We start from the raw sequence: 57,512 nt of genomic DNA on the forward strand, positions 1-57,512 counted from the left end.
ACAGAAATCTAAAGGACGACATGCTTCAAATCCAGATGGTACACGCAAAGCCTCAAAGCGCTCAAAAGTGCATGCGCAAGGCGCTAAAGACCCGTGGCTATTAGCCACATCACTGGCGTCTCACCGAAGCTTATCGAAACAGGTCGTTGCTATTTATCGCCAGCGCATGCAGATTGAAGAAGGGTTCAGAGATATGAAAAGCACCAAGTTCGGGCTTGGCTATGAACAGAACAAAAGCGTGAAAAAGCAGCGTCTAACAATACTAGTATTGCTAACCACGTTAGCGTCACTTGTGGCTATATTATTGGGTATGGTGCTCGTCTCATCGAATAAGCATCGGCGCTTCCAAGCCAATACCGAAAAAAGAAACGTCCTCTCATTCCACTACCTCGGCCTCAGAGCTATCGCTTGTCGAATACGGTTTACCATGCGACAGTGGAAAGCTGCACTCAAATGGTACAGCTCCATAGTAGACGGGGCCTGGGCCGGAAGCGCATGAAATTAAATTCGTGGGGATCCCTCAGGGTTAGAGGCTATAGATAGGTCAAGGTGTAAGTAGCCTGTGGCGAAAAGCAATACCCCACCGGCAATACGATAGACTTTTGCCATCGCCCCCGCCACAGAGGCCCGGTACCAATAAGCCACCGCTAAACTACACCAACTCAAGGCTAGCAATACGGCTTCATGATAGGTACTTGCTAGCAACGATGGGTAGCTTCCGGTAAGCCAATAGCTAGGCTCGGTGGTCATATTTAGCGCCACTAGGTGAAGCAACGCTCCTTCAAGCCAAACCTTTAATCGTGGAGAAGGGTTGTAGCGTCGCGCCACGGATAAAACGACAAATAGAAGTGGGTAGATAATCGCCGTCCAATGTACGGTGAATATACGTTCATCACTATAACCTGAGAGCCAAGGCGCAACTGTAATTCGAACGAGAACCAGCGTTAACAACACCTTATAAACCCAATCGGGAAGGGTAACTTTATACTTCACGCTTAACAGCGTCATACTCGCCACCTGCAAGGCCAGCGCAAAAGATAAGGTCGCGGCATTTAACAGCATGGTGAAACATAGGGTTAAACACGCATTCGCTAATACGGCAAAAGTAACCTGTTGCAAACGGTCACGGCTTTTGAGCGTGAGAATAGCGCTAGTCAAGGCTATCAAAGCTAACTCTCCCGCCCAAACACTATAAATCACTTCGCGCCCTTGCAAGGGCATAATGGCGTAACTCACGCCGTAGAGGGCAAGAGGATAAGCAACTAAATAAAACCAAAACGCCGGGCGCGCGCGTGTTTTTGCCATATAAAAGCAATAGGCCATGCCCCCTAGCGCGATTACCTGCACATAAAGGTAACCGCCCACAAATGCATCGCTTATTTCGCCGTTTAGCGCCGTTTGGCTAAACCAAGATATATGAACAAGTGCACTAATGAGGAGTAAGCCGGGCCAGCTGTCTAGTGCGCTATGACGGGATGGGGGGATGAGCAAAACACACGCAAGTACCCCCGTCCCCAACCAAAAGTACGTATTGCTACCATGTAGCAGCAAAAAACAGTGCAACAAAACAACTGGCAGTAGCACGCCCAACTGTTCTTTGCGCGGCATAAGTAAAGTACGTACAGGCAGTACCTTTTCCATCCGTAGTTGTAGTTGCCACCCTAACACATGGGTAAACACAAAAAGGTAGATAGAAAAGACGCAAAACCCTAGCCATACTCCAAAGTCGGCTTGAACTGTATAGGTCATTGCCACGGCAGCCCAGCTAAAATGACCTATTAAACTGGTATACCACGGCCAGTCGCGCTTTACTCTCTGCGCTACCCATATGCCAGATAGAGAAACCGCCGACACAAACGTCAGTAAGGTGGCAAGGTTACTTTCCCCTGTACTCACCAAAGCAGGAATAATATAAGCGCCTGCAATGCCTATCAAAGCCAGCAGCGGCCCAAAGCGTAGTGCAAGTGACGTTGCCCCAAATGACACCACCGACAATATAGCAAATGCCAATAACCCTGGTATAAACTGATAGTACTCGTAGGCAACCAACGTTATGGCATAGCACGTAATAACACCGCTACTGGCTAAGGCCGCACAAATGGTAGGTGAGTAAATACTAAATCGCTTTCGATGACGCGCCAAAAACTCGGCAAAAATAATTAAACCAATACCAAATAGCGCCCCTAGGGTTACTCTAATTTCTGCGGAAACAAGCCCCGCTTCTATTGAATAGTTGGCTAAAAATATCCCGCCCACCGCCAACACTACGCCACCTAACCAAAGTAAGCCGTTTTCTTTTATCGATACCTTTAATCGATGGTCGGTGTGCCATATATCAGCAAACCAGCCAATGAGGCCAGCCCGTTGTTTAGACGAAGGCGCCGTTGGCCCTACTTTGTTTGTTTGCGTGGAGGTGGCGCTTAGTGGCGCGGCTTCGACAGCCCTGCCTTTTGGCGCTGTGTGGAAAGAAGAAGGCCCTTGCGATGATGTAACATTTGAGGGGCTGCTATCAGGCTTATGGACGTTTACTTTGCTATTGAGCAGGCTAGTTGTAGGCGAACTAAGGTTATCAGTGGCAGCATTACTTTGTTCCAATTGTTTCTTTAACGCATCAATCTGCTTTTGCATGGCAGTAATTTCACGTTGCTGGAAAAACGACATAATCGCTCCTGCAAACACCGCAATAAAAATTACTACGCCAAGTAACGCCAACATATCCAGGTCCATTGTCACGCCCTGCGTGTAAACAAGCTAAATTCAATCTGGGTTAAATTGCGCTTTTTAGTGATGGAAGTCAAATAGCTACCAAGCAGCTCTCGTTAATTACTGGCCTTGATTATTACCGCGCATGGGCTTATAACTAGTAACCGTCTTTGCCAACAAGAAATCCTATGTCTGTAAAACATCCTATTATTGCTATAACAGGTTCATCTGGTGCAGGTACTACTACCACCACCAATGCAATTCGTCACATTTTCAGAAACTTAAATGTGAATGCAGCAGTGGTAGGCGGCGACAGCTTTCACCGGTTCACACGCCCTGAAATGGAAGTAGAAATTCGTAAAGCACAAGAGCAAGGTAGACATATTAGCTACTTTGGTCCACGCGCTAATGACTTTGAACTGCTCGAATCACTATTTAGGGAATACGGCAGCTCTGGAACTGGCCAATTTAGACAGTATTTACACACGTTTGATGAAGCCGTGCCATTTAACCAAATGCCTGGTACTTTTACGCCATGGCAAGACCTACCTGAAAATACCGATTTGTTATTTTATGAAGGTTTGCACGGCGGGGTAAAAACCGACGAAAACGATGTGGCCAAGCACGTAGATTTATTGGTAGGCATGGTACCTATTGTAAACCTTGAGTGGATCCAGAAAATTGTGCGTGACACTACCGATCGCGGTCATTCTAGAGAAGCGGTAATGAGTAGCATTGTGCGCGGACTAGACGACTACTTTCAGTATATTACTCCCCAATTTTCCCGCACACACGTTAACTTCCAACGTGTACCTACCGTAGATACGTCGAACCCATTTAGCGCCAGAGAAATACCTACCCAGGATGAAAGTTTTGTCGTGGTTAGGTTTAGGCGCGAAATGAAAAGCGTAGACTACCCCTACTTACTGCAAATGATTGATGGCGCCTTTATGTCGCGCATAAACACCTTGGTAGTCCCTGGCGGGAAGATGGGCCTAGCGATGGAACTTATTTTAACCCCGCTGCTAGATGAAATTCTCACTAAGAAACGCCGCGCCGGCCATCAAATGGACTGGTTAAACGCAGAAGATTAGCGGGCGCTTACGCCAGTCTATGGTAAAAAGAGTGCAGCATTTATTTTGGCTGAAATATTCGCCATTCCTATAACTATATATTAACCACGACAAGTCGCAAAAAACACCAAAGTGCGCCATGGTATGTTCATCTATTTACCGTTTGGACAGTCGCCATGACAGCAATTACCGCTACTCAAATATGGGTCAATCAACAAAACCTAGCCAACACCCGTGTCGTTACCCTTGATATTGATACCGACAATTTGGGAGAGGATGAAGTGCTACTTAACGTTGATAGCTTCGGGTTTTCTGCCAACAACATTACCTATGCTGCGCTGGGCTTTAAAATGGGCTATTGGGGCTTTTTCCCTGCCGCTGAAGGCTATGGCATTGTACCTGTGTGGGGCTTTGCCACGGTTGTCGCGTCTAATCATAATGAGGTTAAACCCGGAGAAAAAGTTTTTGGCTACTTACCCATGGCCAGTCATTGGGTTATTAAAGCAGGTAAAGCCGCCACCCACGGTTTTTCAGACATCCATGAAAAGCGCAAAAGTATCAGCCCGGTTTATGATCAATACCTACGGGTTGCTAACGACCCCGGCTATAACTTAACGCGTGAGGCCTGGCAGCTAAACTTTCGTCCTCTCTACATGACTTCATTTGTACTCGATGACTATGTCGCCTCCCTCTCACACGGTGAATCACTGCTGCTATCTAGCGCGTCTAGCAAAACCGCATTAGGCACAGCGCAGCGCTTAAAAGCACAAAAACAAGCACGAAACGCCACTTATCAGGTTATTGGATTAACGTCGCCTGCAAAGGTAGACATGGTTAAACAAACCGGCTGCTATGACAAGGTGATAGGTTACGACAATCTACATAAACTGGATAATACCTTGCCTTATTGGTTGCTTGATTTTGCTGCCAATGGCGGGTTAATAGACGAGGTAACCAAGGCTTTAGGGAAACAATTAAATAACATTACTTTAATTGGTGCTACGGATTGGAAAGCGAATACGAAGCCAAACCCAAAAGCCCTTGCTGCAGAAATATTTTTCGCCCCCGCGCGGGTTAAACTACGCCAACAGGAGTGGGGCCATGAATCTTTTCTTTCCCGCTACGCCGAAGCATGGAAGAGCTTTGCAAACAACATCAACGATACTTTTTACGAACAACATCATGTGGGCACCGATGACATTATTACGCTATACCTTGCCACGCTAGATGGCAGCGCTGATACCCAAGCGCTGAATGTGCTGTCATTCAACTAACCCTTCGCCAAATAAGTCACCAACACAAGCAGGGGAGCCACACTGTTGGTGGCATTGCAATCAGACACTATTTGTAACAAACAGACGCGTATATTCGCACTTTCTTTCTTTTGTATTTGTTCCCTAGTGGTATAGTGAAACAAAAGCAATATCAAGGGTATGAGTATGGGTCAGGAAACCTCTAAAATTCTTGTAGTAGATGATGATATGCGTCTACGTAACCTGTTAGAACGCTATTTAATTGAGCAAGGCTACCAAGTTCGTAGCGCTGCTAACGCAGAGCAAATGGACAGACTACTTGAGCGAGAAAACTTTCATCTAATGGTGCTCGACCTTATGCTGCCGGGTGAAGATGGGCTTTCTATTTGTCGGCGTTTGCGACAAGCCGAGAACGAACTGCCTATTATTATGCTTACCGCTAAGGGAGACGAGGTCGATCGTATTATTGGGCTAGAAATGGGAGCCGATGATTACCTTCCAAAACCCTTTAACCCAAGGGAATTACTCGCCCGCGCCAAAGCAGTGTTACGCCGGCGTAGTAGCGAAGCGCCCGGGGCCCCCTCAAAAGACATGCAAGTAGTCGAATTTGGCGAATATAAACTCAATTTGGCCACCCGTGAAATGATGGCTGGAGAGACCCCACTAACCCTCACTAGCGGTGAATTTGCGGTACTTAAATCCCTGGTTACTCACCCAAGAGAGCCCCTGTCGCGCGATAAACTTATGAACCTAGCCCGGGGCAGAGACTACAGTGCTTTAGAGCGCAGCATCGACGTTCAGGTTTCACGGTTGCGTAGAATGCTTGAAACTGACCCTGCCAATCCGCGCTATATCCAAACAGTGTGGGGCTTAGGCTATGTATTTGTGCCTGACGGTGAACACGTGTAGCGGCACAATATTGCCAATACTTATGGGTTAGACGATAAATTAACGGACAAAATGAGAATAATTCCGCAAAGCGCCTTCGCGCAAACCGTGATGCTAATTGGTATTTTATTGCTGATTAACCAAATTGTGTCTTACTTATCGGTAACCTATTATTTTATTCAGCCAAGCTATCAGCAAATCAACAGCTTACTAGCCACACAAGTAAAAAGTGTGCTGGCAAATGATCTCCTCGTTAGCCAGGAAAAGCAGCGCCAAAGGTATTTTGAACGTACGTCGGTAAAGGTACTAGATAGCAGCCAAGCCAAGTTAGAAGGGTTGAATAATGCGGTGTACTATTCGTTTATTTCCTCCCAGGTGAGCCAGCAACTCAATCAACTTGCCGACGTTAGAATTAGTACCGTCTCTCAGCAATCAGATACATCGGCACCCTATACGGTGTGGATCGCTTTATCTCGATATCCCGATACTTGGATTGCCATACCAATAACGGGGTTAAACGAGGCGAACATTTCCCCTCTTACTATGTATCTAATGGTTATTGGCATTCTAAGTGTTGCAGGTGGCTGGCTGTTTGTAAGGAGAATGACTCGCCCCTTACTGGCCTTACAGAAAGCGGCGTTAAAAGTGGGTAAAGGCGAATACCCTTCGCCACTCGAAGAACAAGGCAGCACGGAAATGATTCAGGTAACCCGTGCCTTTAATAAAATGAATCAGGGTATTAAACAACTTGAACATGATCGCACGCTGATGACGGCGGGCATCTCCCACGACCTACGCACCCCCCTTACGCGCATTCGCTTGGCATCTGAAATGCTGCCAGAAGATCAAGACTGGATAAAAGACGGCATAGTTAACGATATTGAAGACATGAACGCCATTATCGATCAGTTTATCGATTATGCGCGTTATGACAGTGAAGAAGAAAAACAAGACACAGATTTAAATATGCTAATTAGCGAGCTTACTCACGCTCGCCATATTGAAGAAGGTCATCATATTGAGTTAAAGCTAAATCCATTACCTTTTATAAGTGTCAGGCGAATAGCCATAAAGCGGGTTGTAGACAACTTAATTGAAAATGCCTTTCGCTATGGTTCAGACAACATCGTTATTACCAGCTTTTACGATCGCAATAAAAAACGCATTTATTGCAAAGTAAGAGATTTTGGCCCTGGTATTCCACCCGATGAAATTGCCAATGTCTTTATGCCTTTTGCGCAAGGTAACAAAGCCCGCAGCTCATCTGGATCCGGTCTTGGACTCGCTATTATTCGCCGCATTATAGAGGGGCATGATGGTGAAGTTGTATTGAAAAACCATGCGGAGAAAGGGCTAGTGGCGGAGTTTTCTCTTCCCGTTTAGCCATGTTGTTGTTTCACCAAACGGCTGTACCCCCATGTGGCTAGCCATAAAATACACCCACCCATAGGTATAACCCAAAACGCGGTTGTAAGCGGCGCGTAATTTGCCCATACCCCAGTGGAAAAAGACGCCACTTGTACGCCGGTAGAATTGCCAATAATACAAATTCCCGACAACACAGGGCCATTATTACTGTCTATATTCATAGCGGCAGATAGCATAAGTGGAAATAGCCCGCCAAGCCCTAAGCCTAACAGCAGGTTTCCTGCGCCAATGCCATATAAACTCGGTACGAGTTTGATGGCAAACACACCACATAACGACGCCGTAGCCATTATTACCATTAATCGATGAACTGAAACAAACCGCAGTAAAAAGGGAAATACCAGACGGCTGACGACCATACCAGCGGTAAAACACGCCAACAGATTTCGTGATTGCTCTCCGGTAAATCCAATGCCGTTTTGAGCATAGCTGACAAACCAATTGGCGTTCCCAAACTCCACAGAACCATACCCAAAACTTAACAGCGCCATAAATATAAATATCGGCTGCTTAATAACTGCATTGAAAGAAAGGGTTTTACGCTCAGCTTTAGGTTGCCCTTTTAACATTTTTGCCTGTGAGCGTGCAGCCAAATAAGTATAGGCTGACAAGCACACCATAATGCCGCCTAAGACCTGAATCGGCAGACGCCAATTTTCAGCGGCCAAATACAATAACGAAACAAAGAAGGACGCAGCAAAGGTGCCTAAACTAAACATAAAGTCCATAAGCCCCATCATGGTAAAACGCTTCGCTTCATAAAGGCGTGCAATGAGGGTATGCCCTAAGGTGAAAATAGTAGAACTGGCGATACCAATAAGCACCGCCACAAATAGCACCCATTGCCACATGGTTAGTAAAGAGATTAACCACAACAATGAGGCGTTGATACTAAGCAGCGCCGCTAACAAGGGCATATGTTCAAAGCGGCTGACGTACTTTCCACCAAGTACCGCACCTAGCATCATGCCAATGCTAAATAGGGAAAAAAAGGCACCACTCACCAATTCAGACATTTTCAGATCAGTGGCAATATCAGGCAGTAAAATACCCCATAATATAAACAGCATACCCAGCAGAAAAAAACCTGAGAAAATAACAATAGTGACAGGGCGACGGCTCATCCGGTCTCCTTTAAAACATAAGAAAGTAGCGCGTGTTGCACGATTATAGGTAGGGTATTTTGTTATTTTTCGAGGTTGATACCGCGAGCAGGTACCAAGGTGCTTAGCTTACGCCTTTAGTATAATGCACACAAGATGTACGAAAAAATATAAAAAAGCCCACGACTAAGCGTGGGCAAAACATCAATCACATAAAAAGTGATGAACGTTGGGAAGGGGCAGGATTAAATCCCCCTATATCTAGGCCAACCGAGCCTAACGAAAATGAACACTAAACTCGGTTAGACAAGATTTAGTGACCAGGCCCTGCGTTTACGATGGCCTCACTTACCTCATACTTAGCAAAGTTTTGATTAAATTCTTTCACTAAGTTAGTTGCAAATTCTAGGTACTTATCTGGGTCTTGCCACGTATTCTTCGGTACTAGCAGCTGGCTATCGACACCAGAAACCGCAACCGGCACATCTAAGTTCAATACATCGATATGCTGTGTTTCTACGTTGGCCAACTCACCGGATACTATGGCATCAATGATTGCCCGAGTGGTGGGTATATCAAACCTTTGCCCGGTGCCGTAGGGGCCGCCGGTCCAACCGGTATTAACTAAATAGACTTTGGCACCAAAGGCCTTCACCCGCTTAATAAGTAGCTCAGCATAAACCCCAGCAGGGCGGGGGAAGAAGGGAGCACCGAAACAAGTGGAGAATGTGGACTCTATATCAGAAGTAGAGCCTATTTCCGTGGACCCCACTTTAGCTGTATAACCACTTAGAAAATGATACGCCGCCGCTTCTTCACTTAAAACAGAAACCGGCGGTAGCACACCGCTGACGTCACAGGTTAGAAACACCACAGAGCGGGGCTCACCAGCGCGGTTTTCTGCTACCCGTTTTTCAATATGGGTAAGGGGGTATGCAGCACGGGAATTTTGGGTCAAGCTAGTATCTGAATAATCTGGCCTACGTTGTTCATCTAGCACGACGTTTTCCAAAATGGTACCAAATTTAATAGCGTTAAAAATAACCGGCTCATTTTTTTCAGATAGATCGATACACTTGGCGTAGCACCCACCTTCAATATTAAATACGCTACCTTCGCCCCAACCATGCTCGTCATCGCCAATTAAGAAACGCTTAGGGTCGGCAGAGAGGGTGGTTTTACCCGTACCCGACAAACCAAAAAATAAGGTTACATCGCCTTGCTCTCCCACATTGGCAGAGCAGTGCATAGGCAGAATATCTTTAGCCGGTAACAGAAAGTTTTGCACCGAAAACATGGCTTTTTTCATTTCTCCGGCATACCGCATTCCTGCGATAAGCACCCGCTTAGCGGCAAAGTTGATAATAACCGCCCCATCACTGTTGGTGCCATCACGCATAGGATCGCACTCAAACCCCGGTACATTTAGCACTTGCCACGCCTGTTGCTGATGCGGATTCCACTGCGTAGGTATGATGAACAGGTTACGTGCGAAAACATGTTGCCACGCAGTCTGGGTTCTAACTTCGAGGGGCAGCGCGTGAGTGGGATCGGCCCCCACTTGCAAATGTGAAAGAAAATGCTCTTGTGTATTGAGAAACGCCTCTACCTTTTCCCAGAGGGCATCAAATTTGTCAGCGTCGAAGGGCTTATTCACTTTGCCCCAGTCAATTTCGTTTTCAGTGGTCGCTTCTTTAACTATAAACCGATCATTAGGTGAACGGCCTGTTCTTTCGCCCGTTTCAACCACCAAAGCTCCATTGTTATCTAAAACCCCTTCACCGCGCTGCACTGCGCGTTCAATTAGTTCTGCGTTAGGTAAGTCCACCAGTGGTGAAATTTTCAAATCTGTTTGTAATGACGCCGCCGCACTCATAGCCGTAACCTCTAATGTAATATTTCAAAAGCACTTTCAAAAAGTAACACTCCAATAAGCATAATGTAAACAGGCACTTTAGGTATATTCCTATACTGGATAGTGACTATTTACCAGACTTAACTTTCAGAAATATTGTAAAAAAATTACAAAAACAGATAATTTTGTGGGTAAACCCCCATACCGAACCCACTTTAGGGCAATTTAGTTAGTTTGTTTCAAAATATAAGTACAAAAACGAAAACGCCCCTGACGGAATATTCACGTCAGTGGCGTTAAAAATATATAGGAGGGGTTACTGATTGGTGTTTGAAGAAGGCATATTGCCGTTATGAATAGCTTCAACATCAATGCTATCGAAGCGATATTCGGTGTGACAATATTGGCAATTCATTTTAATCGCCCCCTCTTCTTCAATAATGGCCAACAACTCAGCTTTTTCCACATGGCGAAGCGCTTCTGCACTGCGCTCTTTCGAGCAGGTGCACGCAAAGCTTACTGCTTGAGCGGGAAATACTTCTACATCTTCTTGATGATATAAACGATGCAAAATTTCCTCTACCGACAATGCAAACATTTCTTCTTCAGTTAGGGTGTCTGTAAGGGTGGCAATGTGCTCAAACTCGGTGGCTTGCGACACATCGGTAGCACTGGCATCTGTCGGTAGCACCTGCAATAGTACGCCGGCCCCTTTGGCATTTTCAGGGTCTTGCAAATCAGTCATTAACCGCACCCGGGTGGCGAGCTGCTCTGACTGGGCAAAATATTCTTCTAAACACTCAGCAAGCGTAGGTTTTTCCAACGCTACGACCCCTTGATAACGCTCACCCTCATCGGGGGTAATGGTTATTACCAGTACCGCGTCTGTAAGCAGTTCGCCAAACGACTCGGGTAAGCTCGTTAGTGTCTCGTCCCAGCGCGCCACACCTCTAAGCGTTTGGCTATGGGTTGCATTTATTACTGCATAGCTCACCGGCCCTTTACTTTGAATTTGTAGAGCAATTTCGCCTTTAAATTTCAACGTCGCGGTTAATAGCGACGTGGCAGCGGCCATTTGACTCAGCAAACGCTGAATTTGTACGGGATATTCGTAACTATGCACAATATGGTTCAAGCTTTCATCAAGGCGAACCAACTCGCCGCGCACATTCGCGTTAGGAAAGATAAAACGGTGTAATTTGTCGAAGGCACTCATAAGCTAATCCTGTTCTACAGCAATTTACTGCTGTTTAAATTTAATAATCTGTCGGCGTTGTTTTTTGTCTGGTCGATGCGCAGGCTTCGGGCTATGAAACGCGTTCAATTTACGCGCGGCTTGATTTTCTTCACGTTTGCTTACACTTTCCTGCGTTTCTTCATAAAGCGTTTGCGCTATTGCTGCGCCCACACGTTTATCGCTAAGACCAAGCACACGAATTTCACGAATATCCCATCCTGAGGGAACTTTTATCATTGCGCCGAGCTCTACATTTTTACTTGGCTTAGCGCGCTGGCCGTTGTAGTGAACCTTTCCTGACTGCACCATCTCTCTGGCGATGGCACGGGTCTTACAAAACCTCGCTGCCCATAGCCATTTGTCTAGCCTAATATTTTGTGTAACATCGTTGTTTTGTTGTTTAGCCATGTATTAATTTCGTAACGGTGAGGCTTTAGTATTGTGACCCCGACCTTTACTAGGCTATCATGGGGCGGCCAAAGCGCGGTTAACTAAAATTTTACTTTTAATAAAAGCAGTACCATCAGTGGCAGCATGACATTCAATAAAATCAATCCACAATCTCTGGTTGTTTACGTAAACCAGTATCAGAAACAACTGCATACGCTTATTGTCGTGCTGTTGAGCCTGTATCTCATCGCATTCGCTGCCAAACTCTTATGGCGAATTATACCTGAACCTCAGTTATCTGCGACCACCGAAGTAGCACGTACGCCAGTGACGACGTCAACATCAGTGCAAGGTGGGGTCAACCTGAATAAAATACAACAGCTAAATTTGTTCGGTGACGTGGCCGCCGCGCCTAAAGTAGAGGAAGCCCCTGTTACCGATGCACCAGAAACCCGCCTTAACCTAACCCTTACCGGGGTGGTGGCCAGTTCGCTGGAGTCAGCGGGAACCGCGGTAATTGAAAACAGAAATCAACAATTGGTCTACGGTTTAGGGGATAAAATAGACGGCACCAATGCCACCTTAAAACAAGTGTATGCAGACCGAGTAATAATAAAGAACGGTATTCGTAATGAAACCCTTATGCTAGAGGGAATTGATTACGATGAAGCGAACAAAAAACGTCAACGTCAGGCTCAGCGCCAACCTACGCCGGCGCCAAGCGATCGAGACGAAAATGAAAGCACACGCGAAATTAGTGGTGAAGCCTTGCTGGTAACAACCTCGCTGCGAGAGCGCCCGGCCAGCTTCACAGATTTCATCTCGGTTTCGCCGAAGTCTGAGGAAGGTCAGCTTATTGGCTATCAAGTAGGCCCAGGTGTTGACCCTACCCTATTCAAATCAGCCGGCCTTAAGGCTGGCGATGTAGTAACCCAAATTAATGGTTTGGACTTAACCGACATGCAACAATCGAAAGAAGCATTAGGTGAATTAAGAACAGCCCAATCTCTTGAATTTACGATAATTCGTGATGGTAGCCTGACCACGCTCTATCTGGATTTGCCAGAGCCTTCAGACGAATAAGCAACAAAGGAAGACAGAATGAAAAGGCGCCCAAGCCAAAAAATCCTCTCCCGCTTAAGCACAGCACTATGCACCGCGCTTCTGTGCTTTTCAGTGACTGCGGCCGAGTACATGCCTAATTTCAAAGATACAGATATTAATGAGTTCATTAATATTGTAGGCAAGAATTTATCACGCATCATCATTGTTGACCCCAACGTGCGGGGAAAAATTAGTGTGCGTAGCTACGATATGCTAAATGAAGATCAGTACTATCAGTTCTTCTTAAACGTCTTGCAAGTATACGATTTTGCCGTGGTTGAAATGCCCAGCGGCATATTAAAGGTGGTACGTTCAAAAGATGCCAAAACCTCAAATATCCCGGTAGTTGAAGGCTCTGCCCGTGACGGCGATGAAATGATCACCCGCGTGGTGCCTGTCTATAACGTACCTGTGCGCGAATTAGCGCCTATTTTACGCCAACTTAACGATCAAGCAGGGGGCGGTAATGTGGTCAGCCACGACCCCTCGAATGTGATGATGATTACGGGTCGTGCTGCTGTGGTAAACCGTTTAGTTGAAATTATCGAACGTGTTGACCGTGCTGGCGACGAAGAAGTTGAAATCGTTAAGCTGCGTTATGCGTCTGCCTCAGAAATGGTACGAATTATTGAAAGTATCAATAAGTCACAAGGCAAAGCCACCACAGCAGGTAAATCAGAGCCTCGCGTTGTGGCCGACGATAGAACTAACTCGGTAATAGTTAGCGGCGATATTAAAGCCCGCCAGCGGTTGATTAACCTTATTCAACGCATGGACCAAGAGCTTGAAACCAATGGTAATACCCGGGTAATGTTCCTTAATTACGCAAAAGCTGAAGATCTCGTTAAAGTGCTACAAGGGGTTTCTGCCAGTATTCAAGCAGAAGAACAAAGTGGGGGCACAACCCGCCGCGCCTCAGCCAATCGAGAAATTAGTATTGATGCCCACGAAGACTCGAACGCGATTGTTATTACTGCTGAGCCAGACATGATGCGCTCATTAGAAGAAGTCGTTCGTCAACTCGATATTCGCCGAGCGCAGGTACAGGTAGAAGCGATAATTGTTGAAGTGTTTGAAGGCGATGGCACAACTTTTGGGGTGCAATGGGTATCAGAAGAAGGCGGTGGTACGCAATTTAGCAACGGTATTGTGCCTGTGGGATCTCTTGCTGTAGCCATTGAGGAAGCGTCAGAGTCCACCGAAACAGAAACCTATGTGTCTGATGACGGCTCACCTTACACGGTAACCAATACCAGTGACGGTGATTACACCTCACTTGCGAGTTTATTGGGGGGAGCAAATGGCCTCATCGCAGGTATTATTCAAGATGGTTGGGGTGCCGTTGTTCAAGCAGTAAGCACCGATACTAATTCAAACATACTGGCCACGCCGCACTTAACAACCATGGATAACGAAGAAGCTTTCTTTATTGTGGGCCAAGAAGTTCCCATTATCACAGGTACCACTACAGGGTCGAATAATTCAAATCCATTTCAGACCGTTGATCGCCAAGAAGTGGGAATTAAACTAAAAGTGACCCCCCAAATAAATGAAGGTGATGCAGTTCAATTATTAATTGAACAAGAAGTTTCCAGCGTAAGTGGCGCCACCTCGGTGGATATTTCAATTAATAAAAGAGAAATTAAAACCACGGTTATCGTTGACGATGGCGGCACTATTGTACTTGGTGGTTTAATTGATGAAGACGTGCAAGAAAGCGTATCTAAAGTACCTTTGCTTGGCGATATCCCGTTGCTAGGTCACTTGTTCAAGTCAACCTCTACCACTAAGCGTAAGCGTAACCTTATGGTGTTTCTAAAGCCTACCATTGTTCGCGATGGTGCAACCATGAACGCAATTAGCCATCGCAAATACAACTATATTCGTGCGCTGCAGTTGAAGCGTCAGCAAGAAGGCATCTCGCTTATGCCTACCGAAGAAACGCCCACTATGCCTAATTGGGATGACAAACTTTCTCTGCCGCCTTCGTTTGAAGAATATTTAACCGAGAAAGCGCAGCAAGAAGAAGGCAACGAATAATATGGCCGGGCAAGACGAACAGCTAACCTTAGCAGTAGCAGCACAGGAAGAAGCGCTAGAAGCGATGGAGCATGATGAGGGCGTGCCTGAGCAGCCCCCCGGCCCCAAACAACTGTCGTTTAGCTTTGCCAAACGCAACCAGGTGTTGCTAGAAACCAATGAAACCCCAGCGGTACTGTATTTTACTGAAAATACACCTTTTGAAATTTTCGCCGAAGTGCGTCGCTTTTACGGCGAACCTTTTGTGCCAAAAACCATAGCCGCGGATGAATTTGAAAACTTGCTCACCAGCGCATTTCAGCGAGACAGCTCTGCGGCCAAGCAGTTAATGGAAGATTTAGGGAATGAAAGCGACTTATTTACCTTAGCTGAAGATTTACCCGATACCGAAGACCTACTAGATAATGAAGATGACGCACCTATCATTAAGCTTATTAACGCTATGCTAGGTGAAGCCATCAAAGAAGGGGCCTCAGATATACACATTGAGACCTTCGAGAACCAATTGGTTGTGCGCTTTCGCGTGGACGGCGTATTGCGTGAAATTTTAAGGCCAAATAGAAAGCTTTCTTCTATGTTAGTGTCTCGTATTAAAGTAATGGCAAAGTTAGACATTGCTGAAAAGCGCGTTCCGCAGGATGGCCGTATTACGCTTCGTATCGCAGGGCGTGCGGTTGATGTGCGGGTATCTACCATGCCATCGAGCCACGGCGAACGTGTTGTATTGCGTTTATTAGATAAAAACAATGCACGTTTAAACTTACAAGATTTAGGAATGACCCAAGAAAACCGAGGACATTTCTCTACGCTAATCAGAAAGCCCCACGGAATTATATTGGTAACAGGCCCCACAGGTTCGGGTAAAAGTACCACCTTGTATGCCGGCTTAAGTGAGATAAACTCGCGAGACCGTAACATCTTAACCGTAGAAGACCCCATTGAATTTGACTTACCCGGCATAGGGCAAACCCAAGTTAACCCACGGGTAGATATGACCTTTGCCCGAGGTTTACGGGCGATATTACGTCAAGACCCCGACGTAGTAATGGTAGGTGAAATCCGCGATATTGAAACCGCGCAAATTGCCGTGCAAGCAAGTTTGACCGGCCACTTAGTGCTTTCCACTTTGCATACCAATACTGCTGCAGGTGCTATCACGCGACTAGAAGATATGGGGATAGAACCCTTCTTACTCTCTTCAAGCTTATTGGCCGTGCTCTCGCAGCGTTTAGTACGAACCCTATGCAGTGAATGCAAGATAGCGCATACCCCTGACCTCCAGGAAAAGGACGTATTGGGTATTGCCGCTGACGATAATATCACTATCTATTCTCCGCATGGCTGTGCCGCCTGCAACCAAACAGGCTATAGAGGCCGTACGGGCATCCATGAATTACTCTTAGTGGATGAAAAAATTCGTGAAATGATGCACGAAGGCGTAGGCGAGCAAGCGATTGAAAAGTATATTCGCCAAAGCACGCCGAGTATTCGAGAAGACGGCTGTCGCAAGGTGCTGTCTGGTGTGACCGCATTAGAAGAAGTCTTGCGCGTTACCAGAGAGGATTAGCATGGCGGCTTTTGCGTACAAAGCGGTTAACGCCCGTGGCCGTAACGCCAGTGGCGTATTAGAAGGTGATAATGCACGACAGGTTCGCCAGCAATTACGTGAGAAAGGGCTTATTCCGTTAGAGGTGGAGCAAGTAGCAGAACGCAATGAAAATGCGCAAAGCGGGCTTCATTTTTCGTTATTTAAGCCTCGTATATCAGCCTCTGACTTAGCGCTACTTACCCGCCAGCTAGCCACCTTAGTTGAATCGTCACTTCCCATCGAAGAAGCACTACTAGCTGTGGCAGAGCAGTGTGAGAAGCCTCGTCAGAAAAATATGATGATGGCGGTACGCAGTAAGGTAGTAGAAGGGCACGGTTTAGCCTACGCGTTAGCGGAGTTTCCCAGTGTTTTTGACGATCTTTATCGCGCCATGGTTGCTGCGGGAGAAAAGTCGGGGCATTTAGACACCGTACTTAATCGGTTAGCCGATTACACCGAACGCCGCCAGCAAACCCGTAGCCAAATTGTTCAAGCTATGGTGTATCCGTCATTAATGCTGTTTTTCGCATTTGGCATAGTGTTGCTATTACTGACAGTGGTTGTACCCAAAATTGTGGGCCAGTTTGACCATATGGGACAAGACTTGCCCGCCATTACTCAGTTCTTGATAGCGGTAAGTACCTGGTTACAAAACTATGGCCTAGTGATGTTTCTTGTTATCGCAGTACTGACAATTATAGTGCGTCGGGTATTACAGCAAAAAAACATGAAACTAAGGTATCATCGCGTACTCTTAACCTTACCCCTTATCGGAAAAGTATCCCGCGGTATGAATACCGCCCGATTCGCTCGTACCTTAAGTATACTCAGCGCTAGCGCAGTGCCCTTACTTGAGGCCATGCGTATTTCCGGTGATGTACTTGAAAACCAATATATTAAAAATCAGGTGGCCGATGCCGCTATTAATGTAAAAGAAGGAAGTAGCCTTCGTGCCGCCCTCGATAATACAAAAATATTTCCACCTATGATGATGCATATGATTGCATCGGGTGAAAAATCCGGCGAGCTCCAGCAAATGCTGGCCCGCGCTGCCGACAACCAAGACAGAGAATTTGAAGCCTTAATCGGTATATCTTTAAAAGTCTTCGAACCTCTCTTGATCGTTTCCATGGCAGGCATAGTTTTGTTTATTGTTATGGCGATTCTTCAGCCAATTTTGGCCTTGAACAATATGGTGAATATGTAATGAAAACCTTAAAACGTAATTCTGGATTCAGTTTGATTGAAGTTATGGTGGTACTGCTGATTATCGGCATTATGGCCTCAATGGTAGCGCCACAGATTCTTGGGAACCAAGAAGAAGCTCAGCTTAAAAAAGCCGCTGTTGATATTCAGCAATTAGAAAGCGCCTTAGAAATGTATAAACTGCGCAACAACCGCTTTCCTACAACCGAACAAGGGTTAGACGCGTTGGTTACCGCTCCTACAATCGATCCTATTCCACGTAACTACCCTGATGGTGGGTTCATTAAGCGTTTACCTGAAGATCCGTGGGGAAACCCTTACGCACTAATTAGCCCAGGAGAGTTAGGCGCGGTAGACTTATTTTCAAACGGCCCAGATGGCGAAGCAGGTACTGATGACGACATTGGTAACTGGAATATTAACGAATACCTAAACTAAGAATCTGTATGCCCGGTAGACATCTAGCCCCCCCCAAAACCCGTGGCTTCACGTTACTTGAAGTAATGTTGGTGCTGTTACTCATGGGGCTAGCTGCTGGGTATGTAATGTTCAACGCATTTGGTGCCAGTCAAAGCGACTTGTTAGCAAGCCAGGCTAAACGCCTTCAGGTGCTTGTAGATATGGCCAGCGACTATGCCGTATTAAACCAGCGTCAACTTGGTATTCGTGTTGAAGAAAGCGATAACGAGTATTATTTTGTTTACCTTGATGACGAAGACAAGTGGCAGCGCATTGAGGATGAAGAAATTTATGCGCCCTATACCTTACCTGAACCTTTTACCCTCACCCTGAATCTCGACGATTTGCCCTGGGTTGTAGAAGATCAGTTATTTGATAGAGACCTGTTTGATGAAAACTTAAGTGTATCGGAAGACGGTGTTGAGATTGGCAATGAAGAAGAAAAAGAACTGCCACCGCCACAAATACTAATTATGTCCAGTGGGGAAATAACCCCGTTTAGTTTAGGTTTTAACTATCAAGGTGGTTTCGATGATGACCCTGTTTACTTTTCTCTCCAAAACAAAGAAGCCCCACCGCTTGAGCTTGTAGGCCCCTTGGATAGCCCGCAATGATAGAGCATACATCTTACACTTATAAGCAACAGGGCATGACATTACTTGAGGTAATGGTGGCCCTGCTGATTTTTGCCCTAACCGGATCCGCAATCTTAAAAGCAGCAGGCGATCATTTGAATAATGTCGGTCAGGTAGAAGCTATTACGTTTGCTAACTGGGTGGCGAGCAACCGGCTTAATCAGCTGCAAATTGAAACCTCTTGGCCCCCTAAAAATAATGTAAAAGGGCAAATGGACATGGCAGATCGCACCTGGTATTGGCAGCAAAGTGTGGTTAAAACTAACGATGAAGATTTGCGCGCAGTAACCGTGAATGTAGGGCTAAACGAGGACTACAGTGACAATGTAACCAGTGTCACTACATTTGTCGCTAAACCAACCTTGGGTAACAACTAATGCAACGGGGTTTTACGCTACTGGAAATCCTCATTGCTATGGCTATCTTCACCCTTATAGGTTTAGCATCCACCGGCCTATTAACCACAGTAATAGACAGCAATGCCTTATCAAGTGAGCGTTTTGATAAGTTACAGCAGTTACAGCGGGCAATGATTATTATAGAACGAGATATTCAACAAGCTGTACCTCGCGCGGCTCGAATTAATGGTGAACAGCAAAACGTGGTAATGGCTGGCGGCGAAAGCGACGCCGGAGATGGCGATAGCATAGCATTTGTCCGTAGCGGATGGCATAACCCTCAACTCATGCTACCCCGCAGCACCTTACAATACGTTGCATATCGGCTTGAAGAAAATAGGCTTGAACGGTTATATAGCAACTATGTAGACAACGTAGTGGGTCACGAGCCAAAGGTGCGCGTACTGCTTGATAATGTAGAACGTTTTACGGTGGAATTTTTGACCGATGCGAATAGCAATAGTGATGATGGGGAGAATAATAACTGGTCAGAAAGTTATACGGGCGAGGTGCTTCCCAAAGCGGTTGCAATAGAGTTTGTCAGTAAAGATTTTGGCTTGCTACGACGAGAATTCTCCCTAACCACAAAAGAGCAGTCATCGTGAGAGCCTCTCCCAAAAAACAAACGGGTGTAGCACTGATGATAGTGCTGATGATAGTTGCTTTAGTGGCGGTATTAGCCACCGAAATGGGCAGCCGCCTACAATTGCAAATTCAGCGTACCGCGAACTTAAAAGACAGTAATCAGGCCTATTGGTATGCCATGGGGGCGGAAGCCTTCGCAAGAAAATCGATTCAAACCCTGGTGCAAGAAACAGGAGATCAAATTTCTCTCGATCAACCTTGGGCGCAACCAATAGCCTACCCACTTGAGAATGGCGGTTTAGAGGCGCACCTTCAAGACTTACAAGCGTGCTTTAATCTTAATGCTATTTTGCAAGGTGGCACGAGCACAAATGCCAGCAGTGGAAACGATACTACCGAAGCCATGGATGCCTTCCATGCTATGTTATTAGCCTTACAGGTTGAAGGACTGGACAATTATACCGCCGACACTGTGCGTGACAGTTTAGCCGACTGGGTAGATAAAGATGACAATATGCGCCCCTATGGCGCAGAAGATAGCGAATATGAATCTCGTGAATTTCCTTATTTGGCGGCCAACGCGCTGATCGCATCAAAAAGCGAATTAAGAATAATAAACGGGGTATCACCACAATGGCTAAAAAGTGTATTACCTTTGGTTTGCGTAATTCCCGGTATTGATACTATGGAAATTAATGTAAATACCATTGAACAAGATAATGCAGCATTATTAGCTGGGTTAACTGGGCTAGATATTTCTCAAGCAAGCAGTCTTATAGGCAGTCGCCCCAAAGACGGGTGGGATGACGCTGCCGACTTTTTAAATGAACCAGTGATTGCGGCGCTCGAGCTATCCGATAGCCGTAAAGACTGGTTTAAAGTAACATCTGAATATTTTATTTTGCACACTAAGGCCCGCTACAATAAGGCCACGTTTAAGCTGTCCACCGTGTTTCATGCAGAAGCGAGTTCGGGCGTAAGCATTATGAAACGCGAGTTTGGAGGAATTAATTAATGGAACAACTTCTTGTCAGACTGGGGGCCACCGACACCGACCCCATCAGCTGGTTAGTGTGGTCTACCACGGAAGAGGAAATAATTGCATCTGGCGAACTTCCTAACGCCGACAGTTTGGCGACACTGAGTGAACGCGCTGGCCATCGTGCGGTTATCGCCCTTGCCCCTAGTAGTGAAATATTACTTAAGTGGGTAACGCTGCCACCAAGAGCGTCTCGCAAAGTTCTATCTGCCTTGCCTTTTATGTTAGAAGACGAACTGGCAAGTGATATTAGTGAGCAGTTTTTTGCCGTAGGGCCACGCGTAGGCGACCAACAATCTGTGGCCGTGGTTAGCCATGAAAAGCTTCGTATGTGGCAGCAATGGTTAGCTGATGCCAATTTATTCTGCGATCGCTTAATACCCGATGTATTGGCCGTTCCGCAAACGGAAAACGGATGGTCTATTTTAACCTTAGGCGAACAAATGTTGGTGCGCCAAGACACTTTTAAAGGCATTCAAGGCGAACAAGCCTGGTTGCTGCCCACCTTAGGTCATTTTACCGCGCAACAAGAAGCCCCTGTGGTTATTACTAACTACGCGGGCATCGACCTAAGCGGTACTGCAAATATAAGTGTTAACAATGCTCCTCTCGAGCTGCCTATGCACGTACTGGCAAAAGAAGCATTAGCAACAAGTTTTAATTTGTTTCAGGGCGACTATAAGGTTAAACGCAAGACCAATAGCTTGTGGTCTCAATGGCGAGTAGCAGCGGTGTTAGCCGTGCTTGCCCTTTGCACCAGCTTAGTTGATAAGACGGTAACCTTATATCAGCTTAAAGCAGAAAATGCGGCGCTAAAGGCCAGTATTAATAGCGAAGTAAAAGCAGGATTTCCTAATATTGGTACCTACCGTAACGTTAAACTAAAGCTACAGTCAGAACTCGATCAGCTCACACGCAATGGGGGCGACACCTCAATGCTCATCATGTTAGAGCAGCTAACACCCGCCTTTGCAGCCACACAAGTTAAACCGCAAACATTGCGCTTTGATGTGAATAGAACAGAAATTCGTATTCAAGCTATAGGTAAAAGCTTTGAGTCCCTTGAACAGTTTCGCCGAGAAGCAGAAAGCGCAGGCTTCTTAGTAGAGCAGGGTGCCATTAATAATAGAGATGATGTGGTTATCGGCACGGTATCAATAAGGAGCGCATCGTGAATACACTTGTCGAAAAATTTAGAGGCTTGACGGAGCGAGAACAGCGATTAGTCATAATTTCTGCTGTCGTTGCGGCCATCGCTATCTTCTATTTTGCAATTTGGTCTCCAATTAATTATGCCCTTACGCAGCAACAACTGCTGCGCGACAATCAACAACAACTGTTAACCTGGGTACAAGAAAGTGCGGCTAGAGCCAAACAGCTGCGTCGAAGCAGCAGTACTACACAGACGCTGACCGGTTCGCTACCGCAGGCGGTTAACCGCACGACCACTCGCCATAATATCGAAATTTCTCGTATGCAGCCTCAGGGTGACGAGTTACAAGTATGGGTAGACCAAGCCCCCTTTAATGATGTACTTGCCTGGTTAAAAACCATGGAGAGTATGGGAGTGGTTATCTTACAAGCTGATATTGCAGAAGCAGACGCAGCTGGTTATGTAAAAATTAGACGGTTACAGTTAGGAAAAGCATGAAGTTACGTGTTGGTTGGATACTCGGGGGCATAGTTGCCTTTATTATTTTCGCTATTGCTTATATGCCTGCTACTCACCTTATCGGTCGAGTTTCCCTCCCTAAGGGCGTGTCTGTGAATAATGTGTCTGGAACAGTTTGGTCTGGCAGAGCACAACAGGCAATAGTTAATGGCTTACCGATAAATAACCTACGTTGGGAGATATCTCCTTTAGCCTTAGTTACAGGTACTTTGTCAGCAGATATAAGCGGCGGCAATTTACGCAACAGTGATGATATTGCGTTTAATGGTAACGTGGCCACCAACTTACTTAGCCTTGACCATCTTAAAGCGCATGATTTTATTATTTATCTACCGGTGGATAGAGTGTTAGCCCAAGTTAATTTACCCCTGCCTGTGAATGCGGGCGGGCGCTTTAAAGTGAAATTAGATGACGTTAGCATGGGCGAAACCTGCCGGACATTGTCTGGCACAGGTGATTGGCTAAATGCCACTGTGGCCGGCACTCAAGGGCCCATCGATTTTGGCACTTATTCGGCAACCCTGCGCTGCGAAGGTGACGATATCGGCATACTCGTTAGCGAACCAAACCTTTTAGGTCTATCTATGGATGCAGTGGTTGCGCCCAACTTAAAGCGTATTAGCGTTGAAGGGAAGTTTAAGCCAGATGAGAGTTTGCCCGATGAGGTACATCAGGCGTCCCGTTTCTTCGGACAACCTAATAACGACGGTTACATCGCTATTAAGCTTTAACGCCCTCATTAAATAACGACACCTATTACAAAGGACTGTTTATCTTGAAAAAAATTATTATAACTAGCGCGACAATGACACTTGCTGCCTTGCTTATAGCGCCCAAATTTATTGGCAACACTCTCCAATCGCAGCTTGATGAGGTTGTAATTGCCCTTGATAAACACCCCATTTACGGTGCCGAGGTTATTTCATACCAGCGAGGTTGGTTTCATTCAAAAGGCGAGATAGCCCTAAGTATTAAAGTGAACGACGTTTTAGCGGCGCAACAAGGTGTACCGTTAGCGCAGGCTGATAACCCAACCGTTATTGCTTCCTTTAGTGTTAATCACGGCCCCGTATATGCAGGGGATGCAATAGGCTTAGGGCGCGCTCACTTTGTTATTGATATACCAGGCAATGAGTTTAGAGAGCATCTACAGTGGGATGCCGATACCCCTTTCTACCACAATGAAGGGGCGATAGGCCTGTTTGGCGGGCTAAGCTATGATGATGTAGTACCTTCATTCGCTGCTGAACTAGAAGAGCAAGACTTGGCTGTTTCGTTTTCAGGCTATCAAGGGACTGCGCGCAGTGAAGGCGATGCTATTCATTATGAAGGCATAACCACCATGTTATCTATGCAGTTAGAAGCGGCGACAATTACCTTATCAGACCTTGATATCAACATGACCACCTATGGCGATGTAATGGCAGCCATCAATGGTGAAATTTTTGAGTCTGATGCCCAGGTAGCCATAGATACGTTAACCCTTGAAGGTGAAGAATCGGTTGCGTTGAACGACATGTTACTTAGCTCCAGCTCCACCCTTTCAGAGGATGGAAAGCTTGCCAGCGTGAACCTAGACTATGCTATCGCTTCGTTGGTGGCAGACGACTTTACTGCGAACGATTTGAGTATAGGAATAGCGGCAAATAACTTAGATACCGATTTTATCAAGGCGTATCAGAAATTTAACAACGAAACATTATCTACCTCTGTTTTAGCATTACCCGAAAAAGTAGAAACACTGGTTGAAAATCACTTGCTTCCATTTTTAACTGCCTCGCCTGAATTTAATATAACATCGTTATCAGGAACCTTCCCTGAAGGCACACTGGATGCGCACCTAAACAGTAAAGTGGTTAACGTCGACGCCTTGCCTGCGGCCTTAGATGATGCCTCTTTTTGGCTTAAACACATGGCCGCTGATAGCCGTATTAAAGCGGACAAAGCGGTGGCGCAATGGATGGTTACTAGCTATGTTACCAGTCAGTTGATGGCAACACCGCAAGCGCAAGGCCTGACGCCAGAAGAACTGAACGCCGTAGTAGCGCAACAAGTTCCTATGGTATTACAAACCTTCGTGCAACAAGGAATTCTGGTAGAAAACGACGAAAGTTACGAAGCAGAACTTGTATTAAAAGACGGAAACGCCAGCGTTAACGGTACAACAGTGCCTATCCCGCTCTAAGTAGTGGGGATAATCCCCTGGGCCCAGGAGCTTGCTTCAGTGGCATTTGCCTCAGCAGCCTTTAGTTAGCCAGCGCCACTAGTAGTCAACATCAAAAAGGGCAGTAAAAACTGCCCTTTCGCGTTTACAAACCCCCGCTACCGTAAGTAAATACTATTTACTCACGGTAAGCGAAGTACAGTTAGTGTCCCGCACTACGCTTGTTTTTCAGCTACCATAATCGTTTTAACGTTAACAAATTCACGCATGCCATAACCGCCATGCTCTCGGCCATAGCCACTATCTTTTACTCCGCCAAAGGGCAAATTGGGTTGCGCCAGAGAGTAACCATTTATGTTCACCATGCCGGTGTCGAATTCATTTTTCGCCAACTCAATTGCACTATCAGTATCGGCACTAAATATTCCACCGCCAAGCCCGTAGCGAGAGTCGTTTGCCACTTCCATCGCCTGCTTATCATCGCGCACTTTAATTAATGAAGCCACCGGACCGAATAATTCATCGTCGTAGGCTGGCATGCCAGGCGATACATTCTCAAGTACCGTTATAGGGTAGAAGTAGCCAGGTTTATCTGGTACTTCGCCGCCTAATGATAAGGTAGCACCACTGTCCAGTGACGCGGTTACTTGGTCGTGCAACTGATCGCGTAAATCTTTACGCGCCATAGGACCAAGGTCGGTGTTTTCATCACTCGGATCGCCCACCTTCAGTTTCTTACATTGAGCAACAAATTTATCACGGAACTCTTCGTATAAGCTTTCAACCACCACAAAGCGTTTAGCGGCTACGCAGGTTTCACCGTTGTTGATAACCCTGCCCTGAATACACATTTCCACCGCATGGTCGATATCGGCATCGGAAAGTACGATAAAGGCATCGTTACTGCCAAGTTCCATTACGGTTTTCTTTGACAAGCTAGCAGCCTCTTTAGCGACCTTTTTACCCACCTCGTCGCTGCCGGTAAAGGTTACGCCGCGAACATACTTATGCTTTATAAGATCGTTTGCTGTGCTGCCATCAATTAACAACGATTGATAAACGTTTTTAGGGAAGCCCGCATCTTCATAAAGCTGCTGAATAGCTACTGCCATGCCGAATACATTTTGCGCGTGTTTAAGCACAGTAGTATTTCCGGCCATAATGTTAGACACGCTATAACGAATTACTTGATAAAGTGGAAAATTCCACGGCTGTATGCCAAGAATTACACCAATGGGTTGATAGGTGATAATAGCCCGGCCACCCTCAAAAATGCGATGCTCGTCATCTAAGGTGTCAGCACCATGCTCAGCAGTATAACGACAAATACCTGCGCACAATTGAACCTCTTGCTTCCCTTGTGCTGTAACCTTGCCCATTTCACGGGTCATTAAGCTCGCAAGATCGTCCACCCGCTCTTCCATTAGATCGGCTAGGTTGTTAAGCAACTTCGCACGGGTTTCAAATGACGTTCGACGCCAGTTTAAATAGGCTTCCTGTGAGCGGGTGATAGCTTGTTCTGCGTCATCCGCTGACATCAAGTGATAATGATCTAACTTTTCACCCGTAGCTGGGTTATAGGTATTAATCGTCTCGCTCATAGTTACACTCCTTATTCGTTTGTTAAAACGCTGTTGCAACTAAGAAGCCAAGTTTAAATTAACTAAAAATAAACAATTAAATCAGATTGATAGGGAGTTTAATAGCGGCCTAACCCAGATACATCGGTATTTAGGTTAGGTAAAGATTACTAGATTAAGTAAAGATTTCAGCCTATCTTAAGCCACCTTCAACCCATATATTAGTCGGTATATAAGTCGGGGTAATGAAACTTTGCCATTGCCAGCGTAAGCGCTACTTTATAAACACTTTGACGGGTAGCGTGGTTATGGGTGAGTAACCCAATTGCGCCGCCTTTCTGCTTCACGTTTTGGGTACCAAATAATGCGTCCATTACATCACCAAGCTCTTTACCCCGCTGAAGCGCTTGGTAGACACTCACAGGTAAGGGTAAATTTGCGCTACGCCCTACCGACCAATGCCCTTGATGATATATAACCACATACGCAAAGGTAGCTGGGCCATCTTCAAAAACATCCACGCCTCCTTCGATAGCCACATACCAAGCATCACCCACCGAACTATCGTGCAGTGTTAAAAGGTTTTTCACGCGGTTAATGGCACCGGCACGGGTTTCTTCCTCGCTCATGGGCTGATCTGACACGCCGCTCGGTACCGATATTCCCTCAACCTCAAACGCTTCATCTAACGTATCACTAAGGGTTTCAAGAGCCGCGTTAATTTTCACTGGATTTTGCGAGCCTACATACAAGTTGCTAATCATTATTTTGCTCCACTGGATGCGCATTGATGTCATCTAGCATCAATCGATAATCAGTAACAGCAGGAAATTCGTCAATATTTCGGTTTGGTAAGGTGCTATCTGGGTTATCTACTGCAAGTAGATGTTTAATCCCGAATTGTTGTGCAGCGCCTAATATAGGTAGCGAGTCATCGACAAATAAAGTGCGTGCAGGGTCGAAATTGAGCCTTTTATGCAGTTTTTGCCAGAGCAATTGCGACTCTTTTGTAACCCCAAACTCATGGGTGGAAATGAGCGTATCTATATGCTCATTTAACTGGGTAAACTCAAGTTTTAACGCAAGACTATGAGGGTGTGCATTGGTCACCAGCACCACTTCTCTGCCTGAGGCATGTAATGCCTGTAAAAAGGGTATAGTGTCGTCGCGTAACGCTAATAAGTGTGCAAGCTCTCGTTTTAACGGTAAAAATTCTTTTTCTAAGTTTAGTTCTAATGACTCAGCCCAATAATCAAGGCAGTACCATTGTATTTGGCCAAATACGGCTTCATACCTTTTAGACATTTCTGCCTGACTTTGCGCAGGTGAAATACCACGAAGTTCGGCTAAACGCTTTGGCAAATGGTGAAGCCAAAACTGATTGTCGTAGTGAAGGTCTACCAAGGTGCCATCCATATCTAATAACACCGTATCAATTTCATTCCAGGGCAGAAAGGGCAAGCGATTTTCCTTATAATGAAGTAAGCTAGATACTGAAGGTATGATAACAAAGTTGTAGCGAGAGACATGCGAAAAATTGACCCCAACAAGCCGTTACCACAAATTCACCATCGGGAAATTGTTGCCCAGAGTAAACTCTTTCGAGTAGAGCGCCTAGATCTCGAGTTTTCTAACGGCGCCACCCGGCAATTTGAACGTATGGCTGGGGGAAATAGAGGCGCTGTTATGATAGTGCCTATGCTGGATAAAGACACCTTAGTGCTTATTCGCGAATATGCCGCAGGCACCCACTCTTACCAACTTGGTTTTCCTAAAGGCCTTATTGACCCCGGGGAGAGTCCTCTTGAGGCGGCGAACCGAGAGTTGAAAGAAGAAGCTGGCTTTGGTGCCAACGAATTATACGAATTGCACACCGTTAGCATGGCCCCTACCTTTTTTAACGCCAATATGACCATCGTCATTGCCAAGGATTTATATCCCCAAAGCCTGGAAGGTGATGAACCTGAACCACTAGATGTCATTCATTGGCCGTTAGCAGAAGCCGATGCGTTACTTGCACGGGAAGATTTTATCGAAGCCCGTTGTATTGCCGCACTATTACTTGCTCAAAAGTGGTTTGAGGAACAATAACTTATGCCCGATGATGCTCACGAAGACTTACTTGAACTGGCAAAAAAAGTTGCTGTAGAAGCAGGCGAAGCCGTACTTGCCGTATACGACGAAGGCGACTTCGATGCCTATCAAAAAGAGGATGACTCGCCAGTTACCAGCGCCGACTATCTCGCTAACGATATTATTACTAAAGCGCTGCTAGCGGCTACGCCTGACATCCCTATCCTTTCTGAAGAAAATAAACATGCTAGTTTAGAAGAGCGGAAAGACTGGCAGCGGTATTGGCTTATCGACCCCATCGATGGCACTCAAGAGTTTATTGCTCGAAGCGGTGACTTTGCGGTTAACATAGCGCTTATAGAGAATAACCAACCCAAAATCGGGGTTATATTCTGGCCTCCTGGTCAGTCGCTATACTATGCCGAAAAAGGCAAAGGTGCGTTTAAATCGTCTCCCGATGGCGATCATCCCATTGCCGTGCGAAAACTTGATGACCCGAAGAACAGCGTTGTGATGATAGCGATTAGCCGACGTCAATCACGAGAAAAAGTGCTGGGCCGAATGTGCGCTAAACGGGTTTACCAAACCTTGCCCTTAGGCAGCTGTTCATTAAAAGCCTGTTTTATTGCCGAAGGTAAAGCTGATGTATTCATGCGTATTGGCGTAACGGGCGAATGGGACACAGGCGCATCACAGTGTATTGTCTCAGAAGCGGGCGGCAGCATAGTTGCCGCTAATTTTGAGCCGCTAACTTATAATCAGCGTCACTCGTTGGAAAACCCAGATTTTGTGGTAATGGGCGATCAACGGGTACCTTGGCAAGACGTTGTGCAATATAATGATTTTGTAAACCCCCATACCAAATAGCACGTCTTTTTTGACGTGAAGTTAATTCACTGTGAGTCACCCTCGCAGGTCTATTGTTTGACTGATGAAAGGAGCACCAACATGAAGGCAACTCAATTACGAGCCTTGTCTGTAGCGCTATTAACCTGCGGCCTATCTTTTCCTGCGCTGGCTGACTGGAGCATTGATCAAAACGCCAGTGCACTGCATTTTCTTTCGACAAAAAATGCCCAAGTTACTGAAGTACATCAGTTCGATAGTTTCGATGGACGCTTGTCTGACGATGGAACATTGACGGTTTCGGTAGATTTGTCGTCAGTGAATACGTCTATTGATATTCGTAATCAACGTATGAAAGATATGCTGTTTAATGTCAGTGAATTTGCTGAAGCTACCTTTCAAGCTGAACTACCTGAATCGCTAACTACACTAGCCCCGGGTTCACAAGCAATGAGCAAAGTAGACGGTATCCTTTCTCTTAACGGTAAGGCAGTATCAAGTAGCTTTGAAGTACAAGTTACCCGCGTAGATAAAGACACGCTAACCGTTAGCACAGTGTCTCCTACCTTGATTAAAGCTGAATCGTTTGGCCTCGCTGAAGGCGTTGCTGCACTACAGAAAATTGCGGGTTTAAACAGTATTACCACTACGGTACCGGTCACCTTTTCGGTGACATTTACGCAGTAAAAAATCGTCTTTATCGTATGCATAAACAGCTTCACCAATAAAAAACGGGCTAACAATAGCCCGTTTTTTTATTGCGTAACAAATCAGTCTACTACGCAGCCTGGCGAGTCCCTACCTGCTTAGGTAGCGGCTTCTCATTTAATGCCTGTTCTGGCATAGACACCCACAAGCTTCGCGGTAGGCGCGGAACATCGGGCTGATAATGAGAAATTGCAAAATGTTGCATGCTTACACGCAAACGTTTTAATGCAGTACATTCGTCAACCTCTTGGTCGATAACGAATACGCCCCAACGACGCATTTGAATACCTAGGGCATCAGAACTGGTTAAACGAATAACCGGTGCCGCTAATACCATGCCTATTAGCACTGGCAGTAACCACATAAATAGCGACGGCGTAAAATAGAAGGTTGTTACCCCCCATGCAACCGCTAAACAACTCATTATTTGCGTATGTTTAATTGCTACGCCCCAGGGTACTTTTCGCCCTTCACGCTCTTGCGCCTCCCATTTCACAGAATGGCCAACAAATACGCTTAACACAAAGTAACTGTGATAGAACATCATTAATGGCGCAATAAGCACGGCCATAAATAGTTCAATTGCCGAACTCTTAATAAGATTAAATGTGCCGCCAAACTCCGCTCTACGCTGAATAAGCGCAAGCGCAATACCCAATAATTTAGGTAGGAATAATAATGCTGCTGTACCCCACATCGTTACCATCATCATATCTTGACGGGCTATTTGCCAACTTGGGAAAAGCTGATACTCAGACATAAAGAATTCTGGCACAGACGTGGCGCGGATAAGCGCATCTGTGGTACCTAGCGCGAGCATACAGAACAATACAAGAGAAGATATATACGCAAACGCACCAAACAAGAAGTGCAAACGATTGGCCGTTTTCAAGCCTTTTACCTTGAGCAAACCTAAGTGTTGGATGTTACCTTGTACCCAACGACGATCACGAATAGCGTAATCAACGATGTTGCTAGGTACTTCTTCGTAACTTCCTGTGGTGTCGGTAAGCAAATAGGCCTGCCAGCCAGCACGACGCAATAGCGCGGCTTCAACAAAGTCATGACTTAGAATTTCACCACCAAAAGGGGCTCGTCCTTCAAGCTTAGGCAACCCACAATGCTGCATAAACGGGGCGATTCGAATGATAGCATTGTGCCCCCAATAGTTGGCGCTATCGGTTTGCCAAAAAGAAAGTCCAGTGGCTAACATGGGGCTGTATAAATGTGCCGCAAATTGAACAAAACGGCCAAAGAAGGTATTTTGACGTACAGGCATTGGAATGGTTTGAACCAATGCTGTATCTGGGTTTTGCTCAATTCGACGGGCTAAGTCTAGCATGCGCTCGCCGGTCATGATGCTATCGGCATCAAGGACAATCATAGATTCGTAGTTCGCGCCCCAACGCTCACAAAAATCTTTCAAGTTACCCACTTTACGATGTAAGTTCTTTTCCCGACGACGGTAAAACACTTGATTAGAAAACCCACGTAAGCGCTTGGTCATACGTTGCCACGCGCGTAGTTCTGCATCCGCTTTGTCAGCGTCACGGGTGTCACTTAGCATATAAAAGTCGAACTGACTGGCGTGAGGCGTATTCATAATTTCACGAACACAGGCCTCAAAGCCCACCATAATACGACGGGTATCTTCATTATATACAGGCATTACGATAGCGTGTCGCTGGTTAATATCACTGTCACTATCAGGAGCAGCTTGTTCCTTACGTAAGCTTAGAGGGTCGATATGAAATAGTTTCAATACGAAACCAATAATACCTGTCCAAAACGCCATACATAGCCAAGCGAATAAAGTAAGCCCTAATCCTAACTGCGCAATTTCTAGGTTAGTTAAACCGTTCGGTAGAAAAATTTCATATAAACTCCAACCGGCAAGCGCCGTGCTTGGAATAACTAGCATTGCCATGATAAACAAACGCATATGCTCTCCTTTGGTAATTAGGTTGCTCTTTGTGGGCGCCTGATTTGCGTCCTCACATGTATTGGCCGCCGATAACTGGGGGCAACTGCGATTACTGTGGTTGGTAGACATAATTCCATACCTCACTTATACGCTTGCCGTCATGTTCGATATACGCTCGCATATCCACTGTTTTTTGCTCTTCAGGGGTTACTAAGAATGTTGCTCTCCATTCTTGCCCATCGGCCACTGGATAAAGGCGCGCCTGCGCGATACTTCCTCGCGTGCTTTGCACCGTTAGTTTGGTGTTTTTCGGATTAAACTCAGCCCCTGCTGGTACTGAAAAGTCGATATTAAACTGACGCGTTGCATTTAAACTTTCGTCCTCAAACTCATCGCCAGGTAGAACGGCTGACCCTTGACGCGTACGCACCACTGACGCAAGTTCACTTACGAAGGGGTTTTGCTCTACCGTGCTTAACTCGTAGGCAAAATATAAGGCATCGCCTGCCACAACGGGCTTCTGCGGTGTCCAAAAGGCTACAATGTTGTCGTGAATTTCTGACGATGTAGGTATTTCAACTACCTCTAAACGCCCTTCTTCAAACCCTTTCTCAGGCGTTACCCATAACCCCGGACGCAGGTGATAATTCGCTTCTGCATCTAAGTAGTTATCCCATTCGCCGTCTCTTTGCAGCATACCGAAGCCTTCAGGGTTGCTATCGCTTAACGAAGTAACTTGTAAACGACTTGGGTTGGTAAGTGGGCGCCAAATTTGTTCGCCAGCGTGGGTTACCATAAGTACACCATCGCTGTCATGAACCTCGGGACGATAGTCATCGTGACGCTTCTCGCTGTTCTCGCCATAAAGGAACATACTGGTAAAAGGAGCAATGCCCAGCTTGTTCACATCATCTCGGGCAAACAACCAGGTGTTAACATCGACCTTGGTATCAATGCCAGGCTCGATAACAAACTTATAAGCACCCGCCATAGATGGGCTTTCTAATCTGGCGTAAATCGTGATTGGCTGCCCTTCGCGTGGCTCAATTAACCAAAACTCTGTGAAATGGGGGAACTCTTCGCCTTTTGAGAGTGCTGTATCGATAGCAAGACCACGCGCTGAAATGCCATAAACCTGATTTTTACCCACTAAGCGAAAATAAGATGCGCCGAGAAATACCGCGAATTCATCTTTGTACTCTTCGTTTTTAATAGGGTAGTGAACACGAAATCCAGCATATCCGAGATCATCAGTAGTATGCTGGGCGAGCGGCGCGGCCTTATCATCATAACTAAATCTAGTCTTATCAAAAGGAACCTTTGTAGCGTTGTTGTCAGCATCAATCACGTTTACGGTAACAGGCAACTGATAAAGAAAGCCGGGGTGAAAAAATTGGACTTCATAGTCGTTTTCACCATGCCACAAGCTCTTCTCTGGTTGGAAACGGATAGCACGATAGGTTTGGTAGTCGATATCTTTTAATGCATCGGCTAAACCGTGATCATTCTCTGTGTAACTTTCTTGCGCAGATTGTTTCGCGCTATCAATAATAGACTGAAGAATAGGTGATGACTCACCCGGTAAATCGGCTTCACTCATAGTAGCTGCTGCCGCCATTGGTGTTGCGAACAAGGCGAGCAAACTGGTAGCGAATATCGCAACGCGGCGAAATGATGCTGTAGATATCATCGATTTTTTACTACCTTTATTTACTGTCGTATACACCGTTTATCTCCCTTTAAGAAAAAGTGCGTTAGAACTCGTCAATGTCGTAACCGCCTCTGTGCGCTACGCTATCCCTAGGCAAAACACGAATCGTTACTGGTTTCTCTAAAACGCGATAAATCAAAAAATAAAACTGCAACTTACACTCTTAGACTAGCAAGACTTGTTCCACTCTTTTGATGACAATAAATAATCCATATTAATCAAAAATATAGCATTTATTTCTGGTGAAATTTATAACCATGCAAACGTGTAAATAAGGGTAGGTAGGTTAGACAAAAGGATAAGTGTTGGTTTTTAGCAACACAATTCCCCTCTTCGAAAATCTATGCAGGTGTACACATCGCCATTATGGTTACTGTCTTTATACTATCGGAATAAAGATAAACATAATTAACCCTTTAAATTCAACTACATAAAAAGTTAATAGCCGCAAGCTCTAGGTCAATTTGGGCAATCTGGCAAAGCAATTGCTCTACCTCTTTAGAACGGCATCATTAGAACGCAGATAGTGGTTATTCTGCGAAATACTAAGGAGTTTTCCTAATGTGTAAAACACTCACACTACTTGCAGTGGTGACTGCAACCTTATCTTCTTACTCAGCTATGGCTGACACGCCAGATTGGCAATATGTTGAAGGGGGGTACACCAAAGTAGATTTTGATGGGAATGAATCTTTTGAACCAGATGGCCTTAACATTAACAGCAAGTACTTGCTTAATTCCAACGTTTACCTAAACGGCGAATATAGCTTCTTTGAAGAAGGAGAGGCGGATTTCGATATGCTTACATTAGGCGCAGGGTACCGTTTACCGGTAAACGCGACCACTGATGCGTATTTTGGCGCGAATTTAGAACGTTTAGGTGGCGACTTTGATGATGAAACCGGCTACAGCATAAACGCTGGGTTGCGTTCTATGGTAACAGAACAAATTGAACTGGCCGGTGAAGTTGGTTATTACGATGTATACGACGGTGAAGCCACCGTAAAAATAGGTGCGAACTATTACATTACCCCACAATGGGCGGTAGGTGCTAGCTACGAATCTATTGATGAACTCGATATCTTGCAGGTTACTGCTCGATACGCTTTTTAACGCCCTCTCCTCCTCAGAAGGCTAGCCGGTCGCTCGACCGGCTTTTTTATTTCTACAAAGCCCTTACTCTTCTTGAGAGGCACTCATCTCATCTTTGGCACGAATATCTACACTTTCATGCAACTCTGAATACACTAAAACCGCGTCACCGCGTGTTAATGCGTCGATTACCTGCTCAACTTTTACTGTTAGGCTTACGTCTTCGGCGCCATATTCTGTACCTTCCCGTAAGACAAACCCTTCTACAATACTTTGTAGGGTTTCTTTTTCTAACGCATCTAAAGGAATAATCATGGTTGCTCCACATATGGGGTGTTTAAATTTACCGGCAGAACGTCACTAACAAATCGCTTTACCCTGTCATGTAGCCAAACCTTGGGGCTGAGTATTGAGCCTTGCATAAACCCAACGTGCCCACCTCGCTCACTTAACTCAAGTGTAACGCTACGTGCTAACTCTTGTTCTTTTGGCACCACTAAATGGTTCATAAATGGGTCATCAATACTATGTAACACCAAGGTTTTACAGTGAATGGCACTTAGAAAGTGATAGGCGCTACACTTTTCATAATAGTCTTGCGCATCGGCAAACCCGTGTAAGGGCGCCGTTACCTTTTCATCAAACTGAGCGAAGCTGGTAATACCGTCTACGTCTTCTTTCGTTAGCTGAATAAGCTTGCGATAATCGATAAAGGCCATTTTCTTTAGCAGTGTATGTTTCATACTTGCTAACAGGTACTTTTGGTACACACGGGAAAAGCCTTGGTTTATCGACCGCCCACACTCTGCCAGTTTAAGTGGCGAAGATATCGCTACCGCTGCTTGTAACCATTTCTGAGCTGGGTTCTCACCAAGGAGCTTAAGTAGCATGTTCCCGCCGAGTGAAAAACCTATAGCAACTTTAGGTAACTGCGGAAACTTATCGCTTAGCCATTGTAAAAAGAAGCTAGGATCTTCGGTTTCGCCCGAATGGTAGGCTCGGGCGGTTAAATTTGGTACGCCGCTACAACCACGGTAGTGCATCATAACAACTTGCCAGCCATTGACCGATAAATTAGCCATCATATCGTTGGCATAATGCGACCTAATACTGCCTTCCAGCCCATGAAATAGTACGACAACACCGCTTGGCTCCACCGGCTTCGGCCCCCAAGCTATATCAACAAAATCATCATCGGGTAAGGTGAGCCGTTCCATTTTATAATTTAACGGCAAGCGTTTTTGAATAAATCGTGGCCAAATCGTTTGTACATGCCGGTTTTTCGCCCAACGAGGTACACGAAACTCACTTTTTACAATTTTTCCATGTGATAAGGCGGGGTTAGTCATTCTTTGTATTTACTCTTAAGGCAACTGTTTTAGCAGTAATGACAGCAACGCGCGTGCCTCTGCTTTATCTTTAAGCTGATATAAATTTATAAACGCAGCAATAGACGCATTCATCATCGAGGTTACGTGTTCACCTTGGCCGGCTATTTGGGTTAACTGGCATTCATTCACCCTTTGCACTAACACAGCTTGTTGCTCACGCTCTAGCGTAAGCTCTTGTTGCTTTAACGCTTCGTATGCCTCTGTTAGTTCTCCCTTCTTTGGCTTGGCCGCTTTGCGCTTACGTCTAAGTACCTCTAAGGGACCACTTTTCGCACTTACCTCTTCAGCAACATAACGAAGTTGTAATAGGTTAATAATGACGCCGTGTTCTATGCACCAACATACTAACAATAGTATGTTCACATTAACCCCGAAGCGATCTTGCAGGGTTATAGCGATAGGCGCTATATCATTACGCTGATAAGTGGTCACACTGTATTGCCAAAAACCTTCGTCGGTAAGTTTGCTATTATTGCGCGTCATAAGCTGCTCGCTCTTGTTCCATTTGCTCCTGAGCATCTAACCAGGCCATTTCATGCTCTTCAAGTGCTTGTGTAAGCTGCGCTTGATTATCAAGCAAAGCTAATAACTCTGCCTTCCTATCGTCATCGTAAAGCCCTGTATCAGATAACGTAGCCTCAACTTCTGCGAGATCTTTGGCACATTTATCCATCGCTTTTTCATGTTTTTCGAGGGCTTTTTTCAGCGGCGCTATTTGCTTTCTGAACTCTGCTTCTCTGCGTTTCTCTTCCTTTCTATCAAGTTTACGTTCCGTCTTTTCAGGCGCTTCTTGGCTTTGTGCCTTTGCGTCACTATTTGCTTGTGCTTTTTCAGCGGCTTGTTGTTTCAAGATCCATGTTTTGTAGTCATCTAAATCGCCACTAAATACGGCAACGTCACCACTATCCACAAGATAGAAATCTTCGCACACTGATGATAGTAAAAAGCGATCATGAGATACCAAAACCATTGCGCCTTCAAAGCCTTGTAAGGCAATATTGAGGGCGTGGCGCATTTCCAAATCGAGATGGTTAGTAGGTTCATCAAGTAAAAGTAAATTAGGTTTTTGGTAAACAATTAGCGCCAATACCAAACGGGCTTTCTCTCCGCCAGACATAGGCGCTACAGGTGATAATGCTTCATCGCCATTAAACCCAAAACCACCCAAGTAATCCCGCAACTGCTGCTCGGTGGCTTTTTCATCAATACGCTGTAAATGCAAAATGGGTGTAGCGTGAGGATCGAGGGTTTCTAATTGGTGCTGCGCGAAATAGCCAATTTTCAACCCTTTGGCGGTATTGAATACCCCTTGTTTTGGCGCGTGCACCCCCGCCAATAACTTAATTAGCGTTGATTTACCTTGTCCATTTCGCCCCAGTAACCCTATACGGCTGCCTGGCACTAAATTTAGCTTCGCTTGCTGCAAGACAATATGTTCGCCATACCCTAACTGCACTTTTTCCATCCGTACTAAAGGGTTAGGTAGCGCCGTAGGAGACGCAAATGAAAAACTAAATGGGCTAGCCATATGGGCAGGCATTAGCGTTTCCATTTTCTCTAGCTGCTTTATGCGACTTTGCGCTTGTTTTGCCTTGCTGGCTTTCGCTTTGAAGCGCGTAATAAATGAGGTGAGATGCGCTACTTTTTGCTGCTGCTTCTCATATTCAAGGTTTTGCAACCGCAAACGCTCGGCGCGTTGCGTTTCGTAGGCGGAATAGTTGCCTGTATAAGTAATCAGCTGTTGTTGCTCCACACTAATAATTTGCCCCACGGTGCTGTCTATAAAGGCTTTGTCGTGAGAAATCAGTAAAAGAGTGCCATCATACCTTTGTAGCCATTTCTCCAACCAAATAACAGCATCTAAGTCGAGGTGGTTGGTGGGCTCATCGAGCAACAGCAGATCAGAAGGGCATAGTAGCGCTTGCGCCAGATTAAGCCGCATACGCCAGCCACCTGAAAAATCAGACACGGGAGCTGTAAGCTGGACATTCGTAAAGCCAAGTCCGGATAAAATGGTGGCGGCTCTTGCTTCCACATCGTAGGCTCCGGCTTGCTCAAGCTGGCCATGAATTTGTCCTATTGCGACACCATCTTCTTTTGCTTCGGCTTCTTTCAAGGCCGCCTGTAAACCACGAAGATGTTTATCCCCATCAATTACATAATCGATGGCATTTCTGTCTGTGGCTGGCGTTTCTTGCGCCACACTTACAATTCGCCACTGCGAAGGCAGCGAACACTCGCCCGCTTCTAAGGTAAGTTCATGACGGAGTAAAGCAAATAAAGACGATTTACCGCAGCCGTTGCTGCCAATCAAGGCGACCTTATGACCAGGAAAAACTTGCGCCGATGCCTCATCGAGCAACAGTTTTCGTCCTCGCATCAGCGATACATTAGTGAGCTTTATCATTCAAGACCTTCAATAGAACAATTCAGGGCGCGTATGATAGCAAAAACTAACGTTAAAAGCTGATCAGCACGCGCCTTTTCACGGTATAATATAAGCATTTGAAAATAACGAGACGTATTATGCCTAAACGAGAAAAACGCCGCTTTGTTGCGGGAGCCATCTGCCCAAAATGCCAAGAGTTAGACACTATATCGTTATATTTCGAAAACAATGTAGAAAAACTCGAATGCGTGGCCTGTGGTTACAGTGAGGCTCAAACCGATGAAAAGGTTGAGGCAGTTACCCGAGAAAATGAAAGTGTTATTGGTATTTTCAAGCCACACTAAAGGGTAAATATTACCTTGCAAGCTGTAGAACAAACATAGTTGCAAGGTATGCTCCCCTTTTCATCTTATTCTAAATCTTTAAAAACTCAAATATTACAACTAGTTACAACCCACATCAGCAAATGGTTTCTCGGCATGTTACTTGAAGCTAAGTTAGCAAAGGAGTGATTATGCAAAGAAAAACATTCGTTACCTTAGCCGTAATTGGGGCTGTTGTAGTTGCCATAAGGCTCAGCCTTCCTTACGCGGTACAAGGCTATATAAACAAAACCCTTAGTCAACCGGGCGCCTATAATGGCCGAGTAGGCGATGTAGATTTAATGCTTTGGCGCGGAGCTTACCGCCTTCAAGATGTGCTTTTGTACAAGGCAAACGGTGAAGTTGACCGCCCACTATTTCGGGCTCAAGCAGTAGATTTCTCTTTGTTGTGGTCTCAACTATTTAAAGGCGCGGCGGTGGGAAGTGTTACCCTAACAGCCCCTGAAATTAACTTCGTTGATGGGCCCAGTGAAAGCCAAGACCAATCTGGTAAAGATGAAGATTGGTTAAATATTGCCAATCAGCTTTTCCCTCTACAAGTTGAAAAACTGGAAGTAATTGATGGAAAAGTGACCTTTTATAATCCGCAATCTTCGCCGTCCATCGACATATCTTTGCATGACATTCAAGGGAAGCTTACTAACTTAGTTAATAGCGATGCGCTATCGTCAGATAGGGTTGCGCAGGTTTCTGCCCGTGGGCAAACCGCGCAACAAGGCACGCTTACCCTTGAAGGTGAACTCGATCCCTCCACCGCTAATCCCACGTTTGATGTTGATATTCAAGCCGACAATGTAGCGCTAAAAAACTTTGAAAATCTCTTTGATACCTATGCGCCCTTCGACTTAGAAGCAGGCTCATTAACCCTTGCTGCAGAGCTCGCCGCTGATAACGGGAAGCTTGAAGGCTATATCAAACCGATTATCCATAATGTTGAAGTTTTTTCGTGGAAGCAAGATATAGAGGAAGATGGCGATGGCCCCATCGAAGGCGGCATAGAGATACTCGCAGCCTTTGCGATGGAGATATTTGAAAACCAAAGCGAAGATCAGTTCGCCACCCGCATTCCCCTAGAGGGTGATATTGCCGACCCCGAAACCAGTATATGGTCGTCCCTTGGGGCCGTGGTGAAAAACGCCTTTATACAGGCCTTTTCAGGGGATGTTGAAGATTCAGTTGACCTAGAATCACTTGGAACTAATACGGATAAAGCAGACAAAGATAGCTCAGCGAACAGCGATCGAAACGACTAGTAATGCGGTGGTGGCGTTTCTTCAGATTGCTTGGCTATATTGGACGGCTGAATAGACTTTACTCTGTCGATTACATGACGAAGTTTATAGCTTAGCTCGTCCATTTGACACTGTTGAGATGCTAACGCTTCGTTGAGTACTTCAATGGTATGCTCTTGAAACGCCACTTTCGTTTGCAGTTCTTCAATACTGTCGTGAGCAGTAGCAAGCTGCTGGTATACTTCAGGGTCATTACATTTATCAGTCATTACACACTCTACTTTTTTCGTTGCCACAGTTCGGCAAGGCCACTACTACTTTCGGTGACAATGTTACCATCTGTAGTAAAGGCAACGCCATAGACAACTGCCGTAGGCGGTGACATAGTATCGCGAGCGGCCACTTTCCAGCTTTCTAATTCTTGGCCACTTTGAACATCCCACAGATATACTTGCCGCGCCGGTGAGCCGGTAAGTAAATACTTGCCATCCTCTGAAAATTCGATGTCAGTGAATATTTTTTGACGGGCAAAGTAGCGCAAGGCGCTTACGGGCTCCCCTGTTTGTACGTTCCATATCTGCGATTTGCTTTGACTATCTGCGGTAAGCGCATAACGCCCTTTATCATCGAGCGCCACCTTACTTACCCGGGTAGGATGGGTGAAGGTATGAATAATCTGACCTGAGTCTGTACTCCACAAATAAGCGGTATAATCGTTGCCGCCAGTAAGAGCATACTTTCCATTTGGGGAGATATCGATAGAGTTCACTTTTTCTTGGTGGCCTAGAAACTCTAAACGCCTTTGTGTCTGTGGTTCAAAGTACATTACAGTACCGCTCGACCGCGCCACTAATATCCCTTTGCCTTCATTGGTCACAGCTACATCACGTATAGAAGACTCATCGATGCGCCAAAAACCTACTGGCTCACCGGTGGCTAAATTCCACAATGCAAACGCCTCTTTATCTGCAGTCACCACATGGGTTTTATCTGCAGAAATATGCACCGAAATAACTAAATTGTTACCCTCGCCCTGATGGCTCCAATGAAATAATGGTTTCTCATCACCAATACGCCACACATTTAGTCCGTTATTAATGCCTGATACCACTGCTAATGTACCGTCTGTAGAAATATCGGCCGCATAAGCCCCGCCTTCCACATGTCGCCAATGGGCAAGGGGGGTAGATTCAGGCACGCTACATCCTACCAATGCACATGTGAATAAGGTGAGTAACAAAATTCTACGGAACAAATAAGCCCTAAACATAATCAAATGGGTTTCGCTTTGTGATTGCTAGGTTTAACATAGCACGGATCACGCATCTTTAACTATCGTGCACACTGCCTTAGATGCAGCAGTATAGACATTGAAGCATGATGATAAAATTAATGGAGACATTTTTATGCAGAAGTCGCTTGTTGCCCTATCTACCGTTGCTGCGCTAGGTTTATTTGCCTGTCAGCCAAATACGTCAGATGAGGCTGCTAACACCAGTGCAGAGACTACAGAGTCTACCGACGCAACGTCGATGACAGACGCACAGAAACAAGCATACGCCATGGGTGCCAGTATGGGCTTGTTCGTGAACAATCGTGCACAGCAGCAAGAACAGCTAGACATGCCACTAGACCAAGCCGCATTAAAACAAGGATTTAACGATGGTCTAAACGACAACCTTAAGTTCAGCCAAGAAGAAATTCAGCAGATTGCTCAGCAAGGCGAACAGGTTCTACGTGAAAAACAACAGCAGATGGCAGAAGCTGCAGCTGAAAAAAATAAACAAGAAGGCGCTGCCTATCTTGAGGAAAATGCCAAACGTGAAGGCGTAACGGTGACTGAATCTGGTCTTCAATATGAAGTACTTGAAGAAGGCGAAGGCGAAAGCCCCGCCGCAGAAGATATAGTAAAAGTGCACTATCGTGGCACATTGCTTGATGGTACCGAGTTCGACTCATCTTATAAGCGCGACGAGCCAGCGGAATTCCCTTTGAATCGCGTTATTCCAGGTTGGACTGAAGGTGTTCAGTTAATGAAAGAAGGCGCGAAATACCGCTTCCATATCCCATCTGACTTAGCCTACGGCACACGTTCTACTGGCGCTATCACGCCTAACTCTACATTAATCTTTGATGTTGAGTTACTTGAAGTATCAAAAAGCGAAGAAGTAGCTGGCGAAGAACAATAAGCCAAGTATGCGATAACGAGAAAAGCCGGCACTTAAAAAGTACCGGCTTTTTTATGCGTGAAACAGCGTATTCCTTGCTTACCTTTTCCCTACGAACGCTGTGGAATAAATCCTCGCTCGTGCCCACATGGTAATGCGGGTTATTCGTTTAGGTTCTCGAATTCACACTAAAAAGTATAGTGCTGTTTCTGCGTTTTCGCCGCTGAAAATTGGGCGTTTTTTGGACTGATTTGCGATAATACCTGCTTATTTAGAACAATTCGTTGTAAGCATAAAAATTGGCATTATCGCTGTAACGTTCGCCTTCGTTCGGGCGGTACCTTAAAGGCAGCAAATCGGTTTAATATACCTTGACCCACCTTAAACATTACATACCCTAAGACGAGGTAAGCAGCGGTTCTAAGGCTATCAATGCGAACGACAATATCGATAAAGCCGTAGAGAAGCAGCAAAGCGCCGGTAAGGAACAATAAAAAACCCACAATAGTAGCAACCACTACAAACTGACTATTGGAGGATGCGGCTGAAATATTTCGGTTTCGGGTTGATGATTTAACCATGAGAGCGCACTCCTCAGCTATTGTCATTTATACTTCATCAACGACATAAAGGTTTATGTACAAAATTTAACCGAAGTTTCACTAGTGCGGGAAAATGACAACTTCGCATATTGCCTTCTTCATGTTTACCCACATACAGTAGGGTAACGTTAATTAATGTACTTAATTACTTGTGAAAACACCACTAATTACAAGAAAAGGATATCTCGCCCTCCAAAGTGAGCTCGATCACTTATGGCGCGAAGAAAGACCCGAAATTACCAAGAAGGTAACGTGGGCGGCAAGTTTGGGAGATAGAAGTGAAAATGCCGACTATCAGTACAACAAGAAAAAGCTGCGCGAGATTGACCGCCGGGTACGTTATTTACGTAAATGCCTTGAAAATTTAAAGGTGGTTGATTACAACCCACAGCAAGAAGGTAAAGTATTTTTTGGTGCCTGGGTAGAAATTGAAAATGAAGCCGGCAAGGTACTTGAACTTCGCTTAGTGGGTTATGACGAGATTTTTGGCCGCAAAGATTATATCTCTATCGATTCCCCCATGGCGCGTGCGTTGGTAGGAAAAGAAGAAGATGACGAATTTGTAGTAAAAACTGAAACCGGTATCAAGGAATGGTGGATAAACCGCATCTGGTACGATCCCACTGACAAATTATAGTACACAGAACTTAATCGTATAGCGGGCGTATTCAATGCTATTTCTCGCTATTTCATATAATTCACAATGCTATACTTGCCACCATACATTCACATTAACGACGTTTGTCGATGCGACTGAGTTTGCCCTCGCACAAACCATTGCCTAGAGCGAATTATGATTAACAGTAAAATTGCCGAGGAACTCTCGGTTCAGCCAGCCCAAGTAGACGCTGCCGTTAAACTCCTTGATGAAGGCGCTACCGTGCCTTTTATTGCACGCTATAGAAAAGAAGTAACGCAAGGGCTAGATGACACCCAACTTCGTAACTTACAGCAACGTCTTACTTACCTGAGAGAACTTGAAGAAAGACGCGGGGTCATCCTTAAATCTATAGATGAGCAAGGCAAGCTTACCGATAGCTTAAAGCACAGTATTGTTTCTGCCGACAGTAAAACCTCTTTAGAAGACTTGTACCTACCTTACAAACCGCGTAGACGTACTAAAGGTCAAATTGCTATTGAAGCGGGCCTTGAACCTTTAGCTTCCGCTTTGTTTGAGGATGCCACGTTAGACCCGAATGTGCTCGCCGCCGAATACGTTGATGAAGGTAAAGGGGTGAAGGACGTTAAGGCAGCCTTAGAAGGCGCCCGCTTTATTCTTATGGAACGCTTTGCTGAAGATGCTGCACTGCTGGCCAAAATTCGTCATTATCTCACCGAGAACGCCCATATCCGCAGTAAAGTGGCACCGGGAAAAGAGCAAGAAGCCGCCAAATATAAAGACTACTTTGAACACAGTGAGAAGTTTAAGAACGCCCCCTCCCATAGAGCGCTTGCCATGTTTAGGGGCCGTAACGAAGGCGTGCTTCATATACAGCTTGATGCAGATCCTCAGCAAGATGACGCTTCTGCACCTTCGCACTGTGAGCACATTATTGCCAGCCACTACGGTATTATGCAGCGGAATCGCGCCGGCGATGATTTTCTAGCTCAGGTGGTTCAATGGACCTGGAAAATCAAAATTGCTTTACACATGGAAACCGAACTTTTCAGCACGTTACGAGAACGCGCCGAAGAGGAAGCCATTGAAGTATTTGCTAAAAACCTTAACGACCTCTTAATGGCTGCGCCCGCTGGCGCGAAAACCACTATGGGGCTTGATCCTGGTTTGCGTACCGGGGTGAAAGTGGCCGTGGTTGATAAAACCGGAAAGGTGGTGGCTACCAATACTATTTTCCCCCATGTACCACAAAATCAGTGGGACAAATCTATGCGTACGCTTACCACCTTGTGTAAGCAATACAAAGTAGAGCTTATTAGCATAGGTAATGGTACTGGCTCACGGGAAACTGATAAATTGGTAGGGGAAATGCTAAAAAACAACCCTGACCTGGGCGCTCAGAAAATTGTAGTTAGTGAAGCGGGCGCATCAGTGTACTCAGCGTCAGAATTAGCGTCAAAAGAGTTACCCGACCTTGATGTATCGCTGCGTGGCGCTGTATCTATAGCGCGGCGCTTGCAAGACCCACTCGCTGAATTAGTAAAAATTGAGCCCAAAGCGATAGGTGTTGGTCAGTATCAACATGATGTAAGTCAAAGCCAATTAGGTAAATCCCTCGATAGAGTAATAGAAGATTGTGTAAATGCGGTAGGGGTTGATTTAAATACCGCCTCGCCTGCCTTACTCAGCTACGTTTCAGGCTTAAATAAAACCTTGGCCCATAATATTGTCCATTTTAGAGACAGTCACGGTGCATTCGATAATAGAAAAGCGCTGTTAAAAGTGGAGCGTTTAGGCCCGAAAGCGTTTGAACAAGCGGCGGGCTTCTTGCGTATTTTCAATGGCACTAACCCACTGGATTCCTCTGCGGTGCACCCAGAAGCTTACCCAGTGGTTGATAATATTGTAGATACTACTGCCGTTGCAGTTAACGATATTATTGGTAATACAGAACTATTGAAAACCTTGTCGCCAGAAACCTTTACTAATGACGCCTTTGGTTTACCTACGGTAAAAGATATTTTGAAGGAATTAGATAAACCGGGACGAGATCCACGCCCTGAGTTTAAAACAGCCGCCTTTAAAGAAGGCGTAGAAACGATTCAAGATCTTAAACCAGGCATGATTTTAGAAGGTGTGGTTAGCAACGTTGCTAACTTTGGGGCGTTTGTGGATGTGGGAGTCCATCAAGACGGACTGGTACACATTTCGGCCCTAACCAATAAATTTATATCTGACCCGCGAGAAGTGGTAAAAGCTGGCGATATTGTTAAAGTAAAAGTGCTTGAGGTAGACGTACCTCGCAAACGTATTTCGTTTACCATGCGCCTAGATGATACCCCGGCTGCGTCAAACAGCGAAGGCAAGCGCTCGACACCTGCACCAAAAGGTAAGCAGCACACCCGAGGTCCACGCAACGACAAAGCCTCGCCACGAAGTAATAAACCTAAGGCTCAACCGCAAAACAGTGCCATGGGCAATGCATTCGCCGATGCCTTTGCAAAAGCCAAAAAATAACGTCAAATAGTAAAAAGCCGGCGAAAAACGCCTACCTCGGGTAGGCGCCCACTCACCGGCTTTTGTGTTTTCATACTTAGCTCTTGAATTTAGCCCTAGGCGCTAGCAGAAAACCCTTCTTTGCTTGGTGTATAACTCGCTGCATAAACGTGCTGAATTCGGGAAATACGCGCTTGCATGTATTCATCTGCCGCTGAATTAGCAGCCCCGTTAGGGCTTGCTACTGAATATTTATTTTCGCTGCTATGTGATGTGTCAAAAAGACTTTGTGGCTCCATCTGGACAGAAAATAACGATGCACTTTCCAGTCGGCGATTGGGGATCTCAACGCGTTGGGTGTCGGTCTCACCCACCTTACCTAGTGGCAGTGATTCACTATCATTGTCGTGACTTTCATTAGACACAGCGGGGGTGGTCTGCGACTTTTGTTGCGCTATTTCTACGCGTGCTTCAGATTCCTTCTGTACCGCTTCTGCTGCCACCTTCAAATCTTGTGAAGAAGGCTCAGCGGGCGCGAGCGCAGCGGCGCGCACTTGCTGCATTTTAGATACGGTTTGCTCAGGTGTTTGCGCCTTTGAAACATCAATAGATACCTCGCCATCGGTAACATAGCTTCTATTGTCCGGCCCAGTGGTATACTGGTACTGAGGTGAGCCTGCATATTGCCCTCCCGCAGCTGCGTGTGCCTGTTCGTGCGTTCTAACTTCAGCATCCCGTTTTTCCAGCGCTTCTATTTCTTCTTGTTCTTCGGGGATCTTTCCTTCAAGGCCTTGTTCTTCGACCTGCTGCTTGGCATGTTGCTGCGCTTGTTGTTCGTTTTGCGCATCCTGTTTGCCAGCGCTTTCTTGTTCACTGTTATTTAAATCTTGCCCAAACACATTATCAAATGCGCTTTGCACATCGCTTTGCGACTGAGGACGTTCATATGTAACAGGCGCAGGTTGCTGACCCGGGTTGCGGGCTTTATCGGTTTCAGACCCCAACCCTTTTTGCGAGGCGCCTTGTTCAGCGCCTGCCGCTTGAGGAATGGTTTCACGGAGCACATTATCACGCCGAGCAGACTCGGTATTAACGTTTGCCGTAGGATAGGCTAATGCTGTGATAATAGGTGTGACAATATTCACCGAACGCGTGCTCTCTACTTACGTTAATGTCGCAAAAATGGTGCTAACAGGATTATGAGTGAAGCCTCGGCCAATACCGCTTCGCTACCGCCCTCTACCCTCTTATGAGCAATTATTAACCAATTCATCGGCAATGAAAAGGTTTTCGTCGCCTATGCCCGCTAAACAATAGTGCTCTAAGAGGTTATTTGGATGTCTATTAAATTCCTTTAAGCCCTTAAGCGCCCCTTCTATGACGCCTTCTGCTGATAAATATTTGCCGCAAAAGAAAATAATATATCTGCGGTTTGCTGAGGGTGCGAAATAAAGGGAGCGTGTGAGGCGTGGGGCAATACCACAGTATCGGCCTGAGGCTGTAACTCGCAAATACCGTCTATGCCACTGGTAGGCACCAAGCTATCCAAGCGCCCATATAGACGTAACGTTGGCAACGTTATCGCGCCTATCTCACTGCGCAAATCTTCCGATGATAAAATGTGCAAACCTTCTTTTAGCGCGAATTCTGATGGCGAGGGGTACTGGGTAATTTGCTCTCGAATGGCTTTAATATCTTGCTTTGCAGTTTCACTACCCATCGCCTGAATGGCTAAAAATCGCTCTAGTGTTTTACTAAAGTTTTTCTCTAATTGACGTTTAAATGTGGTTAGTACGTCAGCTGCAATTCCGGGCCATCTAGGGCCTGCAACGAAACGCGGAGTAGAAGCAATAGTGACGAGCCCGGCGAGTAGGTGAGACTTTTTCGCCGCTAATTTTTGCGCCACTAGCCCCCCTAAAGACCACCCCACTAAAATACTTTTAGCGGGAATATAAGGCGCAATCATTTCCGCTAATTGCGCAATAGTGTATGGCTGAGGGGAGTGCTCCGCGTTTTCACCAAAACCGGGCAGATCGATAGTAGTGATCCGAAAGTGCGCACTTAAATAGGGAATAAACGATGTAAAAGCACCACTATTCATGCCCCATCCATGTAGGAAAACCAGATCGTTTCCTGTCCCTTGAGTACGGGTGACAAGCGGTATGTTGGTATGCAAATCTTTCACTGTATTTAATCCTTAATATATAGCGAGATAAGGGTGAGGATAAGTTTATCTGCGCAGTAACTCAGTTTTTTAAAACCCGCTTAACTGCGATGAAACGAGCGGTGAATTTTTCCTGTCTACTATGCTATCAGGCAAGTCCTACGCCAGTATGTCAATGGTGTGAACATGACCTCTTTATTTTTACTTGCCCACAGTATAAAGAAAACCTGCTTGAATTTGGTCCTATCAGTCGACACGTGCGCCATAGCGCGTACCATAAACTGTGCTTGCTAGGGCTTTATGCCCCCCCTCTATCTACCTTGATACAAGCGATGAAGTTTCGCCACTCTCTAGTCTCTGCCAGTGAAATAGCTCGGCTTTTTGTTGCTAAAATGCAACAACATGAAAGCCCTTTACCCACGTTACTATTGCCAGTACCAATTAGCCCTCTACGTATGGCTCGCAGGCACTATAACCAAGCGGCAGTCCTCGCTTCAAAGGTGAGTGCGCTGACTGGCATTCCTTTGTGTAACAGTTGGGCCCAACGCAAAGGTGCATCTACCCAGCATAGGCTGTCAAAACAAGCGCGCATACAAAATGCCCGGCGCTCGTTTTCCTTAACCGCTATATGTCTTGATTCGATGTTGGAAAAGCCGGATATTCACCTACATGTAGCCATCGTGGATGATGTAATTACCACCGGCGTAAGCGCTGACGTATTAGCCGCACTACTTAAAAAGCGCTATCCAGAGATTTATATTGAGGTATGGGCGATGGCGTTTACGCCACCGCCAAAAAGCACGCTATTAAATTAATAGCGAATAAAATGCGATTGATAAATTGCGTTACTTAACATTTTGTTGGTGGCATACCAATAGCCCCTGAACTGGGTATTATCTACAAAACCAATAACCACCCCTTTACCCCGTTTTTTTGTAACCACAGCTGGGGTTTGTGCAATCAAATCTACCATGGCATCTGCGCTAAAGCCTGACGCTAAAGGTGCGTTGGTATAGCGGGCAGGTGTACTAAAAACAGAGTAGTGATTATCTATCACCATATTGCTGGTTTTAAACATTGCCAGTGTATCTGACTGGTAGCCATAAAATAGCGGATGTGAGTTATCGATTTGTGCGATATACGCCGAACCTGCAACTAGCTTTTGCGCTGCATGGGCTGAACGGTCTGCATACGTTAGTCCCTCTTCATCAAAATGGCTATCAATTTCCCCCCGTTTAACCACACTTATATTCAACCATTCATTTTGCGCAAAATAGCGTAAAGCTGATTTTTGCCCAATTAACACGCCGCCCTGTTCTACCCAGGCGATAAGCTGCTGTTTAGTGTTCTCGGACAATATGAAGCGGCCACTAGGAAATATAATGTGGCTATACTTGTTGGTTAACGCAGTTAGAAGATTACGTTGTTCCACAATAGTGGTAGGTAGCCCCACTCGGGTATCAAAGTAGTGCCACATTTCTCCCACTTCATACTCACTGGTTCCTTTTCCTCCCACTAGTAGCACATTTGGGGGGGTTATAGGCGCAATGGAGCGGCTTCCTAAATCGTTTCCACTGGGGGTAAGGCCGCTGGTAATAGCATGAACTTGAATGCCAAGGTGCTGCGCGTTTTCCTGTACAAGGTGTGCAAGATTTTGTGCTTGGCCCATGCGACTGGGCCCCGCCGGAATAATAATACTGCCCGGGGGAAATGCCTTGCGGCTACCGTTGGCTGTCTGCGCGGTAAAGCCGCTTTCTGAGCTGCGGGCTTTAACCCCTGCTTCCAATAAAGCTTGTAACAGGGCTGGCGCATAGTAATCAGTCCAGTCGAAAGCGTATGCATAGGCGTTATCCGCCAATGGCGTGTGATAGGTAGCTGCGTCCCACTGGTTATTTGCTGCGGTTTTAATACTGTTTGCTTGGCGGTGAGAAACCCCCGTATATTGCACGTTAAAAGCTAAAGCGATATTCCAACTAGAGACATCATAAAAGGTGTTATTTTCAAATGACGTTTGAGTGGAAAATAACGATTTAACGAGCCGGTATTGGGGTTGAGACAAGGGCACATAAATCGCGTTGTTGGCGATATATTTCGTATCATCAATAGAAATATCTCGAGTGACGAGGTTAAACACAACCTGGTGTTGGTTTAATAAGTCAATAAGCGCGCTAAATCGCCCGCTATCTTTAGGAATGGCCAGTAAATAGCCCGCCTGGTCATCGTCATTCGCTTGTTTACGGGTCTCTTTAATAAAACGTGACTGATAATCTAAAATAGCAGGCTTATTGGCTAATGCGCCTTCAAAGGTGCTTAACGACGTTGAAACTTGGTTGGCTATTGTGTCAGCAAACGCTAACTCACCGTTAATCGATTCCTGCAAATGACCCCGAGAGCTTGCCTGCTCAAACAAGATGCCAATGCTGCCATGAACATCGGGGTAGGTAGAGCCTTTACCTACGTAAAAATCATCGAACCCCTCTTCAGTAAAATACAGTTCGCCTTTGCTATCTAGAGCCTTAGCGTGATATTGCGCCATAGCTTCTGTAAGAGTGACATTACCGTCGGGCGTCATCGGGTTTTTACGCGAGCGTACGCCGGGTTGGAAAAAATAGGTACTATCGGTAGACATTTCATGAAAGTCAGTAAGCACATGAGGCCGCCACTGATGAAATTGTTTAATCCGTGCGCGGGATTCTGGGTGCGTAAGCAGAAGCCAATCGCGGTTTAAATCAAACCAGTAATGGTTAGTTCTACCAGAAGGCCACCCTTCGTCGTGTTCGCGGTGATGGCTATCGGCAACCAATTGCTTCCCTTTGTGCATATTTGCCCATTGAGCGAAACGCGAGAGGCCGTCGGGGTTGAAAGACGGGTCAAGAAGCACAACATTATTGTTTAGCAATGCAGCAATGTCTTCGCCTTGCGCGGCGGCAAGGTAATAAGCAATCACAAGTGAAGCATTAGCGCCGGAAGGTTCATTACCATGAATGCTATACCCCATGTAGATTATAAGCGGGTCGGTGCTTTGAGGTTGCTTACCTGTAGCGAGTCGGTCTAGGTGGGCTTGTTGAAGGCTAGCTAAACGAGGCTGATTATCCGAAGCGGTAATCTTTAGCAATAGCAGCTCTCGATTTTCGTGGGTTCGACCGGTAACCTCTAGGCTAATTCTGTCTGAGGCCTCGGCTAGTACACGCATATATCTGACAAGTTGATCATGACGCACGTGCCATTCACCTATTTGCATGCCTAGCACAGATTCTGGAGTGGGTATATCGGGGTTATAGTTTATATTCTTCGGCAAATAGTCATGCACCGGGCGGCCGCCAGTATCTACGTTGACTGTCGCGCCACTAGCGCTAAGGGATGATATTAGAAATAAGCACACGCACAGGCATTTTGAGTAGGAAGAAAATAATGTTTGCGTGCCGGCGCTGATCAATGTAGCTAACATAGCGTTTTCCATCTTGTTGTTTTGCTGAAACATCGAAAACAAGAATACTTGACTGTTTTAGTCAGGTTTTTTTGTTATCATAGTTCAAATTTTAATGGTATGTAGGACTTGCTGATGATCACTATATCAGAAGATGCTCAGGCTCACTTTGTAAAATTACTGAGTAAACAAGAGCCTGGCACAAATATTCGCGTATTCGTCGTAAACCCGGGCACCTCGAGTGCAGAGTGCGGCGTATCTTACTGCCCACCAGATGCGGTGGAAGACAATGATACTCGCTTAGAGTTTAACGGTTTTGACGCCGTTGTAGATGAAGAAAGCGTACCTTATCTTGAGGAAGCCGAAATTGATTACGTTACTGACCAAATGGGTTCACAATTAACCCTAAAAGCGCCTAACGCGAAAGCCCGTAAAGTGGCTGACGATGCGCCTTTGGTTGAACGTATTAATTATATGATTGAAGCTGAAATCAACCCTCAACTGGCGAGTCACGGCGGTCAGGTGATGTTGGTTGAAGTAACCGAAGAAGGTTACGCTATTCTTCAATTCGGCGGCGGTTGTAATGGTTGTTCAATGGTAGATGTTACCCTTAAAGACGGCATTGAAAAACAAATGCTAGAAGCCTTCGCGGGTGAAATAAAAGGTGTACGCGATGCCACTGAACATGAAGCGGGCGAACATTCTTATTACTAACGCTGGTCGTTAATAATGTTAGATATAAATAAGAGCTGGCAACGATTTAAACTTGGTTTAGGGCTGTTCGTTGTCGGCGCTTTTTGTTTACTGTTGCTTAGTCGCTTACATCCTGTCATTTATTTTATCTCCCTTGGTACTCTTTTGTTGGGTTTTGCCATTGCCATGCTTGGTTACTTGGGCATTTTTCTCCAGCGTTTCGCTAGTTTTAAAAATAAAAAGACACCCCCTCGTTTTTAAACTCACTTTGCCTTTATACTGGTATTTTGCCGGTGTAAGTATGGTGATATATGAAAACATTGGGTCTTATTGGCGGTATGAGCTGGGAATCCAGCGTAACTTACTACCAACAAATCAACCGTCTTGTAAATCAAGCACTGGGTGAATTACATAGCGCTAAGCTTTGCCTCTACAGTGTCGATTTTAATCAAGTTGCCCATTATCAAAACACCGCACAGTGGCACGCTTGTGCACAAATACTGATTGAAGCCGCCCACAGCTTAGTTCGGGCGGGCGCAGAAGCCATTGTGATTTGCACTAATACTATGCACAAAGTCGCGCACCTCGTGGCCGAGGCTATTGATATCCCTCTTCTACATATTGCCGACGCTACAGGGTTAGCGCTTCAAAAAGACCACATTAAACGCGTAGGGTTACTCGGCACCGCTTTTACTATGGAAGATGACTTTTACACCTCTCGTCTGGTAAACCAATTTAGTTTAGATGTACTCACGCCCTCTCCTTCTCAGCGCCCCTTGGTGCACGATATTATTTATACTCAATTATGCAAAGGGGTGATTTGTGATCAATCACGAACCCAGTATATTGAAATCATCAATGACTTGAACCAGCGAGGGGCACAAGGGATTATATTAGGCTGTACTGAAATAGGCCTGTTAATAAACCAAACCCATACTGAGGTTCCGTTATACGATACCGCTGCTATTCATGCACAGGCAGCGGTAGCGTTCGCACTAGAACAATAACCATTAGAGAGAGCGGTAATTATGTTTAGTCACATTATGATAGGGGCCAATGACCTCGAAGCGTCAAAGGCTTTTTACGATGCCACTTTAGCAGTATTAGGTCATGAGCCGGGGGTGTACGATGAACACGGCCGCGTTTTCTATTACACCTCGCGGGGTGTTTTTGCATTAACTAAGCCAATTAACGGCGAAGCGGCCACCCATGGCAATGGCACTACGATAGGGATTGCCGCAAGCTCACCTGAGCTAGTAGATGAGTGGCATAAGGTAGGCGCAGCGAACGGGGGTATACCTTGCGAAGACCCACCAGGCATTAGAGGAACGGGGGAGCGACAACTTTATTTGGCGTATCTTCGTGATCCAGCAGGGAACAAACTCTGCGCTACCCATTTTGTTAAAAAGTAGTTCACCTACACTAGCGCTAGGCTCACCTGCATTTGCGTCAGGGGTGGGCCTACGCCTATTTTAATCGTCTCCCTTAAAAGCGTGCTACTTACACAGCCTGCCGTGCTTATCTAGCCGATAAAACATCAGCGCCAGTGTTGCGCCCCGTGCGAAAACAAAGCCTAACAAGGCATACCACAAACTAATATTTCCAATGTCTTTATTTACATACCACAACGGGAAAAATACTAATAACGCACTGAAAATCATACTATTTCTCATAGCGTCGGCCCGGGTTAAACCAACAAAAACGCCGTCGTAAAGAAAACACCAGTGCGCCAATAGGGGTAAAATAACCATTAATGGCAAATAACCTAGCGCCGCACTCACAAGGTGTTGATGCTCGGTAAGCAAAGCGATAATAGTTTCGCCAAACAGATAAAACGCCAACGAGTATATAACGGCCACAGCAGAAGACCACACTAACCCCTGGTACGTACGACGCTTAATTTCGTGGTTATCTTGCGCGCCTTTCGCCTCTCCAACCAGTGCTTCCACCGCGTAGGCAATGCCATCTAAACCAAGGGCAATAAGGACGAAAAACTGCATTAAAATGGCGTTAATTGCCGCTGGAGTTTCACCTAAACGAGCCCCTTGAATAGTGACAAAGGCAAGGCACCCTTGTAAGGCTAAGTTTCGTAGCAGCATATTGCCGTTTAACTTCATTAGAATTTTACGTGCAGCACGGTTAAACCACGCTCTATCGGGTTTCACTCCCACCACCTGTTTAAAGGCAACCCAAAGTGCCATACATGCCATGCTGTATTCGGCGATAATACTCGCCAACGCTACGCCAGGTACTGACATACCTAGCCCATAAACAAATAGCACATCTAATCCAGCATTGAGTAAGTTTCCCACCACCTGAATGATCAAAACCGAACGTGTTTTCTGTTGCCCTACTAGCCAACCGATAAGTGCTAGATTAAGCATAGCTGCTGGCGCTCCGAACACGCGAACATCAAAATACGCGACAAGATGTTGCTGAACCTCTAAAGTCGGGCTCGCTAGCGCAACACCAACGTAGAGAATAGGCGCCTGAAATACTAACAACCCCAAACCCAGTAATAGTGCTACCATCATGGTTTGCCAAAGTACTTTGGCTGACGCTATTTTTGTGTCTTTAACCCCTCGAGCCTGAGCACTTAACCCTGTTGAGGACATTCTAAGAAAGCCACACAGCCAATATATCTGGGTAAGAATAAGGGCGCCAACTGAGGCGCCTGCGAGCATGGCGGGAAGTTGCATATGCCCCAATACAGCGGTATCAACTAAGCCAAGAAGAGGTGTGGTAACATTAGCTAAAATCATGGGTATAGCTAAGGCCACCAAGCGGGTACTGTCGTGCCAAAAATTTTTTTGATCCCTACTTACTGGCAGTGGCATACAAACTCTCTATTCTATTTATTCAACTAATGCGTATAGCTACCATTTTACCGGCTGTCTGCGCACATTCATATTGAGGGGAAAATATGAAAATTACCTACCCACAATGGCGTTTAAGCCGTTTCGCTCATTTTACACTTATATGCCTATGTTTTATGTGGATAGGGGCGGCTACTTTCGCCGATGCGAAGACCCAGTCTACGATAACCCCCGCGGCAATACCCCAGCACAATAGCGTTATATTATTGTATCACCACGTGTCTGATAGTACGCCTAAAAGTACCAGTGTAACGCCTGAAGTATTTGCGCAACACATGGCGTATTTAAGCAATCATCATACGGTTATCCCGTTAACCAAGGCCATCGATGCACTCCAACAAGGAACGCCATTGCCGGAAAATAGTGTGGTAATTACCTTTGATGATGGTTATGCAAATATTCTTCACAATGCCCATCCAATTTTGGCGAAATACGGTTTCCCCTATACGGTTTTTATAAATCCGCAAGAAATTGGCAGTAACGCGCAGCAACTCACATGGGAACAAGTTACCGCAATGCATAATGATGGTGTTACCTTTGCAAACCACACGCTTGATCATATTCATATGCTGGACAACCAACATGCAGGGGGCGACTGGTTGACGCGGGTTTGGGAAAATGTCGTTGCTGCAGAGGCCAGTATTGCATCGCATATTGGACAATCGCACCAATATCTTGCCTACCCGTTTGGCGAGTTTAATAGTGCCTTGGCTAATAAGGTAAACGCAGAGGGATACATAGGTTTTGGCCAACATTCTGGTGCTATAGGGCCATATAGTGACTTTCGTGCGTTACCTCGTTTCCCCGCTGCGGGCCCCTACGCTAAGCTATCCACCCTTAAAACTAAACTTAACAGTCTGGCTATGCCGGTTGTGGATAATTCAATAACAAACCCAGAAATGCGCAGTAACCCAAAAGGTGTGTCAGCGACACTGAAAATAAGTGGTAACGATGTAAATCTGGCTCAGGCCAACTGCTTCTTCGGATCACAGACTCTCGTCACCCATACGAGTAAAACGCAGCTCTCGTTTACGCTTGATACACCTTTGCCTGTAGGGCGCTCACGGGTAAACTGCACAGCGCCTTCCTTTGCCCATCCAGGCCGCTATTATTGGTATTCACAACCCTTTTTTGTGGCTAACGAAAAAGGTGAATATCCAAACTGATAGCGTTTAAAGAGGCTGGATAAAGCGTACGAATTTTTTAGTGAGTGTGTCCTCGCTAAATGCCAGAGCCTGATAAAATCGTATAGCCGCCGTGTTGGTGAGTTCTACATCTAATACAATACTTTGTTTATTCATACTCTTAGCTTGGGTTCGCATGTTGTCTATTAACATGCTTCCTACACCCATACGCCGGCTATGCGCAGCCACCGCTAGATGACCGAGCATAAATTGGGTTTTGGTCGGTGGCGCTAACTCTACCGCTAGCACCTGATTGCGCATAAGCACTTGCACCGCCTCGTCTAGCGAAAAGAAGCTGGTGATACTGTCTAAAGTGGCGCGATCGAAGGCTGCCCCTAATGCAACATGCCACGCGGTAACAACACCGACAATACGCTCATCTTGCACTGCAACCCAGTGGCTACTACAGCCGTATTGACCGCCTTTCAAACGCCACGCATGCTGCAAAAAAGTAAGCGCCTTAGTCGCATCATCTGCGCCAAAAATAGCCGTTAATATTCCTTGCGCCGCAGAAAAAATAAGAGGCGCAGCTTCGGTAGCGTCGTCGGGCTCGCCCGGTCTTATTGTAATACTCATGGATTACTGCGCGGCTATAATAGCTGGCATATCAGCCAGTATTTGCTCGGCGTCACTCACCGATAACTTTCCGGGTTCGCGCTTTGGTTTGAATCGGCCCACAGCCTGCGCTTTAGGATTGACTAAAACAATAGACGCACTATGGTCGACTAAATAATCAGGTTTATCTGTGCTTTCAGCAATGGCGTACATCATTCCTAAGTTTCTGGCGAAAGGAAATAAGTCTTTATGCTCGCCGGTAAGCCCAATAAAGCTTTGATTAAAGTACCCCACATAATCGGCTAAACGGGGCACGGTATCGCGCTTGGGATCAACAGAAACAAACACAACTTTAATAGGATTTTCGGTAGGCAGCTGTTGCAGTTGCGGATAAATTCTATTGAGCTCCGCCATGGTGGTAGGGCAGATATCCGGGCAAAAGGTATAGCCGAGGAAGATTAGCGACCACTGATCTTTTAAGCTGGTTTCGCTAAACGTCTCTCCATGATGATTGGTCAGAACAAAAGGCGCAATATTTCGCGCCTCAGGGTAGGCCTGAAAATAACGAACCTCGGTTTT

General features: G+C 45.8%; 56 protein-coding genes (1 of these 56 running past the window's edge). 33 read left to right on the plus strand and 23 right to left on the minus strand.

The window, feature by feature from the left end; all coding sequences use genetic code 11:
* The coding region (locus GTH32_RS05955; RefSeq protein WP_163084337.1) for a transposase at nucleotides 1–499 on the plus strand (499 nt) is incomplete at its 5' end.
* A gap of 2 nt (nucleotides 500–501) precedes the next feature.
* Here the strand turns inward: GTH32_RS05955 and GTH32_RS05960 are convergent.
* Complete coding sequence (locus GTH32_RS05960) at nucleotides 502–2,727, minus strand: DUF2339 domain-containing protein (RefSeq protein WP_163084338.1); 2,226 nt, start codon at nucleotides 2,725–2,727, stop codon at nucleotides 502–504.
* A 164-nt stretch (nucleotides 2,728–2,891) separates the two neighbouring features.
* Here GTH32_RS05960 and GTH32_RS05965 point away from each other — a divergent pair, with 164 nt between their 5' ends.
* The 4 genes from GTH32_RS05965 (at nucleotide 2,892) to envZ (ending at nucleotide 7,300) form a co-directional block, all read left to right on the plus strand.
* Nucleotides 2,892–3,797 (plus strand): phosphoribulokinase, encoded by a 906-nt coding sequence (locus GTH32_RS05965; protein ID WP_163084339.1) that lies wholly within the window; start codon nucleotides 2,892–2,894, stop codon nucleotides 3,795–3,797.
* A 155-nt stretch (nucleotides 3,798–3,952) separates the two neighbouring features.
* Entirely contained in the window at nucleotides 3,953–5,050 is a 1,098-nt protein-coding gene (locus GTH32_RS05970; protein WP_163084340.1) for a DUF2855 family protein, read from the plus strand.
* A 165-nt stretch (nucleotides 5,051–5,215) separates the two neighbouring features.
* Complete coding sequence (gene ompR, locus GTH32_RS05975) at nucleotides 5,216–5,938, plus strand: osmolarity response regulator transcription factor OmpR (protein WP_281360017.1); 723 nt, start codon at nucleotides 5,216–5,218, stop codon at nucleotides 5,936–5,938.
* A gap of 51 nt (nucleotides 5,939–5,989) precedes the next feature.
* Complete coding sequence (gene envZ, locus GTH32_RS05980; RefSeq protein ID WP_163084342.1) at nucleotides 5,990–7,300, plus strand: two-component system sensor histidine kinase EnvZ; 1,311 nt, start codon at nucleotides 5,990–5,992, stop codon at nucleotides 7,298–7,300.
* Here the strand turns inward: envZ and GTH32_RS05985 are convergent.
* The 4 genes from GTH32_RS05985 to hslR form a co-directional block, all read right to left on the minus strand.
* Nucleotides 7,297–8,469, minus strand: a complete 1,173-nt coding sequence (locus tag GTH32_RS05985) for an MFS transporter (protein WP_163084343.1) — start codon at nucleotides 8,467–8,469, stop codon at nucleotides 7,297–7,299. The two genes, envZ and GTH32_RS05985, sit on opposite strands and share 4 nt — an antisense overlap.
* Before the next feature lie 292 nt (nucleotides 8,470–8,761).
* Nucleotides 8,762–10,324, minus strand: coding sequence for a phosphoenolpyruvate carboxykinase (locus GTH32_RS05990; RefSeq protein WP_163084344.1), 1,563 nt, complete (start codon nucleotides 10,322–10,324; stop codon nucleotides 8,762–8,764).
* A gap of 295 nt (nucleotides 10,325–10,619) precedes the next feature.
* Nucleotides 10,620–11,519: an Hsp33 family molecular chaperone HslO gene (hslO, locus tag GTH32_RS05995; RefSeq protein WP_163084345.1), complete on the minus strand. Its 900-nt coding sequence runs from the start codon at nucleotides 11,517–11,519 to the stop codon at nucleotides 10,620–10,622.
* Nucleotides 11,520–11,543: 24 nt separating this feature from the next.
* The gene (gene hslR / locus GTH32_RS06000) at nucleotides 11,544–11,948 is read right to left on the minus strand and encodes a ribosome-associated heat shock protein Hsp15 (RefSeq protein WP_163084346.1); all 405 of its coding nucleotides are present in this window, start codon (nucleotides 11,946–11,948) and stop codon (nucleotides 11,544–11,546) included.
* Between the two features lie 126 nt (nucleotides 11,949–12,074).
* Between hslR and gspC the strand changes: the two genes are divergently transcribed.
* The 13 genes from gspC to GTH32_RS06065 are packed head-to-tail and all read left to right on the plus strand — an operon-like array spanning nucleotide 12,075 to nucleotide 24,841.
* Nucleotides 12,075–13,013 (plus strand): type II secretion system protein GspC, encoded by a 939-nt coding sequence (gspC, locus tag GTH32_RS06005; protein WP_163084347.1) that lies wholly within the window; start codon nucleotides 12,075–12,077, stop codon nucleotides 13,011–13,013.
* 18 nt (nucleotides 13,014–13,031) lie between these two features.
* Nucleotides 13,032–15,074 carry a type II secretion system secretin GspD gene (gspD, locus tag GTH32_RS06010; RefSeq protein ID WP_163084348.1) on the plus strand — a complete coding sequence of 681 codons (2,043 nt, stop codon included), beginning with the start codon at nucleotides 13,032–13,034 and terminating at the stop codon, nucleotides 15,072–15,074.
* A gap of 1 nt (nucleotide 15,075) precedes the next feature.
* Complete coding sequence (gene gspE / locus GTH32_RS06015) at nucleotides 15,076–16,641, plus strand: type II secretion system ATPase GspE (protein WP_163084349.1); 1,566 nt, start codon at nucleotides 15,076–15,078, stop codon at nucleotides 16,639–16,641.
* 1 nt (nucleotide 16,642) lies between these two features.
* A complete protein-coding gene (gspF, locus tag GTH32_RS06020) occupies nucleotides 16,643–17,869 on the plus strand; it encodes a type II secretion system inner membrane protein GspF (RefSeq protein WP_163084350.1) in 1,227 nt (408 codons plus the stop codon).
* Entirely contained in the window at nucleotides 17,869–18,306 is a 438-nt protein-coding gene (gene gspG, locus GTH32_RS06025; protein WP_163084351.1) for a type II secretion system major pseudopilin GspG, read from the plus strand. The genes gspF and gspG overlap by 1 nt, the downstream gene beginning before the upstream one ends.
* An 8-nt stretch (nucleotides 18,307–18,314) precedes the next feature.
* Nucleotides 18,315–18,941, plus strand: coding sequence for a type II secretion system minor pseudopilin GspH (gspH, locus tag GTH32_RS06030; RefSeq protein ID WP_163084352.1), 627 nt, complete (start codon nucleotides 18,315–18,317; stop codon nucleotides 18,939–18,941).
* Complete coding sequence (gene gspI, locus GTH32_RS06035) at nucleotides 18,938–19,339, plus strand: type II secretion system minor pseudopilin GspI (RefSeq protein WP_246223163.1); 402 nt, start codon at nucleotides 18,938–18,940, stop codon at nucleotides 19,337–19,339. The genes gspH and gspI overlap by 4 nt, the downstream gene beginning before the upstream one ends.
* Nucleotides 19,339–19,965: a type II secretion system minor pseudopilin GspJ gene (gene gspJ / locus GTH32_RS06040; RefSeq protein WP_163084353.1), complete on the plus strand. Its 627-nt coding sequence runs from the start codon at nucleotides 19,339–19,341 to the stop codon at nucleotides 19,963–19,965. Before gspI ends, gspJ begins: the two co-directional genes overlap by 1 nt.
* A complete protein-coding gene (gspK, locus tag GTH32_RS06045) occupies nucleotides 19,962–20,960 on the plus strand; it encodes a type II secretion system minor pseudopilin GspK (RefSeq protein ID WP_343033392.1) in 999 nt (332 codons plus the stop codon). Before gspJ ends, gspK begins: the two co-directional genes overlap by 4 nt.
* On the plus strand, nucleotides 20,960–22,159 hold the full coding sequence (gene gspL, locus GTH32_RS06050; RefSeq protein WP_163084354.1) for a type II secretion system protein GspL: 1,200 nt from the start codon (nucleotides 20,960–20,962) through the stop codon (nucleotides 22,157–22,159). Before gspK ends, gspL begins: the two co-directional genes overlap by 1 nt.
* A complete protein-coding gene (gspM, locus tag GTH32_RS06055; protein ID WP_163084355.1) occupies nucleotides 22,156–22,635 on the plus strand; it encodes a type II secretion system protein GspM in 480 nt (159 codons plus the stop codon). The genes gspL and gspM overlap by 4 nt, the downstream gene beginning before the upstream one ends.
* Nucleotides 22,632–23,387, plus strand: coding sequence for a type II secretion system protein N (locus tag GTH32_RS06060; RefSeq protein WP_163084356.1), 756 nt, complete (start codon nucleotides 22,632–22,634; stop codon nucleotides 23,385–23,387). The genes gspM and GTH32_RS06060 overlap by 4 nt, the downstream gene beginning before the upstream one ends.
* 44 nt (nucleotides 23,388–23,431) lie before the next feature.
* Entirely contained in the window at nucleotides 23,432–24,841 is a 1,410-nt protein-coding gene (locus GTH32_RS06065; RefSeq protein WP_163084357.1) for a YdgA family protein, read from the plus strand.
* 194 nt (nucleotides 24,842–25,035) lie between these two features.
* On the opposite strand, the gene GTH32_RS06070 is transcribed toward GTH32_RS06065, so the two are convergent.
* From GTH32_RS06070 to yrfG, 3 genes are all read right to left on the minus strand, one after another.
* Nucleotides 25,036–26,421 carry an NAD-dependent succinate-semialdehyde dehydrogenase gene (locus tag GTH32_RS06070; RefSeq protein WP_163084358.1) on the minus strand — a complete coding sequence of 462 codons (1,386 nt, stop codon included), beginning with the start codon at nucleotides 26,419–26,421 and terminating at the stop codon, nucleotides 25,036–25,038.
* A gap of 200 nt (nucleotides 26,422–26,621) precedes the next feature.
* Nucleotides 26,622–27,164: an inosine/xanthosine triphosphatase gene (gene yjjX, locus GTH32_RS06075; protein ID WP_163084359.1), complete on the minus strand. Its 543-nt coding sequence runs from the start codon at nucleotides 27,162–27,164 to the stop codon at nucleotides 26,622–26,624.
* The gene (gene yrfG / locus GTH32_RS06080; RefSeq protein WP_163084360.1) at nucleotides 27,157–27,861 is read right to left on the minus strand and encodes a GMP/IMP nucleotidase; all 705 of its coding nucleotides are present in this window, start codon (nucleotides 27,859–27,861) and stop codon (nucleotides 27,157–27,159) included. Before yrfG ends, yjjX begins: the two co-directional genes overlap by 8 nt.
* Nucleotides 27,862–27,927: 66 nt before the next feature.
* On the opposite strand from yrfG, the gene nudE reads away from it, so the two are divergent.
* The 3 genes from nudE (at nucleotide 27,928) to GTH32_RS06095 (ending at nucleotide 30,006) form a co-directional block, all read left to right on the plus strand.
* The gene (gene nudE, locus GTH32_RS06085) at nucleotides 27,928–28,491 is read left to right on the plus strand and encodes an ADP compounds hydrolase NudE (RefSeq protein WP_163084361.1); all 564 of its coding nucleotides are present in this window, start codon (nucleotides 27,928–27,930) and stop codon (nucleotides 28,489–28,491) included.
* Nucleotides 28,492–28,494: 3 nt separating this feature from the next.
* Nucleotides 28,495–29,340: a 3'(2'),5'-bisphosphate nucleotidase CysQ gene (gene cysQ, locus GTH32_RS06090; protein ID WP_163084362.1), complete on the plus strand. Its 846-nt coding sequence runs from the start codon at nucleotides 28,495–28,497 to the stop codon at nucleotides 29,338–29,340.
* An 81-nt stretch (nucleotides 29,341–29,421) separates the two neighbouring features.
* Entirely contained in the window at nucleotides 29,422–30,006 is a 585-nt protein-coding gene (locus GTH32_RS06095) for a YceI family protein (RefSeq protein ID WP_163084363.1), read from the plus strand.
* 91 nt (nucleotides 30,007–30,097) lie between these two features.
* Here GTH32_RS06095 and mdoH read toward each other — a convergent pair whose 3' ends face one another.
* Both mdoH and GTH32_RS06105 read right to left on the minus strand, forming a co-directional pair.
* Nucleotides 30,098–32,080, minus strand: coding sequence for a glucans biosynthesis glucosyltransferase MdoH (mdoH, locus tag GTH32_RS06100; RefSeq protein ID WP_163084364.1), 1,983 nt, complete (start codon nucleotides 32,078–32,080; stop codon nucleotides 30,098–30,100).
* Complete coding sequence (locus GTH32_RS06105) at nucleotides 32,061–33,677, minus strand: OpgD/OpgG family glucan biosynthesis protein (protein ID WP_425482362.1); 1,617 nt, start codon at nucleotides 33,675–33,677, stop codon at nucleotides 32,061–32,063. The genes mdoH and GTH32_RS06105 overlap by 20 nt, the downstream gene beginning before the upstream one ends.
* Before the next feature lie 546 nt (nucleotides 33,678–34,223).
* Here GTH32_RS06105 and GTH32_RS06110 point away from each other — a divergent pair.
* Nucleotides 34,224–34,775, plus strand: coding sequence for an outer membrane beta-barrel protein (locus GTH32_RS06110; protein ID WP_163084365.1), 552 nt, complete (start codon nucleotides 34,224–34,226; stop codon nucleotides 34,773–34,775).
* A 63-nt stretch (nucleotides 34,776–34,838) separates the two neighbouring features.
* On the opposite strand, the gene GTH32_RS06115 is transcribed toward GTH32_RS06110, so the two are convergent.
* Genes GTH32_RS06115 through GTH32_RS06130 form a run of 4 tightly spaced genes read right to left on the minus strand, consistent with a single transcriptional unit; the run spans nucleotide 34,839 to nucleotide 38,552 of the window.
* On the minus strand, nucleotides 34,839–35,069 hold the full coding sequence (locus GTH32_RS06115; protein ID WP_163084366.1) for a YheU family protein: 231 nt from the start codon (nucleotides 35,067–35,069) through the stop codon (nucleotides 34,839–34,841).
* Nucleotides 35,066–36,103: a hydrolase gene (locus tag GTH32_RS06120; protein ID WP_163084367.1), complete on the minus strand. Its 1,038-nt coding sequence runs from the start codon at nucleotides 36,101–36,103 to the stop codon at nucleotides 35,066–35,068. Before GTH32_RS06120 ends, GTH32_RS06115 begins: the two co-directional genes overlap by 4 nt.
* A 15-nt stretch (nucleotides 36,104–36,118) precedes the next feature.
* Nucleotides 36,119–36,628: a TIGR02444 family protein gene (locus tag GTH32_RS06125; RefSeq protein ID WP_163084368.1), complete on the minus strand. Its 510-nt coding sequence runs from the start codon at nucleotides 36,626–36,628 to the stop codon at nucleotides 36,119–36,121.
* Complete coding sequence (locus GTH32_RS06130; RefSeq protein ID WP_163084369.1) at nucleotides 36,615–38,552, minus strand: ATP-binding cassette domain-containing protein; 1,938 nt, start codon at nucleotides 38,550–38,552, stop codon at nucleotides 36,615–36,617. The genes GTH32_RS06125 and GTH32_RS06130 overlap by 14 nt, the downstream gene beginning before the upstream one ends.
* 119 nt (nucleotides 38,553–38,671) lie before the next feature.
* On the opposite strand from GTH32_RS06130, the gene GTH32_RS06135 reads away from it, so the two are divergent.
* On the plus strand, nucleotides 38,672–38,878 hold the full coding sequence (locus GTH32_RS06135; RefSeq protein WP_163084370.1) for a YheV family putative zinc ribbon protein: 207 nt from the start codon (nucleotides 38,672–38,674) through the stop codon (nucleotides 38,876–38,878).
* A gap of 170 nt (nucleotides 38,879–39,048) precedes the next feature.
* Nucleotides 39,049–40,170, plus strand: coding sequence for a DUF748 domain-containing protein (locus tag GTH32_RS06140; protein WP_163084371.1), 1,122 nt, complete (start codon nucleotides 39,049–39,051; stop codon nucleotides 40,168–40,170).
* Here GTH32_RS06140 and GTH32_RS06145 read toward each other — a convergent pair.
* Both GTH32_RS06145 and GTH32_RS06150 read right to left on the minus strand, forming a co-directional pair.
* The gene (locus GTH32_RS06145) at nucleotides 40,167–40,418 is read right to left on the minus strand and encodes a SlyX family protein (RefSeq protein WP_163084372.1); all 252 of its coding nucleotides are present in this window, start codon (nucleotides 40,416–40,418) and stop codon (nucleotides 40,167–40,169) included. The two genes, GTH32_RS06140 and GTH32_RS06145, sit on opposite strands and share 4 nt — an antisense overlap.
* Before the next feature lie 8 nt (nucleotides 40,419–40,426).
* Entirely contained in the window at nucleotides 40,427–41,419 is a 993-nt protein-coding gene (locus GTH32_RS06150) for a WD40 repeat domain-containing protein (RefSeq protein ID WP_163084373.1), read from the minus strand.
* A 136-nt stretch (nucleotides 41,420–41,555) separates the two neighbouring features.
* Between GTH32_RS06150 and fkpA the strand changes: the two genes are divergently transcribed.
* Nucleotides 41,556–42,338, plus strand: coding sequence for an FKBP-type peptidyl-prolyl cis-trans isomerase (fkpA, locus tag GTH32_RS06155; protein ID WP_163084374.1), 783 nt, complete (start codon nucleotides 41,556–41,558; stop codon nucleotides 42,336–42,338).
* Nucleotides 42,339–42,622: 284 nt separating this feature from the next.
* Here fkpA and GTH32_RS06160 read toward each other — a convergent pair whose 3' ends face one another.
* The gene (locus tag GTH32_RS06160; protein WP_246223165.1) at nucleotides 42,623–42,898 is read right to left on the minus strand and encodes a hypothetical protein; all 276 of its coding nucleotides are present in this window, start codon (nucleotides 42,896–42,898) and stop codon (nucleotides 42,623–42,625) included.
* 172 nt (nucleotides 42,899–43,070) lie between these two features.
* On the opposite strand from GTH32_RS06160, the gene greB reads away from it, so the two are divergent.
* Together greB and GTH32_RS06170 are read left to right on the plus strand one after the other, a co-directional pair.
* On the plus strand, nucleotides 43,071–43,556 hold the full coding sequence (greB, locus tag GTH32_RS06165; protein ID WP_163084375.1) for a transcription elongation factor GreB: 486 nt from the start codon (nucleotides 43,071–43,073) through the stop codon (nucleotides 43,554–43,556).
* 156 nt (nucleotides 43,557–43,712) lie between these two features.
* Nucleotides 43,713–46,055: a Tex family protein gene (locus GTH32_RS06170; protein WP_163084376.1), complete on the plus strand. Its 2,343-nt coding sequence runs from the start codon at nucleotides 43,713–43,715 to the stop codon at nucleotides 46,053–46,055.
* 95 nt (nucleotides 46,056–46,150) lie between these two features.
* Here the strand turns inward: GTH32_RS06170 and GTH32_RS06175 are convergent, their stop codons facing one another.
* Together GTH32_RS06175 and bioH are read right to left on the minus strand one after the other, a co-directional pair.
* Complete coding sequence (locus GTH32_RS06175) at nucleotides 46,151–47,179, minus strand: putative metalloprotease CJM1_0395 family protein (RefSeq protein ID WP_163084377.1); 1,029 nt, start codon at nucleotides 47,177–47,179, stop codon at nucleotides 46,151–46,153.
* Between the two features lie 230 nt (nucleotides 47,180–47,409).
* Entirely contained in the window at nucleotides 47,410–48,219 is an 810-nt protein-coding gene (bioH, locus tag GTH32_RS06180) for a pimeloyl-ACP methyl ester esterase BioH (RefSeq protein WP_163084378.1), read from the minus strand.
* Between the two features lie 101 nt (nucleotides 48,220–48,320).
* Between bioH and GTH32_RS06185 the strand changes: the two genes are divergently transcribed.
* Nucleotides 48,321–49,013 carry a ComF family protein gene (locus GTH32_RS06185; protein WP_163084379.1) on the plus strand — a complete coding sequence of 231 codons (693 nt, stop codon included), beginning with the start codon at nucleotides 48,321–48,323 and terminating at the stop codon, nucleotides 49,011–49,013.
* On the opposite strand, the gene GTH32_RS06190 is transcribed toward GTH32_RS06185, so the two are convergent.
* Complete coding sequence (locus tag GTH32_RS06190; RefSeq protein WP_203565391.1) at nucleotides 49,010–51,646, minus strand: M14 family metallopeptidase; 2,637 nt, start codon at nucleotides 51,644–51,646, stop codon at nucleotides 49,010–49,012. The genes GTH32_RS06185 and GTH32_RS06190 overlap by 4 nt on opposite strands.
* A gap of 114 nt (nucleotides 51,647–51,760) precedes the next feature.
* Between GTH32_RS06190 and nfuA the strand changes: the two genes are divergently transcribed.
* The 4 genes from nfuA to GTH32_RS06210 are packed head-to-tail and all read left to right on the plus strand — an operon-like array spanning nucleotide 51,761 to nucleotide 53,730.
* Nucleotides 51,761–52,339 (plus strand): Fe-S biogenesis protein NfuA, encoded by a 579-nt coding sequence (gene nfuA, locus GTH32_RS06195; protein WP_163084380.1) that lies wholly within the window; start codon nucleotides 51,761–51,763, stop codon nucleotides 52,337–52,339.
* A gap of 15 nt (nucleotides 52,340–52,354) precedes the next feature.
* On the plus strand, nucleotides 52,355–52,579 hold the full coding sequence (locus GTH32_RS06200) for a hypothetical protein (RefSeq protein WP_163084381.1): 225 nt from the start codon (nucleotides 52,355–52,357) through the stop codon (nucleotides 52,577–52,579).
* 50 nt (nucleotides 52,580–52,629) lie between these two features.
* On the plus strand, nucleotides 52,630–53,325 hold the full coding sequence (locus tag GTH32_RS06205; RefSeq protein WP_163084382.1) for an aspartate/glutamate racemase family protein: 696 nt from the start codon (nucleotides 52,630–52,632) through the stop codon (nucleotides 53,323–53,325).
* Between the two features lie 21 nt (nucleotides 53,326–53,346).
* Nucleotides 53,347–53,730, plus strand: a complete 384-nt coding sequence (locus GTH32_RS06210; protein ID WP_163084383.1) for a VOC family protein — start codon at nucleotides 53,347–53,349, stop codon at nucleotides 53,728–53,730.
* An 84-nt stretch (nucleotides 53,731–53,814) separates the two neighbouring features.
* Here GTH32_RS06210 and GTH32_RS06215 read toward each other — a convergent pair whose 3' ends face one another.
* The gene (locus GTH32_RS06215) at nucleotides 53,815–55,155 is read right to left on the minus strand and encodes an MATE family efflux transporter (RefSeq protein ID WP_246223166.1); all 1,341 of its coding nucleotides are present in this window, start codon (nucleotides 55,153–55,155) and stop codon (nucleotides 53,815–53,817) included.
* An 86-nt stretch (nucleotides 55,156–55,241) separates the two neighbouring features.
* Between GTH32_RS06215 and GTH32_RS06220 the strand changes: the two genes are divergently transcribed.
* Nucleotides 55,242–56,360, plus strand: a complete 1,119-nt coding sequence (locus tag GTH32_RS06220) for a polysaccharide deacetylase family protein (RefSeq protein ID WP_163084384.1) — start codon at nucleotides 55,242–55,244, stop codon at nucleotides 56,358–56,360.
* Nucleotides 56,361–56,366: 6 nt separating this feature from the next.
* Here GTH32_RS06220 and GTH32_RS06225 read toward each other — a convergent pair whose 3' ends face one another.
* Nucleotides 56,367–56,954 (minus strand): GNAT family N-acetyltransferase, encoded by a 588-nt coding sequence (locus GTH32_RS06225; protein WP_163084385.1) that lies wholly within the window; start codon nucleotides 56,952–56,954, stop codon nucleotides 56,367–56,369.
* A gap of 3 nt (nucleotides 56,955–56,957) precedes the next feature.
* A protein-coding gene (locus GTH32_RS06230; protein ID WP_163084386.1) for an SCO family protein crosses the window boundary here: on the minus strand, nucleotides 56,958–57,512 show its 3' portion. The gene runs 93 nt beyond the window's last position; the window shows 555 of its 648 coding nt (coding positions 94–648); its start codon lies off the right edge, out of view; the stop codon is at nucleotides 56,958–56,960.

Origin of the sequence: Alteromonas profundi (assembly GCF_010500865.1) — a bacterium.
Lineage (GTDB): Bacteria > Pseudomonadota > Gammaproteobacteria > Enterobacterales > Alteromonadaceae > Alteromonas > Alteromonas profundi.

What these genes read in the sequence shown, in the direction of transcription:
- fkpA (WP_163084374.1), top strand. Translation starts at nt 41,556, where the DNA reads ATGCAGAAGTCGCTTGTTGCCCTATCTACCGTTGCTGCGCTAGGTTTA.
- gspI (WP_246223163.1), top strand. Translation starts at nt 18,938, where the DNA reads ATGATAGAGCATACATCTTACACTTATAAGCAACAGGGCATGACATTA.
- GTH32_RS06130 (WP_163084369.1), bottom strand. Translation starts at nt 38,552, where the DNA reads ATGATAAAGCTCACTAATGTATCGCTGATGCGAGGACGAAAACTGTTG.
- GTH32_RS06160 (WP_246223165.1), bottom strand. Translation starts at nt 42,898, where the DNA reads ATGGTTAAATCATCAACCCGAAACCGAAATATTTCAGCCGCATCCTCC.
- GTH32_RS06225 (WP_163084385.1), bottom strand. Translation starts at nt 56,954, where the DNA reads ATGAGTATTACAATAAGACCGGGCGAGCCCGACGACGCTACCGAAGCT.
- mdoH (WP_163084364.1), bottom strand. Translation starts at nt 32,080, where the DNA reads ATGTCTACCAACCACAGTAATCGCAGTTGCCCCCAGTTATCGGCGGCC.
- GTH32_RS05960 (WP_163084338.1), bottom strand. Translation starts at nt 2,727, where the DNA reads ATGGACCTGGATATGTTGGCGTTACTTGGCGTAGTAATTTTTATTGCG.
- GTH32_RS06190 (WP_203565391.1), bottom strand. Translation starts at nt 51,646, where the DNA reads ATGTTAGCTACATTGATCAGCGCCGGCACGCAAACATTATTTTCTTCC.
- gspD (WP_163084348.1), top strand. Translation starts at nt 13,032, where the DNA reads ATGAAAAGGCGCCCAAGCCAAAAAATCCTCTCCCGCTTAAGCACAGCA.
- GTH32_RS06060 (WP_163084356.1), top strand. Translation starts at nt 22,632, where the DNA reads ATGAAGTTACGTGTTGGTTGGATACTCGGGGGCATAGTTGCCTTTATT.
- nfuA (WP_163084380.1), top strand. Translation starts at nt 51,761, where the DNA reads ATGATCACTATATCAGAAGATGCTCAGGCTCACTTTGTAAAATTACTG.
- GTH32_RS06215 (WP_246223166.1), bottom strand. Translation starts at nt 55,155, where the DNA reads ATGCCACTGCCAGTAAGTAGGGATCAAAAAAATTTTTGGCACGACAGT.
- GTH32_RS06210 (WP_163084383.1), top strand. Translation starts at nt 53,347, where the DNA reads ATGTTTAGTCACATTATGATAGGGGCCAATGACCTCGAAGCGTCAAAG.
- GTH32_RS06145 (WP_163084372.1), bottom strand. Translation starts at nt 40,418, where the DNA reads ATGACTGATAAATGTAATGACCCTGAAGTATACCAGCAGCTTGCTACT.
- gspE (WP_163084349.1), top strand. Translation starts at nt 15,076, where the DNA reads ATGGCCGGGCAAGACGAACAGCTAACCTTAGCAGTAGCAGCACAGGAA.
- GTH32_RS05965 (WP_163084339.1), top strand. Translation starts at nt 2,892, where the DNA reads ATGTCTGTAAAACATCCTATTATTGCTATAACAGGTTCATCTGGTGCA.
- GTH32_RS05985 (WP_163084343.1), bottom strand. Translation starts at nt 8,469, where the DNA reads ATGAGCCGTCGCCCTGTCACTATTGTTATTTTCTCAGGTTTTTTTCTG.
- cysQ (WP_163084362.1), top strand. Translation starts at nt 28,495, where the DNA reads ATGCCCGATGATGCTCACGAAGACTTACTTGAACTGGCAAAAAAAGTT.
- ompR (WP_281360017.1), top strand. Translation starts at nt 5,216, where the DNA reads ATGGGTCAGGAAACCTCTAAAATTCTTGTAGTAGATGATGATATGCGT.
- GTH32_RS06110 (WP_163084365.1), top strand. Translation starts at nt 34,224, where the DNA reads ATGTGTAAAACACTCACACTACTTGCAGTGGTGACTGCAACCTTATCT.
- GTH32_RS06070 (WP_163084358.1), bottom strand. Translation starts at nt 26,421, where the DNA reads ATGAGCGAGACGATTAATACCTATAACCCAGCTACGGGTGAAAAGTTA.
- gspF (WP_163084350.1), top strand. Translation starts at nt 16,643, where the DNA reads ATGGCGGCTTTTGCGTACAAAGCGGTTAACGCCCGTGGCCGTAACGCC.
- envZ (WP_163084342.1), top strand. Translation starts at nt 5,990, where the DNA reads ATGAGAATAATTCCGCAAAGCGCCTTCGCGCAAACCGTGATGCTAATT.
- GTH32_RS06200 (WP_163084381.1), top strand. Translation starts at nt 52,355, where the DNA reads ATGTTAGATATAAATAAGAGCTGGCAACGATTTAAACTTGGTTTAGGG.
- gspL (WP_163084354.1), top strand. Translation starts at nt 20,960, where the DNA reads ATGGAACAACTTCTTGTCAGACTGGGGGCCACCGACACCGACCCCATC.
- GTH32_RS06120 (WP_163084367.1), bottom strand. Translation starts at nt 36,103, where the DNA reads ATGACTAACCCCGCCTTATCACATGGAAAAATTGTAAAAAGTGAGTTT.
- GTH32_RS06135 (WP_163084370.1), top strand. Translation starts at nt 38,672, where the DNA reads ATGCCTAAACGAGAAAAACGCCGCTTTGTTGCGGGAGCCATCTGCCCA.
- GTH32_RS06125 (WP_163084368.1), bottom strand. Translation starts at nt 36,628, where the DNA reads ATGACGCGCAATAATAGCAAACTTACCGACGAAGGTTTTTGGCAATAC.
- GTH32_RS05990 (WP_163084344.1), bottom strand. Translation starts at nt 10,324, where the DNA reads ATGAGTGCGGCGGCGTCATTACAAACAGATTTGAAAATTTCACCACTG.
- gspJ (WP_163084353.1), top strand. Translation starts at nt 19,339, where the DNA reads ATGCAACGGGGTTTTACGCTACTGGAAATCCTCATTGCTATGGCTATC.
- GTH32_RS06170 (WP_163084376.1), top strand. Translation starts at nt 43,713, where the DNA reads ATGATTAACAGTAAAATTGCCGAGGAACTCTCGGTTCAGCCAGCCCAA.
- GTH32_RS06140 (WP_163084371.1), top strand. Translation starts at nt 39,049, where the DNA reads ATGCAAAGAAAAACATTCGTTACCTTAGCCGTAATTGGGGCTGTTGTA.
- GTH32_RS06150 (WP_163084373.1), bottom strand. Translation starts at nt 41,419, where the DNA reads ATGTTTAGGGCTTATTTGTTCCGTAGAATTTTGTTACTCACCTTATTC.
- hslO (WP_163084345.1), bottom strand. Translation starts at nt 11,519, where the DNA reads ATGAGTGCCTTCGACAAATTACACCGTTTTATCTTTCCTAACGCGAAT.
- hslR (WP_163084346.1), bottom strand. Translation starts at nt 11,948, where the DNA reads ATGGCTAAACAACAAAACAACGATGTTACACAAAATATTAGGCTAGAC.
- GTH32_RS06205 (WP_163084382.1), top strand. Translation starts at nt 52,630, where the DNA reads ATGAAAACATTGGGTCTTATTGGCGGTATGAGCTGGGAATCCAGCGTA.
- nudE (WP_163084361.1), top strand. Translation starts at nt 27,928, where the DNA reads ATGCGAAAAATTGACCCCAACAAGCCGTTACCACAAATTCACCATCGG.
- gspG (WP_163084351.1), top strand. Translation starts at nt 17,869, where the DNA reads ATGAAAACCTTAAAACGTAATTCTGGATTCAGTTTGATTGAAGTTATG.
- GTH32_RS06220 (WP_163084384.1), top strand. Translation starts at nt 55,242, where the DNA reads ATGAAAATTACCTACCCACAATGGCGTTTAAGCCGTTTCGCTCATTTT.
- yjjX (WP_163084359.1), bottom strand. Translation starts at nt 27,164, where the DNA reads ATGATTAGCAACTTGTATGTAGGCTCGCAAAATCCAGTGAAAATTAAC.
- gspH (WP_163084352.1), top strand. Translation starts at nt 18,315, where the DNA reads ATGCCCGGTAGACATCTAGCCCCCCCCAAAACCCGTGGCTTCACGTTA.
- gspC (WP_163084347.1), top strand. Translation starts at nt 12,075, where the DNA reads ATGACATTCAATAAAATCAATCCACAATCTCTGGTTGTTTACGTAAAC.
- GTH32_RS05970 (WP_163084340.1), top strand. Translation starts at nt 3,953, where the DNA reads ATGACAGCAATTACCGCTACTCAAATATGGGTCAATCAACAAAACCTA.
- GTH32_RS06095 (WP_163084363.1), top strand. Translation starts at nt 29,422, where the DNA reads ATGAAGGCAACTCAATTACGAGCCTTGTCTGTAGCGCTATTAACCTGC.
- GTH32_RS06115 (WP_163084366.1), bottom strand. Translation starts at nt 35,069, where the DNA reads ATGATTATTCCTTTAGATGCGTTAGAAAAAGAAACCCTACAAAGTATT.